The sequence below is a fragment of the Brevibacillus sp. FW306-2-1A-C05A genome, from assembly GCF_058781555.1.
In genome coordinates this window covers 173,015-223,483 of record NZ_JBYSWV010000002.1, presented here as the reverse complement: position 1 = coordinate 223,483, position 50,469 = coordinate 173,015, and the positions used below count along the sequence as shown (strand labels likewise).

The 50,469-nt window shown below is 55.1% G+C and carries 46 protein-coding genes and 1 riboswitch (1 of these 47 running past the window's edge); of the genes, 12 read left to right on the top strand and 34 right to left on the bottom strand.

The window, feature by feature from the left end; genetic code table 11:
- Positions 1 to 266: 266 nt before the first annotated feature.
- Entirely contained in the window at positions 267 to 1,454 is a 1,188-nt protein-coding gene (locus AC3WJN_RS03945) for an amino acid deaminase/aldolase (RefSeq protein ID WP_005827558.1), read from the top strand.
- Positions 1,442 to 2,335 (top strand): D-arabinono-1,4-lactone oxidase, encoded by an 894-nt coding sequence (locus tag AC3WJN_RS03940; RefSeq protein WP_007777330.1) that lies wholly within the window; start codon positions 1,442 to 1,444, stop codon positions 2,333 to 2,335. Before AC3WJN_RS03945 ends, AC3WJN_RS03940 begins: the two co-directional genes overlap by 13 nt.
- An 83-nt stretch (positions 2,336 to 2,418) precedes the next feature.
- Here AC3WJN_RS03940 and AC3WJN_RS03935 read toward each other — a convergent pair whose 3' ends face one another.
- A complete protein-coding gene (locus AC3WJN_RS03935; RefSeq protein WP_005827554.1) occupies positions 2,419 to 3,828 on the bottom strand; it encodes an amino acid permease in 1,410 nt (469 codons plus the stop codon).
- 63 nt (positions 3,829 to 3,891) lie between these two features.
- On the bottom strand, positions 3,892 to 4,656 hold the full coding sequence (locus AC3WJN_RS03930; protein ID WP_026557590.1) for a dimethylarginine dimethylaminohydrolase family protein: 765 nt from the start codon (positions 4,654 to 4,656) through the stop codon (positions 3,892 to 3,894).
- 435 nt (positions 4,657 to 5,091) lie between these two features.
- Here AC3WJN_RS03930 and AC3WJN_RS03925 point away from each other — a divergent pair, with 435 nt between their 5' ends.
- From AC3WJN_RS03925 to AC3WJN_RS03910, 4 genes are all read left to right on the top strand, one after another.
- Positions 5,092 to 5,832: an IclR family transcriptional regulator gene (locus AC3WJN_RS03925; RefSeq protein WP_005827551.1), complete on the top strand. Its 741-nt coding sequence runs from the start codon at positions 5,092 to 5,094 to the stop codon at positions 5,830 to 5,832.
- Positions 5,833 to 5,889: 57 nt separating this feature from the next.
- Positions 5,890 to 7,527: a M20/M25/M40 family metallo-hydrolase gene (locus AC3WJN_RS03920; RefSeq protein ID WP_005827549.1), complete on the top strand. Its 1,638-nt coding sequence runs from the start codon at positions 5,890 to 5,892 to the stop codon at positions 7,525 to 7,527.
- A gap of 161 nt (positions 7,528 to 7,688) precedes the next feature.
- Positions 7,689 to 8,072 carry an OsmC family protein gene (locus tag AC3WJN_RS03915; protein WP_005827547.1) on the top strand — a complete coding sequence of 128 codons (384 nt, stop codon included), beginning with the start codon at positions 7,689 to 7,691 and terminating at the stop codon, positions 8,070 to 8,072.
- Positions 8,073 to 8,121: 49 nt separating this feature from the next.
- Positions 8,122 to 8,727: a helix-turn-helix transcriptional regulator gene (locus AC3WJN_RS03910; RefSeq protein WP_007777341.1), complete on the top strand. Its 606-nt coding sequence runs from the start codon at positions 8,122 to 8,124 to the stop codon at positions 8,725 to 8,727.
- 117 nt (positions 8,728 to 8,844) lie between these two features.
- On the opposite strand, the gene cls is transcribed toward AC3WJN_RS03910, so the two are convergent.
- The gene (gene cls, locus AC3WJN_RS03905; protein WP_005827542.1) at positions 8,845 to 10,293 is read right to left on the bottom strand and encodes a cardiolipin synthase; all 1,449 of its coding nucleotides are present in this window, start codon (positions 10,291 to 10,293) and stop codon (positions 8,845 to 8,847) included.
- A gap of 83 nt (positions 10,294 to 10,376) precedes the next feature.
- Positions 10,377 to 11,321 (bottom strand): aminopeptidase, encoded by a 945-nt coding sequence (locus tag AC3WJN_RS03900; protein WP_081494676.1) that lies wholly within the window; start codon positions 11,319 to 11,321, stop codon positions 10,377 to 10,379.
- Between the two features lie 313 nt (positions 11,322 to 11,634).
- On the opposite strand from AC3WJN_RS03900, the gene AC3WJN_RS03895 reads away from it, so the two are divergent.
- A complete protein-coding gene (locus tag AC3WJN_RS03895; RefSeq protein ID WP_007777346.1) occupies positions 11,635 to 12,924 on the top strand; it encodes a haloacid dehalogenase-like hydrolase in 1,290 nt (429 codons plus the stop codon).
- A 147-nt stretch (positions 12,925 to 13,071) separates the two neighbouring features.
- On the opposite strand, the gene mdh is transcribed toward AC3WJN_RS03895, so the two are convergent.
- The 15 genes from mdh to eutL form a co-directional block, all read right to left on the bottom strand.
- Positions 13,072 to 14,013, bottom strand: a complete 942-nt coding sequence (gene mdh / locus AC3WJN_RS03890) for a malate dehydrogenase (protein ID WP_005827536.1) — start codon at positions 14,011 to 14,013, stop codon at positions 13,072 to 13,074.
- A gap of 36 nt (positions 14,014 to 14,049) precedes the next feature.
- On the bottom strand, positions 14,050 to 14,970 hold the full coding sequence (gene eutC, locus AC3WJN_RS03885; RefSeq protein ID WP_007777350.1) for an ethanolamine ammonia-lyase subunit EutC: 921 nt from the start codon (positions 14,968 to 14,970) through the stop codon (positions 14,050 to 14,052).
- Between the two features lie 20 nt (positions 14,971 to 14,990).
- Positions 14,991 to 16,352 carry an ethanolamine ammonia-lyase subunit EutB gene (locus AC3WJN_RS03880; protein WP_005827532.1) on the bottom strand — a complete coding sequence of 454 codons (1,362 nt, stop codon included), beginning with the start codon at positions 16,350 to 16,352 and terminating at the stop codon, positions 14,991 to 14,993.
- Between the two features lie 20 nt (positions 16,353 to 16,372).
- Positions 16,373 to 17,833 (bottom strand): ethanolamine ammonia-lyase reactivating factor EutA, encoded by a 1,461-nt coding sequence (locus AC3WJN_RS03875; protein WP_005827530.1) that lies wholly within the window; start codon positions 17,831 to 17,833, stop codon positions 16,373 to 16,375.
- Between the two features lie 155 nt (positions 17,834 to 17,988).
- On the bottom strand, positions 17,989 to 18,585 hold the full coding sequence (locus AC3WJN_RS03870; RefSeq protein WP_429777001.1) for an ANTAR domain-containing response regulator: 597 nt from the start codon (positions 18,583 to 18,585) through the stop codon (positions 17,989 to 17,991).
- The gene (locus AC3WJN_RS03865; protein WP_007777360.1) at positions 18,551 to 20,011 is read right to left on the bottom strand and encodes a sensor histidine kinase; all 1,461 of its coding nucleotides are present in this window, start codon (positions 20,009 to 20,011) and stop codon (positions 18,551 to 18,553) included. The genes AC3WJN_RS03870 and AC3WJN_RS03865 overlap by 35 nt, the downstream gene beginning before the upstream one ends.
- Before the next feature lie 74 nt (positions 20,012 to 20,085).
- Positions 20,086 to 20,529 carry a EutP/PduV family microcompartment system protein gene (locus tag AC3WJN_RS03860; RefSeq protein WP_005827524.1) on the bottom strand — a complete coding sequence of 148 codons (444 nt, stop codon included), beginning with the start codon at positions 20,527 to 20,529 and terminating at the stop codon, positions 20,086 to 20,088.
- The gene (eutS, locus tag AC3WJN_RS03855; protein WP_005827522.1) at positions 20,526 to 20,867 is read right to left on the bottom strand and encodes an ethanolamine utilization microcompartment protein EutS; all 342 of its coding nucleotides are present in this window, start codon (positions 20,865 to 20,867) and stop codon (positions 20,526 to 20,528) included. The genes AC3WJN_RS03860 and eutS overlap by 4 nt, the downstream gene beginning before the upstream one ends.
- A gap of 2 nt (positions 20,868 to 20,869) precedes the next feature.
- Positions 20,870 to 21,157: a EutN/CcmL family microcompartment protein gene (locus AC3WJN_RS03850; protein ID WP_005827520.1), complete on the bottom strand. Its 288-nt coding sequence runs from the start codon at positions 21,155 to 21,157 to the stop codon at positions 20,870 to 20,872.
- Positions 21,158 to 21,161: 4 nt separating this feature from the next.
- Complete coding sequence (locus tag AC3WJN_RS03845) at positions 21,162 to 21,980, bottom strand: hypothetical protein (protein ID WP_007777362.1); 819 nt, start codon at positions 21,978 to 21,980, stop codon at positions 21,162 to 21,164.
- Positions 21,981 to 21,996: 16 nt separating this feature from the next.
- Positions 21,997 to 22,776 (bottom strand): phosphate propanoyltransferase, encoded by a 780-nt coding sequence (pduL, locus tag AC3WJN_RS03840; protein WP_005827517.1) that lies wholly within the window; start codon positions 22,774 to 22,776, stop codon positions 21,997 to 21,999.
- Between the two features lie 6 nt (positions 22,777 to 22,782).
- Positions 22,783 to 23,070, bottom strand: coding sequence for an ethanolamine utilization microcompartment protein EutM (eutM, locus tag AC3WJN_RS03835; RefSeq protein ID WP_005827515.1), 288 nt, complete (start codon positions 23,068 to 23,070; stop codon positions 22,783 to 22,785).
- 42 nt (positions 23,071 to 23,112) lie between these two features.
- Entirely contained in the window at positions 23,113 to 24,606 is a 1,494-nt protein-coding gene (locus AC3WJN_RS03830; RefSeq protein ID WP_007777369.1) for an acetaldehyde dehydrogenase (acetylating), read from the bottom strand.
- The gene (locus tag AC3WJN_RS03825; protein WP_007777371.1) at positions 24,606 to 25,097 is read right to left on the bottom strand and encodes a BMC domain-containing protein; all 492 of its coding nucleotides are present in this window, start codon (positions 25,095 to 25,097) and stop codon (positions 24,606 to 24,608) included. The genes AC3WJN_RS03830 and AC3WJN_RS03825 overlap by 1 nt, the downstream gene beginning before the upstream one ends.
- A gap of 35 nt (positions 25,098 to 25,132) precedes the next feature.
- The gene (gene eutL / locus AC3WJN_RS03820; protein ID WP_005827509.1) at positions 25,133 to 25,783 is read right to left on the bottom strand and encodes an ethanolamine utilization microcompartment protein EutL; all 651 of its coding nucleotides are present in this window, start codon (positions 25,781 to 25,783) and stop codon (positions 25,133 to 25,135) included.
- 334 nt (positions 25,784 to 26,117) lie between these two features.
- Between eutL and AC3WJN_RS03815 the strand changes: the two genes are divergently transcribed.
- From AC3WJN_RS03815 to AC3WJN_RS03805, 3 genes are read left to right on the top strand one after another with little or no spacing between them, the layout of a single operon-like run.
- Entirely contained in the window at positions 26,118 to 26,900 is a 783-nt protein-coding gene (locus AC3WJN_RS03815; RefSeq protein ID WP_007777376.1) for a hypothetical protein, read from the top strand.
- A complete protein-coding gene (locus tag AC3WJN_RS03810; protein WP_237716577.1) occupies positions 26,791 to 27,264 on the top strand; it encodes a sensor histidine kinase in 474 nt (157 codons plus the stop codon). The genes AC3WJN_RS03815 and AC3WJN_RS03810 overlap by 110 nt, the downstream gene beginning before the upstream one ends.
- A gap of 30 nt (positions 27,265 to 27,294) precedes the next feature.
- A complete protein-coding gene (locus AC3WJN_RS03805; RefSeq protein ID WP_007777383.1) occupies positions 27,295 to 27,609 on the top strand; it encodes a sensor histidine kinase in 315 nt (104 codons plus the stop codon).
- A gap of 135 nt (positions 27,610 to 27,744) precedes the next feature.
- Here the strand turns inward: AC3WJN_RS03805 and AC3WJN_RS03800 are convergent, their stop codons facing one another.
- Positions 27,745 to 28,641: a LysR family transcriptional regulator gene (locus AC3WJN_RS03800; protein ID WP_005827505.1), complete on the bottom strand. Its 897-nt coding sequence runs from the start codon at positions 28,639 to 28,641 to the stop codon at positions 27,745 to 27,747.
- Positions 28,642 to 28,772: 131 nt separating this feature from the next.
- On the opposite strand from AC3WJN_RS03800, the gene AC3WJN_RS03795 reads away from it, so the two are divergent.
- Complete coding sequence (locus AC3WJN_RS03795; RefSeq protein ID WP_007777386.1) at positions 28,773 to 29,843, top strand: YeiH family protein; 1,071 nt, start codon at positions 28,773 to 28,775, stop codon at positions 29,841 to 29,843.
- A gap of 115 nt (positions 29,844 to 29,958) precedes the next feature.
- The gene (locus AC3WJN_RS03790; protein ID WP_007777388.1) at positions 29,959 to 31,674 is read left to right on the top strand and encodes a sulfatase family protein; all 1,716 of its coding nucleotides are present in this window, start codon (positions 29,959 to 29,961) and stop codon (positions 31,672 to 31,674) included.
- Between the two features lie 82 nt (positions 31,675 to 31,756).
- On the opposite strand, the gene AC3WJN_RS03785 is transcribed toward AC3WJN_RS03790, so the two are convergent.
- The 14 genes from AC3WJN_RS03785 to AC3WJN_RS03720 form a co-directional block, all read right to left on the bottom strand.
- The gene (locus tag AC3WJN_RS03785; RefSeq protein WP_005827500.1) at positions 31,757 to 32,017 is read right to left on the bottom strand and encodes an HPr family phosphocarrier protein; all 261 of its coding nucleotides are present in this window, start codon (positions 32,015 to 32,017) and stop codon (positions 31,757 to 31,759) included.
- Between the two features lie 14 nt (positions 32,018 to 32,031).
- Positions 32,032 to 33,759, bottom strand: coding sequence for a phosphoenolpyruvate--protein phosphotransferase (ptsP, locus tag AC3WJN_RS03780; RefSeq protein WP_007777390.1), 1,728 nt, complete (start codon positions 33,757 to 33,759; stop codon positions 32,032 to 32,034).
- 19 nt (positions 33,760 to 33,778) lie between these two features.
- A complete protein-coding gene (locus AC3WJN_RS03775) occupies positions 33,779 to 34,939 on the bottom strand; it encodes a mannitol-1-phosphate 5-dehydrogenase (protein WP_007777392.1) in 1,161 nt (386 codons plus the stop codon).
- Between the two features lie 6 nt (positions 34,940 to 34,945).
- Entirely contained in the window at positions 34,946 to 35,380 is a 435-nt protein-coding gene (locus tag AC3WJN_RS03770) for a PTS mannitol transporter subunit IIA (protein WP_007777394.1), read from the bottom strand.
- Positions 35,377 to 37,485, bottom strand: a complete 2,109-nt coding sequence (locus AC3WJN_RS03765) for a BglG family transcription antiterminator (RefSeq protein ID WP_025844597.1) — start codon at positions 37,483 to 37,485, stop codon at positions 35,377 to 35,379. Before AC3WJN_RS03765 ends, AC3WJN_RS03770 begins: the two co-directional genes overlap by 4 nt.
- Positions 37,486 to 37,549: 64 nt before the next feature.
- A complete protein-coding gene (locus tag AC3WJN_RS03760) occupies positions 37,550 to 38,983 on the bottom strand; it encodes a PTS mannitol transporter subunit IIBC (protein WP_007779330.1) in 1,434 nt (477 codons plus the stop codon).
- A gap of 940 nt (positions 38,984 to 39,923) precedes the next feature.
- Positions 39,924 to 41,435 carry a degradosome RNA helicase CshA gene (cshA, locus tag AC3WJN_RS03755; protein WP_007779327.1) on the bottom strand — a complete coding sequence of 504 codons (1,512 nt, stop codon included), beginning with the start codon at positions 41,433 to 41,435 and terminating at the stop codon, positions 39,924 to 39,926.
- Positions 41,436 to 41,744: 309 nt separating this feature from the next.
- On the bottom strand, positions 41,745 to 42,614 hold the full coding sequence (locus AC3WJN_RS03750; protein WP_005835143.1) for a transporter substrate-binding domain-containing protein: 870 nt from the start codon (positions 42,612 to 42,614) through the stop codon (positions 41,745 to 41,747).
- A 122-nt stretch (positions 42,615 to 42,736) separates the two neighbouring features.
- On the bottom strand, positions 42,737 to 44,710 hold the full coding sequence (locus AC3WJN_RS03745; RefSeq protein WP_007779320.1) for a methyl-accepting chemotaxis protein: 1,974 nt from the start codon (positions 44,708 to 44,710) through the stop codon (positions 42,737 to 42,739).
- 73 nt (positions 44,711 to 44,783) lie between these two features.
- Positions 44,784 to 44,883, bottom strand: a riboswitch (cyclic di-GMP riboswitch).
- 214 nt (positions 44,884 to 45,097) lie between these two features.
- Positions 45,098 to 46,750, bottom strand: coding sequence for a formate--tetrahydrofolate ligase (locus tag AC3WJN_RS03740; protein ID WP_255344282.1), 1,653 nt, complete (start codon positions 46,748 to 46,750; stop codon positions 45,098 to 45,100).
- 114 nt (positions 46,751 to 46,864) lie between these two features.
- On the bottom strand, positions 46,865 to 48,229 hold the full coding sequence (locus tag AC3WJN_RS03735) for an FAD-binding oxidoreductase (RefSeq protein ID WP_007779314.1): 1,365 nt from the start codon (positions 48,227 to 48,229) through the stop codon (positions 46,865 to 46,867).
- A 17-nt stretch (positions 48,230 to 48,246) separates the two neighbouring features.
- Positions 48,247 to 49,521, bottom strand: a complete 1,275-nt coding sequence (locus AC3WJN_RS03730; RefSeq protein ID WP_005835148.1) for a TRAP transporter large permease — start codon at positions 49,519 to 49,521, stop codon at positions 48,247 to 48,249.
- Between the two features lie 6 nt (positions 49,522 to 49,527).
- Positions 49,528 to 49,995, bottom strand: coding sequence for a TRAP transporter small permease (locus AC3WJN_RS03725; RefSeq protein ID WP_005835149.1), 468 nt, complete (start codon positions 49,993 to 49,995; stop codon positions 49,528 to 49,530).
- Between the two features lie 63 nt (positions 49,996 to 50,058).
- Positions 50,059 to 50,469, bottom strand: partial view of a TRAP transporter substrate-binding protein gene (locus AC3WJN_RS03720; protein ID WP_005835150.1) — the final stretch only. 660 nt of this gene lie beyond the right edge of the window; the window shows 411 of its 1,071 coding nt (coding positions 661-1,071); the start codon falls outside the window, past its right edge; it ends in the stop codon at positions 50,059 to 50,061.

The window sequence follows — 50,469 nt, the reverse complement described above, 5'->3', positions numbered from 1 at the left end:
ACTTCATTTTACACGAATCAATCATGGGCCATTTTTTTATCTAGCTGTTGGTGTCGCACTTCATATTACAATCCGTCTAATATAAAAAATACGATTGAAAAACGGTTTCACAAAGCAAAATCCGAACATTACATCCGAACGTTCGTCATTTTCGGTGAGTCCCTCCGAAAAACCCGGGAGGAATCGACACAAAAAGAGAGAATATATAGAATTTTAAGAAATGTTTTCGTATTACTACTCTCATACAAAAAGGATGAGGCTTGCCCATGCGGGATTATCGCTATTACCAGTCTGCCTTTGCCGGTATTCCAAAGCCGTTCGCCTTCGTCGACCTGGATCTTTTGGAGCAAAATGCAGAGCAAATCGGGTTGCAAAGCAATGGAAAGCCGATTCGGATTGCCAGCAAATCCATCCGCAGCGTCGGTATTCTCAAACACCTTTTGCAACTGGACGACTGCCTTTCCGGGCTGATGTGCTTCTCCGCGCCCGAAGCGCTCCATTTGTGCGCGGCGGGCTTTGACGATTTGCTGCTGGGATATCCTGTCTGGGAAAAAAGCTGGCTGATCGCGCTTGGCGAGCAAATCCAGCAAGGGCGCTCCCTCACCCTCATGATCGACTCTGTCTCGCACGTGGAGCATCTGGAGCAAATCGCCCGCGAGCAAGGCGTCATTTTCCCCGTCTGCCTGGACATCGACATGTCGTCCGATATATTGGGCCTGCATTTCGGCGTGTGGCGCTCCCCTCTGCGCTCGCTGGAACAAGCCGTCGCGCTTGCTTCCCGCGTCGCTTCCTCCAAACACCTCAAACTGGACGGCATCATGGGCTACGAAGCGCAAATCGCAGGCGTCGGCGATCGCTACCCCCGGCAATTTTTCAAAAACAGCCTGATTCGCCTGCTGAAGCAGCAATCGGTCAAGGAGGTGGCTCATCGCAGAGCGGAGCTGGTGAAGGCGATCGGCGAGCTGGGCATTTCGCTGCGCTTCGTCAACGGCGGCGGAACGGGCAGCCTGCATCATACGGGAAGAGAGGACGCGGTTACCGAGCTGACAGCCGGCTCCGGCTTTTTTTCGCCCGGCCTGTTCGATTACTACCAGGACTTTCATTTTCAGCCGGCTGCCGGATTTGCGCTGGAAATCATTCGCAAGCCTGCCGAGCATATTTACACATGCGCGGGCGGCGGCTATATCGCCTCCGGTTCCGCAGGGGCGGATCGCTTGCCTAAGCCGTATTTGCCAACGGGCGTTCGGCTTATGCCCAACGAGGGCGCCGGCGAAGTGCAGACGCCCATCCAGTATCGCGGCATGGAGACGTTGCAGTTGGGCGATCCCGTCTTTTTTCGCCACGCCAAAGCGGGAGAACTATGCGAACGCTTTTCACGGCTCTACTGTGTTTCAGGCGGAAAAGTTGTCGAGGAAATGACGACCTATCGGGGGGATGGACAATGCTTTCTATAAGCAAAAAGGCAAACCGCTTTCGCAACTGGACAGGAAATGTGCAAAGCCAGCCGCGGCAAATCGCGCTGCCGCAATCGCTGGACGAGGTCGTCTCCATCGTCCGCGTCAAGCTCCGTGTTCTTCCCGCCTACCGTCTTCGCTACCAGAGCCTGCGCATGTCGCTGGACGAATGCTTGTCCTCCCTGGATACTTTCAAGCAATCACACCGCCATTTCGAGTTTTTCTCCTTCCCTTACTCCGACACCGTGCAAGTGAAATTCATGAACGAAACCTCGGAGCCTTCCAGCGCGAATCAGCAATGGAGCTACCTGAAAAAAATGGTCGTGGAAAACGGGCTGTTTTGGCTGCTGTCCGAAAGCTGCCGCCTGCGCCCCGCGCTCGCCCGCTCCGTGAGCAGGCTGTCCGCCCAAAGCGTGCCGGCGGTCAACGAAAGCGGCTACAGCCACGAGCTGTTCGCCACCCCGCGCCTCGTCCGCTTTTACGAGATGGAATATTACCTGCCCGCCGAGCATATGGGCGAGGCCATCCGGGAAATGCGCCAGGCCATCGAACAGGAGCGCTTCAACGTTCACTTCCCCCTGGAATGCCGCTACGTGAAAAAAGACGACATCTGGCTCAGCCCCGCCTACGAGCGCGACAGTGCCTTTATCGCCGTGCACATGTACAAAGGAATGCCCTATGAAGCGTATTTCGCCCGCATGGAGCAAATTTTCCGGCGCTATGGCGGCCGCCCGCACTGGGGAAAAATGCACAACATGACCGCCGACGAGCTGCATCAAGTCTACCCGCGCCTGCCTGATTTCCTCGCCATCCGCTCGCGGCTCGATCCCGACGGCATGTTCGTCAATCCGTACTTGTCCGAGCTGTTCGGGCTTTCCTGACGCCTGGAGCCATTCGCATGTCCGCGCACGCAAAAATGCCCCTGCCATTTGCCGTGGCAGGGGCATTTTGTCTGGTCGGGCGCTTAGCCTTGAGTCGGGATGTCCGGGTTGCTTTTCTTGCCGCGGCCATAGCGCACATAATAGTAGAGATAAAACAGCGCCAGTGCGCCAAGTCCGTAGAACAGCCCCACTCGCTGCGTCGGATCGAACGCCGGGAAAATCAGGATGAACGTGCACAACGCCAGGCACAGCAGCGGCATCACCGGGTAAAACGGCGCCACGAACTGCAAATCCTCCAGCTTGCCGCCCTCCCGCAAATATGTCCGGCGGAAGTTGAATTGGGACAGGGCAATGCCCATCCAGGTGAAGGTGACCGCGATCCCGGAGACAGACATCAGCAGGACATAAACGGTATCGGCAGCAATCACGCTGGTCAGCAGCGACAAGAGCGAGAAAGCCAATGTCGCCAGCAGGCTGTTGAGCGGCACGCTTCTTTTCGTCAGCCTGCCGAATACAGGATGCGCCATGCCGCTGTGCGACAAGGCCCACAACAAGCGCGTGGCCGCGTACAGGCACGAGTTGCCGACAGACAACAGCGCCGTCAGGATGACGAAGTTCATGATATCTGCCGCAAACGGAATCCCTACAGAATCAAACACCGTCACGAACGGACTCTCCAACAGCCCCAGCTCGCTTGCCGGGAACAGAGCGGACAAGATCGTCACAGAAGCCACGTAGAACACGAGGATGCGGAAAACGACATTGCGGATCGCTCGCGGGATGTTTTTTTGCGGGTTCTCGGCTTCACCCGCAGCAATCCCGATCAGCTCAGAGCCTTGGTAGGAAAACACGACGTTCATCATCGTGACAAAGACAATGGTAAACCCGAACGGAAACAGACCGCCCTCCGCTGAAAAGTTGGTGAAGAACGGGGCTTCCCGGCCTTCCATACTGATAATGCCGAAAATAGCACCTAGTCCGACAATAATGAAGATGAGGACAGCCAGCACCTTGATCCCCGCAAACCAGTATTCGGTTTCCGCGAATCCTTTCGTTGTCAAAGCGTTGAAGGTAAACAGCAAAAGAATAAACAGGGCGCACCAAATCCAGATTGGCGTATCCGGGAACCATCTCTGCATGACCATCCCGGCGGCGGTAAACTCCACGCCAGCCGTCGTCGCAGAGCCGAGCCAGTACATCCAGCCGAGCGTAAAGCCGCTGGCCGGGCCAATGTACTTCGTCGCATACGTTTGAAAAGAGCCGGTTACAGGCATTTTCACAGACAGCTCACCCAGGCAGGTCATGACCAGGTAGAGCAAAATGCCTCCGACGAGAAACGCGACGAGCGCACCGCCCGGCCCCGCCTGGTTGATCGTATAGCCTGCGTTCAGAAAAAGCCCCGTTCCGATGACCCCACCCAAAGACAGCATAAACAGGTGGCGGCTTTTCATCGAGCGCTGCAGCTCTTTGTCCTTGTGAATCCCACCGTTCATATGATCCCTCTCTTTCCCCGCTCGGGAATGGCAAAATAAGATGCCGGGAAGGAACTGCCTGCGTTAGAAGCGCAGGGACAGGCAGCTCAATCCTCCGTCTTGCTTCTGAAATTCGGACATCTCCAGCTCGATCACCTGGTAGCCAGCATCCGTAATTTGCTTTTTCGTGCTGTCGTAGCCTTTCGGAATGATGACGTAGTCGTTGATGTGGATGCAGTTCGCGGAATACTCCGCTTCTTTTTCCACGATCAGGTGCTTGTAGTCTTTGAACACGGGGGAATCAATAAATTCGCCTGCCAGTACCAAGGTGTTGTTGCCCAGGTAGGCGATTCCGGTTTTCAGATGGAAAAACTCCTTCAGCGGAACGATCGTGACTTCGTAGCCGTACTTGGAGAGAATGTCCCGGAACTGCTTCGCGCCTTCCTCGTTCGTGCGCGTGGACAGTCCCACATAAAAATGGTTTTCTACCTGCATGACGTCGCCGCCATCGAGGAAGCCGGGAGCCTGAATATATTCAATCGTGTCAAAAAAGCGCGGGAGCACTTGCTTCATGTCCTCGATCTCACCGTTGCGGCTTTCCGCGCCAGGGTTGGTGATAACCGCGCACTTTTCCGTCAGGACAGCCGTATCTTCGACGAATGTGGAGTCCGGGAAACGCTCGTCCGCTTCCAACACGGTCACTTCCAAACCGGCTTGCTTCAAAGCCTCTATGTAAGCAGCATGCTGCTTTAGCGCCAGAGCGTAGTCCGGCTTTCCGAGATCAGATGTCGTCAGGCCGTTCACATAGCTTTGCCCCGGTTTTCTTACAATCGCGCGAGAAAATCTCATGATAGTCGTTCTCCCTTCTTTTTCTGAAATCATTCTTGAGATCTGCAAATCGTTCAGGTGCCCGCTTCCGTTCAGGCGCACCGGCTTTGCCTGGAAACGCTTCCGCATAAGCCCGCGCCCTGCTGCCCGTGCGCTGCCACTGATAGCGTCGTGCCTTTGGCGGCGGCATGCTCGGCTGCAAGCCATTCTGCCTGGATCGGCCAGTGCGTTTGCTGCCTTACGCCGCCACCTTTTATTCCGTATCGTGGAATCGCTTCTACAATACAAAATCACACCCTTAATGTAAAATAGTTTTAAATTTTTTGTCAATGAATTTTTACCTGCTCGAAATCTTGTTGATTCGCCTGAACAATTCTGATAGATTGATCTCATAAAATGCTGGCGAGACAACTGGCAAGCAGTCCTACGTCACTAGAAAGCCAGGAGGGAAACACGTTGGTACAATCGATTGACCGGGCAATGAGCATCATCTTTGTCCTGATATCTGACGAGAGCAAAACGCTCTGGTCCATCTCGGAAATCGCTGAGAAAACGTCTCTCCCGCTCAGTACGGTACACCGTTTGATTAGCAGCCTGATGAAGTACGGCTTGATCCAGCAGGTTCCGGAAACCAAGCAATACAAGGTCGGCCTGACCTGGATGGAGATCGGGCTGCGCATTTTGGACAAAATTGATGTGCGGGCAGTCGCCAGAACCGTCATGGAGCAATTGGCGGCAGATGTGCGCGAGTCTGTCTATCTGAATATTCCGCACGGCCATGACGCCATCGTGCTCGAACGGGTGGAAAGCTCCATGACGGTGAGAAGCATCGACAATTTGGGCGAGCGCATCCCGCTGCATATCGGAGCCGCCAACAAAACGATCCTGGCCAACATGGAGCCACAGGAAGCCGAACGGATCGTCGCCGCGCTGATCCCGGAACCCGAGCGCCGCCGCGAACTGCTTCTGCTGCTGCCGCAAATCAGGCAAAATGGATACGCTGTCAGCTACGGGGAGAAAACGGAAGGTACCGCTTCCATCGCGGCTCCCATCATCGGCTACAATCAGCGGGTAGTCGGCGCATTGAGCATCGGCGTCCCCAGCTATCGCATCACCGACGAGCTTTTGTCCACCCTGATTGAGCGGGCCAGACAAAGCGCCAAGGAAATTTCCCATAAGATCGGCGCATTGCCTTAATTTTTTACCCACCAAACGGAAATGGTTTTCACTATACGGAAAACGGAGGCATTTATCATGCAAAAATGGCAGACAAAAGAACAACTCGTCGATCTCCTGTGCAACCTGGTCAACATCCCGAGCGTGACCGGATCGCCTGCCGAAAAAGACTTGCCCGGTTACGTCGTCGATCAGCTCCGCTCACTGCCTTACTACCAGGCCAATCCCGACCATGTCCGGGCCAACCCGACCGGGGATGGACGGCACTTTGTCACCGCTCTCGTCAAAAAGCCGGGCGTGCGCGACACCGTGATTTTGGTCAGCCACTTCGATGTGGTCGATGTCGAGGATTACGGCGGCTGGATGAAGCACGCCTTTGACCCGAAAACGCTCACTCCGCTCTTCCAGCAAAACCAAGCTGACATGCCTGCCGAAGTTCAGCAAGATTTGCGCACAGGCAACTGGCTGTTTGGCCGCGGGACGATGGATATGAAATGCGGGCTCGCCCTGCACATGTCGATGATCGAGCGGGCGTGCGCCGGGGAATTTGACGGCAACCTGCTCTTGCTGACCGTTCCCGACGAGGAAGTAAACTCTGTCGGCATGCGCGCGGCTGTCCCTGAGCTGTTGAAAATTGCCGCAGAATTTGATTTGCGCTACACGACTGTGCTCAATTCGGAGCCGATGTTCACCCGTTTCCCGGGCGACCAAAACAAGTATTTGTACACTGGCTCCATCGGCAAGGTGCTGCCGGGCTTTTTGTGCTACGGAAAAGAAACGCACGTGGGCGAGCCGTTTGCCGGGCTGAACGGCAACTACATGGCCTCGCAGATTACGTGCGAGCTGGAGCTGAACACTTCTTTTTGCGAAGTCGTCGAGGGGGAAGCTTCCCCGCCTCCTACCAACCTGATTCAAAAAGACTTGAAAAAAGAGTACTCGGTGCAAATTCCGCATCGCGCCGTGACGCTGTTCAATCTGTTCCTTTTGGAAAAGAAGATGGAGGAAGTCGTGGAGCCGCTCCTGGACGCAGCGCGAAATGTAGCCGAGCGCATCCGGGAAAACTACCTTCGCCATGCCAGCCAGTTCGCCAATTTTGCTCCTTTTAGCCCGCGTGACCTGTCCATCTCCGTAATGACCTACGAGGAGTTGTACACGTACGCCCTGAAAACATACGGCGAGGACAAGCTGCGCCAGCTCGAGGCAGACGTCATCGCCAACCGCCACGACAAAGACGATCGCGACACGACCATCGAGCTGGTCGATCGACTGGCGATTCTCTGCAAAGAGTTGTCTCCGATGATAATCCTGTTCTTCGCTCCGCCGTTTTACCCGGCTGTCAGCTCGCGCAATCACCCGCTGATCCAGAAAACAGTGGCCGAGATGGAGGCGTATGCGCGGGAACAGCACCAGGTCACTTTGCGCAAACAAAACTACTTCGGCGGCATCTCCGACCTGAGCTACGTCGGACTGCAATACCCGGCAGCCTCCATGCAGCCACTGGTCGCCAACATGCCGCTGTGGGACAACGGCTACTCCATCCCGCTACAGGAGCTGGAAGCTTTTGACGTGCCCGTCATGAACCTCGGCCCTGTAGGCCGCGATGCGCATCAATGGACGGAGCGGCTCGATGTGGACTACGCATTCGACACGTTAAAAGACATGCTGCCTCGCTGCATCCAGTCTCTGCTGCAAAATGGGCAGGCGGCAAAGGAATGAGATAGCTTTTTCCCCGCTTCCAAACAGAAAGGTTCTTACGTCGCCGCGGCTGGCTGCCGTCTCACGCGTAAGAGCCTTGCTGTTTTCCGGCGCTTTTTTTCTGCCTTGCCCCCCGCTTTTTCTTTATAATGAAGAAAAGTGATCGCTGAGGAGGACTCGTCATGAACTTTGAAGCAAAAGAAAAAGGATTCGTCACCCATTTATCGTACGGCGACCTGCACGTCTCCGGCGATGAAGCATACGGCTTTCGCCCGTACCAGTTGCTGGTCTCCTCGATTGCCGCTTGCAGCGGCGGCGTGCTGCGCAAAGTGTTGGACAAGATGAGAATGCCGTGCACCGATATGAAAATCACAGCCGATGTCACACGCAACGAGGCAGAGGCAAACCGCGTCGAGAAAATTCACCTGCACTTCATCATTACCGGGGAAAACTTGAAGCAGGAACGAGTGCAAAAAGCTGTAGAAGCCGCCAGCAAAAACTGCCCGATGGTCCAGTCGGTAAAAGGCAGCATCGTCGTGACCGAGTCTTTTGAGCTGGTTTCCTGATCGGCTCGCTTTCCCTATGCGCCATCATTTTTGGAAAGGAGAGGTCATCATGGGCGACCAGCACGCAAAAAATCCTTCTCCTCCCTTTTTGGCTGCGGCCTTGTTCCTCCTGAAAAGCATGCAGCACGTCGTTTTGCCGCCGAGGAGGCTGTCGCTTCCGTCGCAGCCGCCAGCGGAGCATCCCTGTCTTTTTTCGCGTTCTTTTTCGATGTCCTGGAACCAGATGAAACCGCGCCCGGCAGCTACTCGCCCAGCCGCTCCTGGAAGCCGCACGAAGACAGCTATCAGCTTCACTCGCTCCATCGCTGCACAGAGCTTGTCCTCGCCTTGCAGGCCGACCAGCAGAGCACAAATCCGCTGGACCTCCTGCAAAATCAGATCCGTTTTCAGCAACTGCTGCACACGATCTGGAGCGCCGCCAGCACGCAACCTTCAGTCGATTCGGCAAAAGCAATCGAGCAGACGCTTTCCTACATCCATGCGAATTTTGCAGCGCCGCTCTCTTCCGGCCGATCTGGCGAACAAGGCCGGACTGACACCGCGCTACTACACCGAGGTTTTCAAAAAGAACATCGGCAAATGCCCGATTGAATATGTGACCAGCTACCGGATGGACCAGGCGAAGAAGCTGCTGCGCGAATCGAAAAAACCGTAGCCCTGTCCCGCTGGCGGCTGCCGCAAGCAGCAGTCCGTGCCCCTGCCTAAACCATGCACGTGCAAAAGGACCCTCTGCCCCGCGAAAATCCACAAGGCCAGAGGGTCCTTATTCTGTTTATAAAATCGGAGACAACAATCGCGTCAATGATTCTTGCATACGCGTACGAAGCGGGCGGTTGAAATACTCTTCCACCGTCATTTCCCGGCAATCGGCGAGGTCTGCCACGAACAGCTCCTCCAACTGCCGCGCCATCTGCGAATCGTACAAGAACACATTGGTTTCAAAATTGAGCTTGAAGCTGCGGATGTCGACGTTCGCCGTCCCTACCGAGGAAAGCTGGGTGTCGACCACCATCGTCTTGGCGTGCATGAAGCCTTTTTCGTACAAATAGCAGCGCACGCCGCTTTTCAACAACTCGCCCAGGTAGGAGTGCGTCGCCCAGAAAACCATCAGGTGGTCCGGCCTGCCCGGCACCATCACGCGCACGTCCACCCCGGACATCGCAGCCATTTTCAACGCGGTCAGCATGCTGTCGTCCGGTATGAAGTACGGGGTCTGCAAATAAATCTTGTGGCGCGCCTTGTAGATCATTTTCAAAAACGCGTGCTTGATCTGCTGCTTTTCCGAATTTGGCCCGCTCGACACGATCTGGCAGCCAATTGTGCCCTTTGGCTCCGGCATCTCCGGGAAGTAGTCGAACGACTCCTGCATTCTTTTCGGCGCGGACAAATTCCAGTCCAGGAAAAAGCGCGCCTGCAGCATGTAAACGGCTTTCCCCTCAATTTGCAGGTGCGTATCCCGCCAGTACCCCAGCTTCTTGTCCTTGCCCAAATATTCGTCGCCGATGTTGAAGCCGCCAATATAGCCGCTTTTTCCGTCAATGATCGTCAGCTTGCGATGGTTGCGAAAATTGACCCGGAAATTGAGGAACGGAATCGACGAAGGAAAAAACGAGACGACTTCTCCGCCTGCCTCTACCAATGGCCGGAAAAACCGGGAAGAGACGCCCGCCGATCCGACCGCATCATAGAGCAGCCTGACCTCTACGCCTTCCCGCGCCTTTTTCGTCAACAGCTCCAACAGCCGCGTCCCAAGTTCATCATCATTGAAAATATAGTAGAGTAAATGAACGTGCTCCTTGGCCTCCTCAATCTGCCTGAACATGAGGTCGAACAAGCTGTGCCCTTCGGCGAACACCTGGACGGCATTGTCCTGTGTATAGTAGGCGCCGTCGCTCACCACGTTCATGAAAATCATGTCGCGATGCCGCTTCATCTCCGGATCGTTCACCTGCAGCTCGCCCTGCTCCAACAGCTTCTTCTGCTTGTCGACAGCCGCACGGAAATGGGAAAACTCTCCCTGGCGCAGCCGATACAGCTTTTTCTTGCTCAGTCTTTGCCCAAAAATCAGATAGAGGAGAAACCCGATACCCGGCAAAAACAGAAGAACCATCAGCCAGGCCCAGGTAGCCGCAATGTTGCGCCTCTCCATGAAGATGAGAACAGCGGCCAAGATCAGATTCCCTATCGTAATGACCGCCACAATTTGCTCCAGCAACAACATCACACCACATCCACCCTCACAGGATATCTCCCATTTTACACCATTTCCTCCCGGGATTCATCCTGGGCCCCGGACCGGGTCGGTTACTGCCCCAAAAGCTTCCCGTTTTTCATGATGCATGTATCGTCCAAGTAAACATCCGGCTCTTTGACCACCAGATCAATGTGCACCCCTGCCACAATCGTTCCGCCGAACGTATTGTTGCTGCCGAAGGCCACGTGAATCGTTCCGTACACCTTCTCGTCCTCCAGCACGACTCCCGTAATCCGCGCCTTGTCATTCGTCCCGATCCCAAATTCGCCGAGCATGCGTCCGTCCTGGTCGCCCAAAATTTGCAACAGCCGCTCGGCGGACGTGCCTTCGGCGTGGGTAATCCGCCCTTTTTCAATCGTCAGCAGCAGCGGCGAGTCGATTTTGCCGATCCCGGAAATCGAGCCGTCCACCACGATTTGCCCTTCTGCCGTGCCCTCCAGCGGCGCCACGTAAGCTTCCCCCGACGGCAGGTTGCCCGATTCGCCTGGATTGACGTACATGCCTGTGCTCGGCACGCCATTGCGTCCAGCGATGGAAAAAGTGAGCGACTTGCCCGCCTTTTCGATGCGAACGGTGCTGGCTGCGGTCAGCAGTTCGGTCACTTTCTCCGTCAGCACTTTTACTTGCGCGTAGTCGGCAGAGATCGCGCCCTCCAAAAACATGTCGGCCGTAATACTCGGCATGGTGGCGAGTCTTGCGCCGTTGGCCGCCGCTTCTTTTCGCGCTTTTGTATGCGTCAAGGAATGCTCGGTCACGCACACGACCACATCGGCGCTTTTCATCGCCGCAGCTACAGCCGCCGGAGGCTCCTGGCCTGATTTTTCCCGCTCTTTCATCACCATCAGCATCGCCTCTGCCCCGAGCTGCTTGCCAGCCTCGAAGAGCACTTCGCCAAGCTCTCGCTTAGGCTCGTCCGCGACCACCAAAAAAGCTTCGTTCGCCTGAAGTGCCATGCAGTTTGTCAAAATAGCCTTGCTCGTCTCTATCAGCTTCATCCGATTCATCATCCTCTGCCTCTTTCTCTCTATCATTATGTCCATCACGATCCTGCAAACCATGTTGTCTTCGCTTTCTTTTGCTGCCACTCCTGCTCGCGAAGAAACTGGCGAAATTTTCTTGATTTTTTCTTCGGATTTAGTATGATGAATGTACAAATAAAAACGCAAAAGACAACGGGGTCTTTTTCTGCGCTTGTGATAGAGCGCCGGGAAGGGCCCTGTTTTTTTGCCTGGGGCCAACTTCCCGAAAAATGAGAGCGTTTTCATTTGGGGTTCCTGACAATCTCAGAAAGAAAAGGGGATGACAACAATGTCTCACACACTGGCAAAGCGCAGCTTTTGGTCGCTGACGCTGTTGATGGCCGCTGCACTGCTCGCAGCGTCGCTGCCTGTCTTGGCGCACGCGGCAACACCAGCTCCACAAGTGTTCGACAAGGGGAAATGGGCACCTGCCACCTATCAGGCTGTCAACGCATTGATCGAGAAAAACGGCAGCAAAAATCCTGCCTACAACGCGGCCAAAAAGCCGTATGTCGTCTTTGACTGGGACAACACCAGCATCATGCACGATACGGAAGAAGCCCTCTTTGTCTACCAGATCAACCACCTCGCCTACAAGCTCACGCCGGAAGAGTTCGGCAAGGTGATTCGCACCAACGTGCCGGAAGGGCCTTTTTCCGATGCGTATAAAAACGTGGACGGCAAACCTGTCACTCTCGACGCGATCGCAAGCGACCTGGTTGCCGACTACACTTACCTGTACCAAAATTACGAAGGGCTCAAAGGCAGCAAAACGCTGGAGGAAGTGAAGGCAACAGAGCAATTCGCCGACTTCAGAGCGAAGCTGTATTTTCTCTACGAAGCGATCAACGACACACACAGCAACACCATCGGCTATCCGTGGGTGCTCTACCTGTTCACCAACATGACGATCGACGAGGTTCATCAGCTTGCCGAGGTTTCCAACGATGCGAGCCTGGGCATGGCGATTGAAAAAGTAACCTGGACGAGCCCGAAAGCTTTGGCAGGCAAAGCAGGCGTAGTAAAAGCTTCCCACACAACCGGGCTGCGCCTGACTTCGGAAGTGGCGAACCTGATGAACACGCTGCGCGCAAACGGCATTGACGTCTACGTCGTGTCCGCTTCGCTCGAGGACGTGGTGCGCGTTTTCGCCACCCTGCCGAAATACGGCTACAACCTGCCATCGGAAAACATCATCGGCATGCGGCTGAAAACGGAAAACGGGCTGATTACGAACGTGTACCAGCCAGATTACCCGATCACTGTCGGGCACGGCAAAACAGAAGTAATCGAGAGCGTGCTGGTCAAAAAATACGGCTACGGGCCGATCTTTATCGCGGGCGACAGCAACGGTGATTTTGAGATGATGACCGAGCTGGACAGCGTACAGCTCGCCCTGGTCGTCAACCGCGTCAAAGGCGGCAAAATCGGCCAGCAGGCAGCCAAAGCCGCCGAGCAGCTCGGCAAAGCCAGCCCAACTGTTGTCCTGCAAGGCCGTGACGAAAACACCGGCATGTGGATTCCGAGCGAGTCGACCATTCGGCTGGGCGAAAAAGAGCCGCAGTTGATCTCCAAATAAACGAGCTAGAAACGAGAAAAAACCGCCCGTACAAGCAGGCGTTTTTTTCTGTTCAGCCCATTTTTTGCCTAGCCCAAGCCCATTCCACGCCCATGAGAAAAAGCCCCGCCAAGTGCAGGTGGCAGGGCTTCCCTCTATCACGCGCTGTTATTGCATCGCTACTTTCAATACAGCACGAACAGAGTCAGCCGATTTGTCCAGCGCTGCCTTCTCGGAGGCAGTCAGATCCAGCTCGATGACTTTCTCGATGCCGTTGCCACCCAACAAGGTAGGCACGCCGAGGTACAGGTCGTGGTAGCCGTACTCGCCTTCGAGATAAGCGATGGACGGCAGGATGCGCTTCTTGTCTTTCAGAATCGCTTCCGCCATTTCCACCAGGGCGGCCGCAGGCGCGTAGTAGGCGGAGCCGTTGCCGAGCAGGGCGACGATCTCGCCGCCGCCTTTGCGCGTGCGCTCGACGATGGCATCGAGGCGATTTTGCGGGATCAATTTGTCGAGCGGGATGCCGCCTGCGTAGGAGTAGCGCAACAGCGGCACCATTTCGTCACCGTGTCCGCCAAGCACGAAGCCTGTCACGTCTTCCACGGAGACGTTCAGCTCCATGGCGACAAACGTGCGGAAGCGCGCCGTATCGAGCACACCGGATTGACCGATGACGCGGTGTTTCGGGAAGCCGGATGTTTTGAAGAACGTATAGGTCATCGCATCTACCGGGTTGGACAGGATGAGTACGATGGAGTTTGGCGCGTAAATTTTCACTTGCTCCGCTACCGAACGCATGATAGCCGCGTTCGTCGCCACCAGGTCGTCGCGGGACATGCCTGGCTTGCGGGCGATCCCTGCTGTAATGATGACGATATCGGAGCCTTGAATATCCTTGTAGTCGGACGTTCCGGTGATGTTGGCATCAAAGCCGAGCACCGGCGAAGACTCCATCATGTCCAGCGCTTTTCCTTTGGTCGGGTTCTCAAGCTGCGGAATATCGACCAAAACGATGTCAGCCAGTTCTTTTTGCGCCATGATGAACGCCGTTGTCGCTCCGGTAAAGCCGCTGCCGATGACGGCTACTTTTTTTCTGCGGAATGTCATGGTAGTTCCTCCTCGTCGTGTCGTTTCCCACATATGTTACAAGACCAGCTTCACACCGCTTGCTTTTTGCTCCAGCATTTTGGAGAGAATCGTACCGATGTGGGCGCCTGCCTCGATCGGCGACGTCCCTTGACGATGAATATTGGAAATTACCGTGCGCTCGGACTCTACCATTCCTTTGCGCGGACGGTAGCACATGTAGGCGCTCATGGAGTGGGCCGTAACCAGACCCGGACGCTCTCCGATCAACAGCACCAGCACTTCCGGCTCCAAAATCTCGCCGATATGGTCCATGCTCGCGACGCGTCCGCCTTTGACAAAAAACGGAGTCCCGCAACTCAGGCCGTAGCTTTTCAACGAGTCCATCAAGGAGGGAAGCACGTCTTTCAGGTTGGCGTCGACCGCGCTGGCACTCAGGCCGTCGGAGACGACGATTTGTACCTGCGGCTTCTTTTGGCAACGCTCCTGAAGCAAGCGCACGCCTTCCTCGGTGAGAACGCGTCCCATGTCCGGGCGCTTCAAATAGTTTTCGGTGTTGTCGTACTGGGTTTCTACCGTGAACAAGGAAAACTGGTCGAGCACTTCCTGGCTGACTTCCCCGTAGACGGCATCGACTGCCGCTGCGTGGTCGCGGCGGAGTTGCAGCATCGTTTTCGTCAGCGGTCTTACCCCTGTACGCCATACGCCGATTCGGGCAGGTGTACTGGCCAAAAGCTCATCCAGCCCTTCCTTCCATTTCGGATTCGGAATCAGCGCGGTTCTCTCCGGCTCGGCTGGTGCGGCGTGTGTCTCCTGAGCATTGGTAGCCGTTACCGGGGCTGTCCCCTGCTGTGGCGCGGCTTTTCCTTCCACGGCTGCTTCCGCTTTTGGCCCGGACGCTTTTTCGCCCAGCTCGGCCAGCTTTTTTTGCAGCTCGGCCACTACTTTGTCTACCAAAAAATCCAATTGTTGTTCCATCCCTCATACACCCCCGCTTCTTACATGAAGATTGTCGGATCGCCTGCTATTGGCGTCAGCTTGCCGTTTTCCATGATCCCCATTTTTTCCAGCCACTTTTCAAAAGCAGGTGCCGGACGGAGGCCGAGAACCTCGCGGAACGCGGCAATATCGTGGAAGCTGGTCGATTGATAGTTGAGCATGACGTCGTCCGCCATCGCCACCCCGATGACAAAGTTCACCCCTGCCGCCGATAGCAAAATTCCGAGATTGTCCATATCGTTCTGGTCAACCTTCATATGGTTTGTGTAGCAGACGTCGCAGCCCATCGGCAGCCCGTGCATTTTGCCCATGTAGTGGTCTTCCAGCCCGGCGCGGATCACTTGCCGGCTGTCGTACAAATATTCCGGTCCGATGAAGCCGACTACCGTATTGACGATAAACGGGTTGTACTTGCGAGCAAGACCGTAGCAGCGCGCCTCCATCGTCACCTGGTCGATGCCGAAGTGCGCCTCGGAGGACAGCTCGGAGCCTTGGCCCGTCTCGAAGTACCAGAAGTTCGGCCCGTAGGAAGTGCCTTCCTTGCGCATCAGCTCGTCGGCTTCGTCCAGCAGCTTGACGTCAATCCCGAAGGCGTTGTTGCCTTTTTCGCTGCCCGCAAGACTTTGGAAAATCAGGTCGGCAGGCGCCCCCTGACGGATGGCGCGCATCTGCGTGGTCACGTGAGCGAGTACACAGTTTTGCGTCGGAATCGCCCATTTGTCCATTACCTCTTTGGTCATGTTGAGAATATCCTTGACGCTGTCCGCTGTATCAATAACCGGGTTGATTCCGATTACCGCGTCGCCGATTCCGTAGCTGAGTCCTTCGTACAACGCTGCCTTGATGCCTTGTACGCTATCGGACGGGTGATTGGGCTGAACCCGCGATGCCAGTACGCCTTGCTGACCAATCGCGGTATTGCAGTGAGTCACCACGCGAATTTTGGCCGCAGCCGTAATCAGGTCGAGGTTGCTCATCAGCTTAGCGGTAGCCGCGATCATTTCGCTGGACAAGCCGCGGCTGATGCGCTTGATCTCGTTGTCGCCCGCCTCGTGGCTCAAAATGTACTCGCGCAACTCGGCGACGCTCCAGTTTTTGATTTCGTTGTAAATTTTTTCGTTGATGCCTTCTTCAATGACGCGGGATACTTCGTCTTCCTCCGGAGGAAGCATGGGGTTGTTGCGAATGTCGGCCAACGTCAGATCAGCCAATACTTGCTTGGCAGCAACGCGTTCCCGGGAATCGGAAGCGGCGATTCCAGCCAGTTGGTCGCCGGATTTGTCTTCGTTTGCCTTCGCGAAAATTTCTTTCAAATCGCGAAATTGATAGGTCTGTCCAAGCACAGTCGTTTTCGTGTTCATTTCGTCCACCCCTTTGTACGTTACGCCTTCTCATCAAAAGCGAGGGTTTTTACCACGACCGGGATAATCGTTCCCGAAATCGGCTCACCCAGGTCGATATAATCGCCATACTCCACCCGCACCTGATCGATGCAAATAATCTCTGGCTCTCCCTTGCAGCGCAGTGCCAGTCCCTGCCCCAATGCTTTGGCCATGTCTGTCTCGCAGATGACGACCATCGTCCGGCTCTCGGCAAAATAATGCCGATATTGGTCCGACAGCTCCTGAGCGATCGTTTGCAGCAGCGCATACGAGCAATAGCCGATGCCTGAGATCGCGAGCGCGAACGGGATGCCTGTTGTTTTATCAAAAAGCCGTTCACCGAGCTGGTAGATCGCCGCTACCTCCTGATGAATCCGCGCCGGGTCCGACAGTTGTTCCTGGGTAAGCTCCAGCTTGAGAATCGGAATGTTTTTAATCGGCAAAAGCTCCGGCTTGATATGCACCGTCGAGCCGCTGATTTCCGTGCTTTGCATTCCAGCCCCGATCACGGTGGCCCGCACGGTTTGCTCCGGATCGAGCCAGCGCACCGGGTACGTTCCTTTTTCCCGCTCCTGCTGCAGCACATAGCCCAGCAGCGGACCAAAATCGCCGTAGCGGCTGACATCTGCCATGCTTTTCACGGGCGGTCCCGTCATCAACTGTCCGACCCCACCGGAGACGGTCAGCTCTTCTACCGGAAATTCCCCGCGCAAATGCGGCCCTACGACGAGCAAGCCCGATACGTGCCGTTCTTTGCCCGTCAAATAATCCAGCATGCTGCGGGCCATCTGCTGGGCCACTTCTGTTATTTCTGGCAGTCCGACTTTTTGCCCGACCGCGATGCGCAAGCCTTTTGCCTTCAGCCATTCCTGAATGTTTGGCGACACGTAGGTGACGACGTCCTCCCGATCCAGGCGAATCAGCCTGCCGCCGACGTGGAAGGTCACTGTCGCAATCGCTCGGCCGCGCTGAAAATAAGCCGCATTGGCCGTACCGCCGCCGATATCCACGTTGACGATCGTTCCTTGCAGCGTTTGCGAGCGTTTTTCCGCACCCGCGCCTTTGCCTGCCAGCACGCCTTCGAGGTCTGCCCCCGCCGTTGCCACTACAAAATCGCCGGATCGCTCTGCCAGCAAATGCACGATGTGTTGCGCGTTTTTCTTGCTGGCCGTCTCCCCGGTGATGATGACGGCCCCCGACTTGATGGACGACAGACTGATTTGTGCTTTTTCGTACTCCGCTTGCAAAATCGCCCCGATGCCTTCCGCGTCAATCTCATCGAACCCGAGCAGCGGAGTGGAATGCACTTGACTCGCATACAGCAACTGGCGCTCCACGATCTGGTAGCGCGGCAGCGAAAAGGTGCTGGACATGCGCCCCAGGCGCAGACGACTGACGATCATTTTGGTCGTGCTCGTTCCTACATCGATGCCGACGCTTTGGATCCATTGTTCATCCATCGTGAACCTCCTTGAACCATTGGCGTGCCAGACAAGGCCGCAAAAGAAAAACGCCTGAACAGCCGAAAAAATCGCTTCCGGTCTGACTCAAGCGCCTTTGCTTTGCTTGCTATCTACTTGTTTCGTTTCCCGCATTTGTTTATCGGTCAGGAAAATCAGCCTTGGGAAAACAGCGTCTCCTCGCCGGCGAGAATCTCCTCGGCGAGCTTCACAAGCGGCATGCGCCGTTGCATGCTTACTTGCTGCATCCATTTGTAAGCGGCCTCTTCCTCCAGGGAGAGTGCGCTCATCAGTTTGCCTTTGGCCTTTTCCACGCATTTTCGATCCTCGATCTTCTGTTTCAGATCGCTAATATCTTTCTTCAACGACACGACTTTTTCCTTTTGGCTGAGCGCGATCTCCACAGCCGGAATCAGGTCATCCTCGGATACGGGCTTTACCAGATAAGCCGTCACTCCGGCTTTCCGCGCATCGATCACCAGTTCCTTCTGGCTATACGCGGTCAAAAGAAGGATGGAGCAGTCCGAAAAGGAGCGGATAATCCCGCTTGCCTTGATGCCATTAAGGCCAGGCATTTTCACATCCATGATAATGAGGTCGGGTTTGTGACGATGAGCGAGTTCGACCGCCTCTTCCCCGTTTTTCGCCTCGGCCACAACCTGATAGCCTTCGTTTTCCAGCATCTCGCGCAAATCCATGCGAATGATCGGCTCGTCGTCAACCACCATAATCTTCGGCTGTGTCATCTTCATCCTCCTTCTGGATCGGATAGAGAATGGTAACTTCCGTTCCGTTGCCTGTGTTACGGAAATGCATCGTTCCCTCCAGGTCTTCCTTGACGAGCGTGTCGACGATTTTCAAGCCAAGGTGACCTTTTTTGAGAATATGCTCCATGTCCTCAATGCCCACCCCGTCATCCGTGACAGACAGGCTGACGAAATCCTCCTTCGAGACGAGCGCAATGGAGATTCGCCCTTCATGAAGCTCGCGAAATCCGTGGATCATGCAGTTTTGAATCAGCTCCGTGACGATTAGGGCAAAGGATGTCGCCTTGTTGGACGGCAGGTACACGGATTCTCCCGTCACGACGACGTGTATAGCTTGCTCTGAACGTCTCATGGAAGAGACGATTATTTTCGATATTTTGGTTAAAATCTCTTTGAAGTCGATCTGCTCCAGACCGTCCTGCGCCAAATATTCGTGAATAATGGCGATGCTGTTGATCCGGTTGATGCTTTCCCGGTAGACTTTCTCGATCTCGTTCGACTGCGAACGCCGCATTTGCAGGCGCAGCAGGCTTGCGATCGTTTGCAAATTGTTTTTCACGCGATGGTGAATCTCTTTGATGACAGCCGACTTAATCATCAACTGCTTTTCTTTTTCGCGGATGTCCGAAATGTCCCGGAGCAAGATGATGCCTCCGATGATGTCGAGCTTGCGCACGGACGAAACCGCTTTCATCATGATAAAATGCTTTCCTTTTGACAACTCATCCTGAATGTAGCCCCCGTGACGCACGAAGTTTTCCGGGGAAACTCGCCAGGAAAAAATGCGTTCGATGCTCACGCCCTTGTCCGGTCTCTCAAAGCCGATCAAGGAGAGCAGCTTGTGGGCGCGCCCGTTGGCGTAGGTGATGATCCCACTCTGGTCAAACAAAATCATGCCTTCATGCAAAAGTGAAGAAATCGGCATATCAGGCACTGCGAACTGAATCAGCGTCTCGCTCAGATGTTCGGTCGTTTCCTTGAGCATCTCGACATTTTTTTCTTGTTCGACCTGCTTGGAAATATCCTGCTCGGTAATCAGCGTCCCGATCGTTTTGCCCTCGGCGTTTGTAATCGGCACGACGCTTTGACGCATGACGACCTGCTCCTGCGAGACACCTCTCGACCCGATCACCGGCTTTCCTGTAGTCAGGCAGTACATGACTGCAGGCTCGTTGATCGCGGTTGCCAGATGCCCCACGACGGAGCCGCTGTACATGGATCGCGCGGTGCTAGGCTTGGCCTGCGCGACCACCAAAGCAGCACTTCGGTCTACTGTCGGGCAGTCGATGAACATGTCTGCCTGCGACAGATCGGCAAAAATCTGCAATTTGGAAGCGAGGTCCTCCACGATCTGGATGTCGTCCTCACTCAATATCGTAGACGCTTTGCACAGTTCCCGTATGGATTGCATGCGAACCTCTTTTCACCTGCTAGGAGTTGATATTGCCTTCATTTTCTCACAGACTCGCTACGGCGGAAAGAGGCTTATTCGCTTACCATTTCTTGCAAATACGCGCGCAATTCCGGCACTCCCTCACTGGTGTAGGAGGACGTCCGAAAAATTCGCGCGTCGCCCAGCGACTGGCGCAAAAAGCCTTCCGCTCGTTGCACATCGGCAGCGGGGTGATCTACCTTGGTGATGACTCCTACGCACGCTTGGGGAAAGCCGTGCGCGAAGCCCGGGGGAAAGTAGTTGCGCTCGCGTGTGGCATCCTGGACCATCACCACGATGGTCGCCTCCAGCGCGGTTGCCATCAGGGTGCGGTAAAACATCGGATTTTCGCTGTACTCGCCCGGCGTGTCGATCACCCAGTCCCGATATTCCAGCGCTTGCGTCTTCCTGGCCGGCTGTTCATCGTTGAACAGCGCTTTGACCAGAGAAGACTTGCCCGCTTCGATGGCCCCGATAATCATGACACGGCCTGTCATGATTTCGTCACCAATGCCGGTGTGAACCGCAGTTTTTCGCTCAGCACCTGATTGACCGCGTCCACTGCCATCTCTACAGCAGAGACATCCCCCACGACAATCAGTGAACCTGTGAAACGATCGAGAAACCCAAGCTCGACACCTGCTGCCTTCGTTGCGATGTCGGCAGCAATAATGGCCGTTTCCGTCGGCGTCAGGGTCAGAATGCCGATCGCTCCGGCCTCCTTGATCCCCAGCTTGGTATAGAGCATAGGGTCAGGGTTTGCGATCACATGAGCCAACGTGACCTGTTTCCCTGGGACAAATTCCTGTATGACCCGTGAACGTTCCTGTTCCATCGCTATCCCTCTCCTCCTGCGGCACCCGGCACCTCAAACGAATCGACGATGCCCACGATGATCGCATCGATCGGCACGCTGTTGCCAGTAAAAAGGATACGGGCAGGCGTCCCGCGCGAGACGATGACCTGCTCGCCGATCCCTGCCCCGATCCGGTCTGCTGCGATGACGGTTTGCCCGCTCTCTTCGCCGCGCCAGTCAATGGGCTGGACAACCATCAGCTTGAGATTTTCCATGCCGGTTTCCTTTTGGGTTGCCCAAACGCTGCCGATCACTTTTCCCAAAAACATGCGATCACCCTTTTCCTAAATAGCTGACCGTAATGCCGCGCTCTCTCATGCTGTCGTAAGCCAGCGGAGAGACAATCGCTCCTTTTTTCACATGCAAGGTCGTATCCCGCAACTCCGGCTGGGATTTGATCCAGTCAGCCGTCAGCAGCTTGCCGGAGAACACCGCTTCTGCCTCGTCCAAGGCCGTCAAGGTCGGCTGCTCAGGCTTTGCCTCTGCTTTTTGCAGTTGGGACTTCAGCTTGGAAACGACGCGGTCAGCCAAGCGTTTCTGCTCCACGAACTCCACGCCAAGCTCCTTCATCGCCTCGACATGACGCAGGAACAGCCTGTCGTATGCTGGCGTCAGCGTCAACGTTTGCAGGGTGCGGCGGTCGGCGCGCTTGATGCCCGGCACGTCGGAACCTGCGATGACGAACTTGCCTGTCACCAGTGCGGAGAAGACGATTTCTGCCTTGATCGTGCCTTTCAGGCCGGAGGCGATTCGCGCCGCATTGTCCAGATCAATCTCCGGAATGACGATCCCGGCGTAATCTTTCGGCACTTCCAACGGGGCGGGAGCATACTCATCCGCTGTGAGAATTTTGCCTGCTCCCCCGCATTCGATCTTGTGCATCCCCAGCCAGGAGGAAGTTTCCCCGTCCAGGAAAAGGATGTCGTGGCAAATCCCGTGGTTTTTCAGATGGATAAAATGATCCTGGAATGCCTCATGTGCCTGGCTGTCGCAAAAGACATACAGGACACGAGGCGCTTCCGGTTTCTTTTCTGCATTCATGGAAAGCAAAATTTCTTTCGTAATCGATGCCACCATTTCTCTGATGTCCATCAAAGCTCTACCTCCGTTAGCCGGAGTAAAACTGGCCGTTTTTGCCGATCACTTTTACCCGGTCGCCCGTTTTCAAATTGGCGGCATTCCCTTCATCCAGATCGACGTGGAAATCGAGCGCGAATTGTGGATGTACGCGAACGACCACATCCGGATAGATGACAGGGCGGTCACTCTGCGTCGCAAGGATCAGCGTGTCGCCGTCCTTCACCTGGAACTGCTCGGCATCCGCAGGCGACATGTGAACGTGCCGCTTGGCTACAATCACACCTTTGTCCAATACGACTGTGCCTTTTGCTGTTACGAGTACCAGACCCGGTGTTCCTTCAATATCTCCAGACATCCGCACAGGGGCATGCACGCCCAGCGTAAATCCGTCCGTGCGGGAGATTTCCACTTGCGTCGCTCCGCGCGCCGGTCCGAGAATGCGCACGCCGTGAATGCTGCCTTTTGGCCCGACGATGGTCACCGTCTCCTGGCAAGCGAACTGGCCAGGCTGCGACAGATCGCGCATCGGCGTCAATTGGTGTCCTGCGCCAAACAGCTTCTCTACATCGGCTGGCGACAAATGAACGTGGCGATTGGAAACGCCAAGGGGAATTTCCTGTACGGCCCCGGCAGTTTGATTGGTGGAAGGTTGCTGCTGTTGTTCTTCAAAAGATTTCACTTGAATCCCTCTTCCTTTCAAGAAATCTGCCGCTGCTGGTGTGATTTTATCCCCTTTCTCCAGGAGAAAGGGGTTTGGGATGCCTGTCTTATGCATGGCTCGCAAAGATGCTTCTGTAATAACTGCCATAGGGGATTACCCTTCGAGCTTAGGCAGGATCAGTTCAATGTCTCCGTGCGGGCGTGGGATGACGTGTACAGATACGAGCTCGCCTACTTTTTCGGCAGCAGCGGCGCCTGCGTCCGTGGAAGCTTTTACTGCACCTACGTCACCACGTACCATGACTGTTACGAGACCGCCACCTACGTGTACTTTGCCAATCAGTTTTACGTTCGCTGCTTTTACCATTGCATCAGCAGCTTCAACTGCTCCTACCAGACCTTTTGTTTCTACCATTCCCAATGCGGACATTTCTCCAGCCATTTTTTTATTCCTCCTTAATTATATGGACAAATTTTTACTAATTTACGACGTCATTTCTGTTAAAACCGATTTAATAATGTTTTTGATCTCTTCGCGGCTCAAGCCGACGTTCAGCGAAGAGACTGCTTGCAGCACGGCTTCCTCTGCCTTTGTCGCTTGTGCAGCTTGCACTGGCGCAGACTCAGGCATTTCTCTTACGCCGAAAGCGACGCGCTTGATGTTGAAAAGATGCTTGGGACCGATGTTGTCGGATGTGATGTTGTTCCCGAAAGAACCGCATCCGAGCGTAAAGGACGGCTGCACGCCAGTCGTGGCCCCGATGCCCCCGAAGGTGGTTCCGGTATTGACCGGGATGCGGGAAGCCGGCATCGCCTGGCCGTAAGATGCGATGATGTTTTCATCCTGTGCGTGAATCCCTGCGGTGTGGCCCAAGCCGCCGTGCGTGAGCAGCTCGCGGCAACGGGCAAACGCCTCGTTGTCTCCTTGAACGGTGTAGAGAGCGAGAATCGGCGCCAGCTTTTCCACGGACAGCGGATACTCTTTGCCTACGCCAGTCTCTTCCGCCACCAGCACGCGCGTTTCGGCCGGAATCGAGATGCCTGCCATTTGCGCGATGACGTGCGGGGAGCGGCCGACGATTTTGGCGTTGAGCGAGCCGTTCACCATGATGATGGCGGCTACTTTTGCCTTCTCGTTCTCGTCCAGGAAGTACGCTCCTTCGCGCTTCAAAGCGGCAATCATCTGATGCTTGACCGCTTCCTCGACCACTAGTGCCTGCTCCGAGGCGCAGATGGTGCCGTAGTCAAAGGTCTTGCTCTGCACAATGCGCTTGGCAGCGGCAGCGAGGTCAGCGCTGTGGTGGATGTAGACCGGAACGTTTCCGGGTCCGACACCGTAAGCAGGCTTTCCGGAGCTGTACGCAGCCCGCACCATTGGCGTACCACCTGTTGCGAGAATCACGTTGGTCAGCTTGTGCTTCATCAGCTCGTTTGTAGCCGGGAGCGTCGGCTTGCTAACGCAATGGATCAAGCCTTCCGGCGCTCCAGCCTGCACAGCGGCCTGTGCCATCAGCCGCGCTGCTTCCAGCGTGCATTTGGCTGCCGACGGGTGCGGGCTGAAGACAATCGCGTTGCGCGCCTTGAGAGCGATCATCGACTTGAAAATAACGGTCGATGTCGGGTTGGTCGACGGCACGATACCAGCCACGATCCCGACCGGCTGCGCCACTTCCCACACCTTGTTCTCTTCGTCCTTGCGAATGATGCCTACGGTCTTCACATCTTTGATGGAAGCATACACATCCTGGGAAGCGAACAAGTTTTTCATCCGTTTGTCCGGAACGTTTCCGAAGCCAGTCTCTTCAACCGCCAGAGCGGCCAATCGCTCGGCATTCTCTACGCCAGCCTTGGACATGGCAGCGATGATCCGGTCGATCTGCTCCTGGGTGTAGGTAGCAAGCTTCGCCTGCGCTTCCTTCGCCTGGGCGAGGTACGTGCGCACTTCCTGAATGGAATACAAATCAGCGTCCAGTGTCATTAGGCTTTGTCACCTCCGCCTTGCTGCTTTTCTTCAATCAGGCGAATCAGGTCTTCTTTCTTCGCCGTATTGATGTCATTGGTCGAAAGCGGGAAATCCGCAATCGAGCGGGCCAGCTTGCGCAAGTCGTTGATCGATTGCTCTGCCAGCGCCGGCTCTGCCTTTGCCTGTGCAGGCTGTGGCTTGGCTTCTTCCTTCGCTTCCGAACGCATCAGATTTTTAATCATTTTGGGAACATTCTCATCAGGACGCGGGATGACGTGGGAGTGCAGCAACCGTCCGACGCGTCTTGCTGCGTCAGCGCCAGCGTCTACAGCCGCCTGAACCGAAGAAACATCTCCGATTACGTACACGGTCACAATCCCTGCATCCGCGCCTTCATAAGTAACGACCTTGACGTCTGCCGCTTTGGCAGCAGCATCGGCGGCCGCGATGAGCGCGGGCAAGCCCAGCGTCTCAATCATGCCCAGTGAGTATGCATGAGCGCGCATTTACATTTCCTCCCCTTCAAGAGGGAAAATCCCTTTTATCGTTTGACTGGCTGTCGGGCGACGCTTCTTACTGCGTCGGCAAAGGCAGCGGCTGCTGCGGTGCATGCCGATTGGCTTCCTGTAAGCAGCGCTCCCCCGAAGTTGGTTTCCGTGGGCGGGCCAAAAAACTGCACCATCTGTACATCTGCTGCCTTGAGAGCGGCATCTATCCCGTACATGGCCTCAAGCGGCGGAGCGATCAGATAGGCGAGCGGCTCCCCTTCCCTGATGCCGGCAAGCCCAGACAAGTAGCTGCCCGTCCGCGACACGACATGTGCGTAATACGCATGCGTCCCCTCTTCATTCAACGAGTAAAAGCATGCTCCGCTTTCCATGAAGGCAACGGCTGCATCAATACCGCTCTGTACCTCTGATGGCGTCGCTCCCCCGATGATCCCGATGAACTCGCCGGACAACGGACCGGAAGCGTGCCCAGAGCCTGCGTAAAACGACTTGGCGTAAATCACTTCGACTGCTGCCTTTTTCGTCGCTTCATCAATGGCTGTATAGCCCACATCGTCAATGGTGGATGTCAGCATCCCCACACTGCGGATATGGGAAGGCAGGTTCAGCTTCTCCGCAAATTGTGGATCGACGTTGGGAATCATTCGGATCGCAAGCGGCGTCGCTCGAATTGGTTTTTCCATGCGTGTCACACTCCTTTCAGACAACTTCCCTTTTCAAAACGCAAAAAAAGGTGCCTAAACACGAAAGAACAAGACTCGTGTTCAAGGGCACCTTTGCCTTTTGTCTATTCACTTGTTCGGATAAGATTCACGCCAATTCTGCGATCTTATTCCTGCTTCTAATGTATGACAAGGCAAGAAAAAATGCAAGCGTTTTCGGTATTCCACGACTTTTCCATATTCCGGTCATTTGACGGACACACGGCCTGGCTATCTTGGTTGTGTAGCCGGGACGGGCAAGCCCGCAAGCTGGCACAAACAAAAAACAAACCGAAACCCCAAGGAGGAATTTTTCATGAAAAAGAAACTCGCAATGTCCGTAATCGCTCTGGCCGTATCCGCAATGGCAGGCTCTGCATTTGCCGCAGATGAATCCACAGTGCAAAAAGCTGTCGCGACTTTCCCTGCCAAAACCGTTACCGTCCAAAACGACGGCATGCAAGTGCCAATGCAGCCGGTCATTAATCTGGAGCAGATGGCAAAGGAAAAAGGCATCCCCGTGGACGAACTGCTCAAGCAGCTTGAAAAAGAAGGCAAGTTTATGAAAGCGGCGCTGACACTCGCAGTTCCCGCGACAGAGGCGGACTCTGACAAAGCGCCTGTAGCCGTAAAAATGGTGAAGCTGGCGGACGCTACCGCAAACAGCGCGGCGTTGCCGGCGATCAGCCTGGAAGAAAATCTCGCTCTCGCCAGCACTGCGGTCACCTTGCCTGCCCCTGTCCAGCCCGCCGACATCCGCCAAGAAACGCGCGAGATCATCACGCTGAAAGACGCCACATGGCTGCGGGTCGGGGTGCCGTACTACGAGCAAAACACAGTGGCGGGAACGTATTACGTCAGCACCCGCCTCAACAACGATCTGGTGCATACGTACATCACAATCATGGTTTCGATCGGGATCATTACGCTTTGCGGCTGGGCGATTGGTCTACGTCCTGTCGCGTTCGCTTACGCAGCCGCTTCGCCAATTGGCGCTGGCAGCGGAGCAAATCTCTTCCGGCAACTACGAGCCAGCCCTGCCCGACTCCACCCGGGTCAAAGAAGCCGAGATCAGCCAGCTCGTCTCCCCGTTCGCTGACATGGCCAAGCGGCTGGGGCAGTTGGAGCGGATGCGCACAGACTTGCTGGCCGGAGTCTCCCACGAGCTGCGCACCCCGGTGACGTCGATTCGCGGGATGATACAGGCTGTAAAGGACGGGGTCGTCAAAGGCCCCGATGCTGACGAGTTCATGCAGATCAGCATGGATGAAGCAAAGCGGCTGCAGACGATGGTCAACGACCTGCTCGACTTTTCCTCGATGGAGGCAGGCGCTGTCTACGCGGAAAAGCAGGAAATCAAGCTCGCCAGCTTGCTGGAGCAGGTCGTCGCGCAAGTCGGCACCTTGCCTGCCTTTGCCGAAACCGCCATCGAAATCACGCTGCCCCAGCCGGAAATCGTCTGAATCGGAGACAGCGCGCATTTCAAACAAATTTTGCTGAATTTGCTCAACAACAGCGTGGCCGCAGCAGCGACGCGCATCGAAGTGGTCGCCCGGCAAACCGACAAGCTCATCCTCGACATCATCGACAACGGCAAAGGCATTCCCGCTGAAGAAGCCCCGTTCATTTTCGAGCGGTACTACCGGGGGGACAGCAAGCGGAAGAAAAAGCACGGCCTCGGGCTTGGCCTGACGATTTGCCGCCCGCTCGCCAGGGCGCATGGCGGCGATGTAGAGCTGGTGCAGAGCAGTCCGGCGGGCACTACCTTCCGCCTGACGCTCGCCACGCCCCCTCCCGGGAAAGCATGACCGCAGGCAACAAGGCAGCAAGCAAAAACAAACCGCCAGGCGCGTTACTCGCATCTTGGCATGACCGAGAATGCCCACCTCCCAAAAATGCGGCGCGTCTGGCAGACTGCGCCGCTTGCCTGCTTTAGACGCGTTTCAGACGTGCGATCCCTCCGGCACGTGCGAGCGAATCAGATCCATGAAAATCTCCAACGCTCTCGTCTGGAACTCGTTCGATTTCGTCACCAGGGAAAAATCCCGCGTCACGGGCGTGCCCGCTACTTTCAAGGTACAGAGCGTCCCCAACTGGCGCTCTTTGCGGATCGCCCAATAGGACAAGAGACTGATCCCGAGGCCCGCTTCTACCGATTCCTTAATCACCTGTGTGCTGCCGAACTCCATTCGCTTCTGCGGCTGGAATTTGAGCTGGCGAAACATCTTTTCCGCCGCCTCCCGCGTCCCGGAGCCTTCCTCCCGCACAATCCACGTCTCCTGCATCAGCTCGCTGACCGCAACCTTCTCCTTGCCTGCCAGCCGATGCTGCGGGGAGACGATCACGTACATGCGATCGTCGGCAAACGGCTCGATGCACATTTTTTCGTTCACGTACTCCCCCTCCACGATCCCGACATCCAGTTGCCGGGTCGCTACCAGGTCAGCGATGACGGTCGAATTGTGAATCGTGATCGTCGGCGTAATCAAAGGGTAGTCTTTGCGCAGCCTCGCGATCACGTGAGGCAGGACATACTCTCCATACGTGTAGCTGGCGCCAATCGTCAAATGCCCACTCGGCGTGTTCATCAAGTCGTCGACCAGGCTCTGCATGCGCGTGTACAGCCCTAAAATTTCCCGGGCATGATGGTAAACGATCTCCCCCGCCTTGTTCAACCTGACGTACTTGTTACTGCGCTCCAGCAACTTCGTCCCGATCGCCCGCTCCAGCGAGAGAATGTACTGGCTGACGGCTGGCTGTGTCATGTGCAATTCTTCGGCGGCCCGCGAAAAGTTTTGCCTGTCTGCGACCGTGACAAATACGCGCAGTTGCTGATCCATGCAGCATCCCCCTCTTCTTTTTCCAACAACTATACGCTTTTACTTATCATCATCATAGCAATGATTTATTTTTCTTATTGTTATAGTTGTTTTATGCTTTGGTTGTCAAATCTGTTCGAGGAGTGATCGCAATGGCCTCCCCGCTGCATGAAAGCGCGCCATTGAACGACAACGACCAGGCATCTGTCAAAGCTGAAAGCAAGCCTCACAACATACCTGCCCCTGTTTCCTTCTGGCTCGGCGGTGTCGCCTTCACCTTTGTCATCGCGCTACTGGGTTACGGCTTAGCTTACATTCCCGGCTTTGACCGGGTCGGACCGTTGGCCTGTGCCATCCTGATCGCCGTGGCCTATCGCCAGTTTTGGGGATATCCGGAGCCGCTGCGGTCAGGGATTCAATTTTCCGCCAAGCGTTTGCTGCGGCTCGCCATCATTTTGTACGGACTGAAGCTGAATATGGGCGTCGTTTTGCATCAAGGACTTGGACTGCTTGTCTACGACGCAGGAGTCATCGTTTTTTCCATCGCGCTCACCATGCTGATCGCCAAATGGCTGAAAGCCGACACCTCGCTCTCGCTCATGCTCGGCGTAGGAACCGGAGTCTGCGGAGCAGCGGCCATCGCTGCCGTCTCGCCGATCATCCAGGCCAAAGACGAAGATACCGCCATTGGCGTAGGCATCATCGCGCTCGTCGGAACCGTTTTCGCAATCGCCTACACCGTCCTGCGCCCTTTTCTGCCTATGACTGCCGTCGATTACGGCATGTGGTCGGGCATCAGCCTGCATGAAATCGCCCACGTCGCACTCGCGGCCGCGCCTGCCGGGCAGGACGGCCTGGCAATGGGACTGTTGGCCAAGTTGGGACGCGTGCTCCTGCTGGTCCCGCTCTGTTTTCTCTTGATGTTCTGGATGAAGCGCAGCGGGAAAAGGCAAGGCGCAGCCAAAATCGAGTTTCCCTGGTTTTTGATCGGCTTTCTGGTCATGAGCCTGTTCGGAAGCTACGTGCTCGGCAAGCACATTCCTGTCTCCGCCGCCTTCAACGCCGGAGTGGCCCAATTGACCACCTTCGTGCTGACCATGGCGATGGTCGGTCTCGGACTGAACGTCAACCTGCGTGCCCTGCGCTCAAAAGCGGCAAAGCCGCTGATCGCCATGTCCATTACCTCGATCCTGTTATCCGCGCTGTCCTACATGCTGATCTAGCCTGTGGAGAACCCATCATCGCCTGGTGCGCAGCCAGGCGTTTTTTTGTGGATAAGGACAAAGCTTATCCCCATATGTTGATAACAGTGTGAACATCTCACCTGGAGGCGTCCATATGTTGAGTCGCTTTTTTCAAACCCGTCCGAACATCCTGTTGATAATTGTCGATCAGGAGCGCTATCCGCCCGCTTACGAGGAAGCCTCTGTGCGGGCATGGCGCGATGCAGAGCTTCCCGCTCATTCTTTTTTGCGCAGCCACGGCCTGGAGTTCAAGCGCCACTACGCAGGCGCGACAGCCTGCTGTCCCAGCAGGGCCACGCTGTTTACCGGGCAGTACCCGTCCCTGCACGGCGTCACCCAGACGAGCGGCGCCGCCAAAAGCTCCCCTGACAGCGACATGTTTTGGCTCGATCCAAACACCGTGCCTACCATGGGCGACTACTTCCGCGCTCTCGGCTACCGCACGTATTACAAAGGCAAATGGCACATATCCGATCGCGATATTTGGGTACCGGGCACGCATCTGCCCATCCTGAGCTACGATTCCGGCACAGGCATGCCCGACCCGGAAAAGGAGCGCCTGTACTGGCTCGCCAATCGGTTAAACGACTACGGCTTTTCCGGCTGGATCGGCCCTGAGCCGCACGGCAGAGCCCCGCACAATTCAGGCTCGTCAGCCGCCATCGGCGTAAACGGCCGGGACGTGGTGTACGGCAGCGAGGTTGTCAGCCTGCTCGGTTGGCTCGATCAGGAAAAAAGTCGGCTCACACGCCCGGAGACGTACCAGCCGTGGCTCATCGTCGCTTCTTTTGTCAATCCACACGATATCGCCCTCTATGGGGATATCTCGGCACAAGTTCCGCTTTTTCGCTTTGAAGTAGAGCCATCCGTGCCCGCAATCGCTCCGCCTCCGACCCGGCACGAATCGCTTGAGACGAAGCCGCGCTGCCAGGCGAGCTATCGCGAGGTTTATCCACAAGCGTTCCAGCCGATCTCAGACGAGCCTTTTTACCGCCGCTTGTATTACCAGTTGCAAAAAAATGCCGATCAACAGATCATGCGCTTGCTGCAAGCATTGACGGCAACGTCCTTTTACCCGGAAACATTGATTTTGTTCACATCCGACCACGGCGAACTGCTGGGGGCACACGGCGGGCTCCATCAAAAATGGTATTGCGCCTACGAGGAAGCGATTCACCTCCCGCTCATCATCCACAATCCGCTGCTTTTTCCACAGCCTCTGTCTACCGAAATGCTGACCAGCCATGTGGATATCCTCCCGACCCTGCTCGGCTGTGCCCATGCGGATGTGGCGGCCATTTCCGCAGAATTGCAGTTGACTCACAGCGAAGTCCGCCCGCTTGCGGGAAAAGATTTCTCTGCGCTGATTCTCGGCAACGGCGAAACAGACGCAAGCGATACCGGGCCGCTATACTTCATGTCGGAGGATGATGTGACAAAAGGACAGCACCAGATCAGCCTGTTCGGCCAGCCCTATCACTCCGTCATCGAGCCGAACCGGATCGAAACCGTCATAGCCTGCCTGCCGTCTGCTGGACATGGACACCGGGAGTTGTGGAAATACTCTCGTTACTTCGCGGTGCCCCCATCACCTGCCGAGTCTTCCCCGGCCATCGAACCCGAATACGAATTGTACAATCTCAGCACAGATCCATCTGAAATGCGCAATCTCGCCGCACCTGCCTATGCCAATCCTTCCGCAGAGCCTGTGCGCCGCCAGATGGAGCGGATGCTGGTCGAACAGCGAGAGCAGAAGCGGCTCACGCCTCGACGCGCGTCACGGCAGCAAGGCAACGGAGCGCACTCTTGAAGAAAGCAAGCTTGCTGTCACGAAGCGCTTTGCTTTGTGTCAAAAGAAAAACCCCCTGTCAGAAAGGGGGTTTTTCCGGAATTTATCCTTCTTGCGACAGCAACACTTTTTCCAGCGCAGCAATCGCTTCGTTCTCGTCTACGCCATCGGCAATCAGGGTAATTTCCTCCCCTTTGGCGATCGCCGAAGCCATGATGCCCATGATGCTCTTTCCGTTGACCGTCTTTTCCTGTTTGACGATCTTGATCTCGCTGGAAAAGGACGTGGCCATCTTCACAAAATTAGCTGCCGGTCTCGCATGCAAGCCGTGCGGCAATTGGACTACAATTTTCTTCTCCACCATCCTGTTGTGCCTCCTTAGATGTCTTCTTGCAAAATTGTTTCTTTGACAAACGCTTCTACCTGCGCGGATGTGCTCATCTGCAAAATCGCGTCGATATGCTTTGCCATTTCCTCCCGGCTCAACTGGCTAATCTGCTTGCGGGCTGGCAAAATGCTGCTCGCGCTCATGCTGAACTCGTCGAGGCCGAGTCCCAAAAGGATCGGTACGGCAACAGGATCGCCTGCCATTTCTCCGCACATCCCTACCCATTTGCCTTGGCTGTGCCCTGCCTCGATGACGTTGCGCAACAGCCGCAGGACCGCAGGGTGATACGGCTGGTACAGGTAGGCTACCCGTTCGTTCATTCGATCCGCTGCCATCGTATATTGAATCAGGTCGTTGGTTCCGATGCTGAAAAAGTCTACTTCCCGCGCGAATACATCTGCCATCATGGCGGCAGCAGGGATCTCAATCATGATACCCACTTCGATGCGATCGGATACAGCGACTCCGCTGTTTTGCAAGCCCTGCTTCTCTTCTTCCAGGATCGCTTTGGCCGCGCGGAACTCCTCCAGCGTCGCTATCATCGGAAACATGATCTTCAGATTGCCATGCGCGCTCGCCCGCAGCAGGGCGCGCAGTTGCGTGCGGAACAGCTCCTGTCTGTCGAGACACAGCCGGATCGCGCGATAGCCGAGGAACGGATTCATCTCCTCCGGCATGTCCAGATAGGAGAGGTGCTTGTCGCCCCCGATGTCCAGCGTGCGGATGACGACAGGCTTGTCGCCCATGCCCGCGAGCACCTGCTTGTAGGCGAGGTACTGCTCTTCTTCTGTCGGGAAATCATCCCGTCCCATGTATAAAAACTCGGTGCGGAAAAGGCCAACCCCTTCTGCGCCGTTTGCGAGCGCGCCTGCCACATCGGCCGGGCTTCCGATATTGGCCGCCAGCTCCACGTGATGCTGATCTGCCGTAATGGTCGGGTTGTGGACCAGCTTTTCCAGCTCGGCCTTTTGCTCGGCGTACTCCGCCTGCTTCCTCGTATAGAGCGCGATCTCTTCCTCGCTCGGGTCGATGATGACCACGCCTTCATGCCCGTCCAAAATAACGAGTGTAGACGGCTGAACCGCGCTTGTGATCGTCTGCGTCCCGACCACGGCCGGAATCTCCAGGGAACGCGCCATGATCGCGGAGTGCGAAGTGCGTCCGCCAATGTCGGTCACGAAGCCTTTTACATAGCGGCGGTCAAGCTGCGCCGTGTCCGACGGAGTCAAATCCTCCGCCACAATGATGACTTCCTCTGTCAAAGAGCCGGGATGAAAAAAGTTCACTCCAAGCAAATACGCCAGGACACGCTTCGTCACGTCGCGAATGTCGGCTGCCCGCTCGCGCATGTAATCGTTGTCCATCTGTTCGAACAAGCCGATAAACGCCTGCGCGACGTCGTGCAGGGCGCTTTCTGCGTTCGTCATTTCTTGTGTAATCTTGTCTTTTACGGTGTCGACAAGCTCAGGGTCCTCCAAGACAAGCAGGTGGGCTCTGAAAATGTCGGCCTGCTCCGCGCCCATCTCTTTTTCCACGCGCAGCGCAATTTGCTGCAAGTCTGCCTTCGCCCGTTCCAGCGCTTCCTCGAAACGATGAATCTCACTGGCAGCATCTTCTACCGCTACCGTCTTGATTTGCATGTCAGGAGCGGTCAGCAAAAACGCCTTGCCGATGGCTACCCCTGCGGAAGCTTTTACCCCTACGATTTTTTGGGACATTCCTTGCACCCACCTTTCTTTACTTGGTACTGGTCCACTCCTGCATCAGCCGGGCTTGTCTGCGCACCACTTCCTCCAGCGGATGGCCTGCCGGAATGCCCGTGTTGTTGTGCAACGCATATTCCCACCCGAACAGTTTCAAGTCTGACTGGATGCGCACCGCTTCTTCGTCCTCTGGCGAGTCGAACAACAGCGCTGCGGCAATCGCCAACCCCAAATGCTCGGGACTGATTCCTCTCTCCATGCATTCCAGCGCAGGGCCTACCAGCCGATCGTGGCGGGACAGCTTGCGCAGCGGCGAACGCCCTACCCGGACCACTTCGTCCGAGAGCAGCGGATTCGTGAAGCGCGCCAATATTTTCTCGATATACTGCGTATGCGCCTGCTCGTCAAAGCCGTACTTGGCTACCAAAAGCGCTCCTGTCTCCTGCAAGGCGCCTCTCGCAGCCTTCGCCACCTTCTCGTTTTGCATCGCTTCATCAATCGTTTTCAATCCCAACTGATAGCCGAGATACGCAATCACGGCATGGCCGGTATTGACGGTAAACAGCTTTCTCTCGATGTACGGAGCCAAATCGTCTACATAGGTGACGCCTTCGATCTGCGGCACGTCTCCTACTAACTGCGAACGGTCCACGACCCACTCGAAAAACGGCTCTACCACAACGAGCAGCTTGTCTTCATGCTGCTGGATCGGCACGATGCGGTCTACCGCCGCATTCGGGAAACCGATCAACTCCGTCGCCTGTGCCTGCAGCTCTGCGGAGAGCCCCGCGAAAACGTGCTCCTTCAGCTTGGCGCTCCCGCCAATCATGTTTTCGCAGGCGATTACATTAAGCGGACGCGGATTGTCTGCCAGTCGCTTCGCAATGCCTGCCGCAATCGCTCCCGAAATCTGCCCGAGGACGTTTGGCCCTACAGCCGTAGTCACCAGATCGGCGGAAGCGATAGCAGCAGCGACAGCTTCGACATCCTGCCCGTGAATCGCCCGCACTCCTTCCACGACCGACTGGGGATTTCCTGCTGTTGCCAATTGCACGTGATACATTTTTCTCTGGTTCAGCTCGTCGACCAGCGCTGTGTTCACATCGACAAACACAACCTCGTAGCCTGCCTGTCTCAACAGTTGCCCGATGAAACCGCGCCCGATATTGCCTGCTCCGAAATGGACTGCCAGCATGAGCGACTACACCTCCTCGGTGAACATCGCCATGATTTCTTCTGCTGTAGAGGCTTGGACGATCCGCTTCACGTTTTCTTCCTCAGAGCAAAGGATGGCGATATTGGACAGCACCTCCAGATGCTCATCGCCTACTGCCGCAATCCCGACCAATAGGTACGCCGTATTCCCTTCGCCAAAATCGACGCCATCCGGCACCTGCACAACCGAGATTCCGGTGGATTGGATCTCTGCCTTTGCTTCGTTCGTTCCGTGCGGGATCGCTACGCCGCTGCCGATGTAGGTGGTCGCCAGCTCTTCGCGCTCCAGCATTTTTTCCACGTATTGAGCCGTCACGTGTCCGGCGCGAACCAGCAGCTCGCCTGCCAGTCTGATCGCTTCTTCCTTGTTCGCTGCCTTTGCATTCAGCATGATTTTCTCTGTGGTCAGTATGTTTTTCATTTTGTTCTCTCCCATCCTGTCTTTTTCAGGCAAAAGGCATATAGCCTGCCTGCTATATAATCAGCAATGCGCTGTGGTTCTCCTGTCTGCAACAAGTTCTGCATGTCTTCCTCGATCAAAAGTGAGCTGACCTCGCTGAGCACCTCCAGCCCTTCCTTGGGCACTTCCTTTGGCCCCAGCAGAAGCAGCAGCAGGTCAACCTGCATCTCCTCTTCATCCATCGAGCGAAGCAATACGGGCTGCTCCAGGCGGTGAAAAGTGAACGACGCTTTCTGCACCGCCTCGTTTCTGCCGTGGAACAGCGCCATGGACGTGCCGGGGATGCCTAGCCCGCCGAGCTTTTCGCGTGCGATCAATTGCTCGACGACCGCCTCTGCCGCAAAGACGGTTTCCCGTTTTTCCAGCTCTGTGCAAATGTCCCGCAAAAGAGCTGGCATATCGTGCTGGCTGTTACTGACGCGCTGTCCCCATAAGCCATCGAGAATTTGATTGGCGTAAGTGGCATAGAGCTGCATCGCCTTCAGTTGCTCCTGCGACTGCCTGCCAGGCGGCACAATTTTGCTTTCCTTTTTCGCCGCCCCCACCTGGACCGGGCGGTTGTGCAGATGAAACTTGATTTTTTGAATGTCGTCCTGCGGCAGCAGCGGGCTGACGACTACGTATTCTGCCGGGTCGAGCGCCAGCGGCAGGGTGGAAATAATCAGATCGTAGTCGCTGCGCGGCACGTTGCCCAGATCAAACATGGACAAGTTGCGCAAGCTGACGATCTCGGGAATTTCCTTTTTGATGCGCGTCGCCAAAATCTTCGACGAGCCGATGCCGCTGGAGCAGACGACCAGTGCGCGATAGCGATGGTGCTCCAGCCGCCCCCTCTCCAGCGCTGCCCCCAGATGCATGACCAGATAGCCAACCTCTTCCTCCGGCACTTGCAGCTCAGGCAGGAGGACCGCCACCACCTCCTTCGCCACCGTAAACAGCTCCGGGTAGTTTTGCTTGATCTGGCCGAGGATCGGATTGTGAATCTCCATCTGACGCCTGAGCCTGTACAGCGCCGGCTCCAGATGCGTCAGCAGGCCGTGAAACAAAGACGTGTCCTCCCGCAGCGAAAGCCCCAGACGCTCTTCGCACAGGGCAATGAAGCGTGCGGTCAAGGCGGCCAGCTCGGTATTTTCCGGCCAGACGGCGTCCTCGGGGGACTGCCGCAGCTTCGCTCCACGCAAATGCATCGTAATATAGCCGATTTCATCCTGCGGAATCTCCATCTGAAAGATGTGCTGCAGCCGTTCCATGATGTTTTTGGCGACGACGTATTCGGGGGTTCCCGCCAGCTCGCTCAGCGTATGCTCGTCGAAGCGAATCTTTTCGCCTTTTTCAATCCGCTCCATCGCCAGTGCCAAATGCGCGACCAGGCCGATATAGGCGCTGTCCGCGAGCGGATACGGCAGCTCGGCTTCGAGGTGGCTCAGGGCATTTTCCACCTTCATCAGCTTTTCCCGGTCGATCAGTGACAAAAGCCGCCGGGAAATCGAGTCCATGTCCCGCGAAGATTTGTTTTGAATGTTTTCCTTAATAATCCCGATCAGCTCGTGGTCATCGAGATGCTCGGCAATCAAACGGCTGATCGCCTTTCTTTTGGACGCCTCGTTTCCCAGCAGCTCGACTCCGTATCCTCGCTTTCTCAGCAAGGTCAGGTCGTAACGGCCGAGCAGTTCCTCGAGATCGTCCAGGTCGTGGCTGATCGTGGCGGTCGTTACCTTCAGATCAATCGCCAGCGAAATCAACTTGACGGGTTCTGTGGCTGCCAGCAGGGAGCAGAGGATGATCGCCTTGCGTTCCTCGGCGGTAAACTCCGTCGTCGTCTGGTGCAGGACAGACATTTTCAGCGCCAGCTTTTGCTCGGGTGTGCCTACAACCTCTACCCCGGCCCCCGTCTTGCGCACCAGTTCCAGACCGCTTTCGGCAAACAGCGGGTCGAGGGCGTCCAGCTCCCTGTGGACGGTTCGCGTGCTCACGCCGATTCGCTCGGCGATCTGCGCTACGGTTATGCCCTTTTTCTCCTGCAATAAAATTTCCATGATCGATCGCTGCCGTGAGGATACATGCATGCCCTTGCTCCCTCCTTAACGCCAAAGAGGGAAAACGCTAGCTTTCACTAGCGTTGATCCCCTTTTACCCCAGCCGTTTGACCAACTTGTCATACTCCGGACTATTCAAGAAGTTATCAATGGAGATGTGCTCGGCAGACGGTGCTTTTGCCCGCGCTCTCTCTGTCAGCGACTTGTGCGTAATGACGATGTCGGCATCATCAGGAATGTCGTTGATCGCGGTGTTGATAACCGTGATCTCGCCAAGTCCGGCATCCTTGAACTTTTTGCGCAGGGATGCCGCCCCCATTGCGCTGGAGCCCATACCAGCGTCGCAAGAAAAGACTACTTTTTTCACATCGGCAGCCACCACTGCTTTCGCCGCCGCTACCTCTTCTCCTTCTGCTGCTGGTTGCTTTTTGCCTTTCAGTTCCTGCATTTTTTCCGTCGCTTTTTCCAACTCGTCCTCATCGGACTTGCCGCCCATTTTCAGCAATGCAGCCGCGATGACGAAGGAAACGACTGTCGCTGCAACAACCCCTGCCAACACTGGCAGCAAGCCGCCCCGCGGAGCCATTGCACTGAGAGCGAAAATGCTACCTGGCGATGGCGATGACACCAGTCCTGCTCCAAGCAGCGTGAAGGTGAAGACCCCTGCCATTCCGCCGCCTATTGCCGCCAAAACGAGGCGCGGATTCATCAAGATGTAAGGGAAGTAAATTTCGTGAATACCACCGAAAAAGTGAATGATAACCGCACCTGGCGCCGACTGCTTGGCGTTGCCGCGCCCTGCCAGCCAATATGCCAATAGGATTCCCAAGCCAGGCCCTGGATTTGTCTCCATGAGGAAAAAAATTGATTTCCCTGTTCTCACTGACTCTTCCAGTCCAATCGGACTAAAAATACCGTGGTTAATTGCATTGTTCAAAAACAGCATCTTCGCCGGCTCGACTAAAATGCTTGCGAGCGGCAGCAATCCTGCATCCACAATCACTTGAACACCGGAAGCGAGTGCTTTGCTAAGACCAGTCACGACCGGACCAATCGCTAGGAATGCTATTATCGCAAGCACCCCCCCAATTATTCCCGCCGAAAAATTGTTAATCAGCATTTCAAAACCAGAACGAATTCTGCCTTCAAGTAGTTGGTCCACTTTTTTCATGATCCAACCACCGAGAGGTCCCATTATCATTGCTCCCAAAAACATCGGGATGTCTGATCCAACTATAATCCCCATTGTGGCAACGGCCCCTATGACACCGCCACGTACATCGTGAATCATTTTCCCACCCGTGTATCCGATCAAAAGCGGTAGCAGATACGTAATCATTGGAACAACCAACTTGGCCAGTTCCTCATTAGGCCATCGCCCCGTGGGGATAAACAACGCCGTAATCAATCCCCAGGCGATAAACGCGCCGATGTTCGGCATCACCATCGCACTGAGAAACCGCCCAAATTTTTGTACCGAGACTCGCACACCGCCGGAAGATTGGTTCTTTGTCGCCAAGTTCTCCATACTGGACCCTCCTTTACCCTGTCTATAAAAATGTTGACATGATTAAACAGATAATGTGCACACCTCAAATATAAAGCGTTTACATACGCGTCACAACAAAATCAAAGCGCGAATTTGTCGTCCTTATTGTTGCCAAAACTTAATAACGGCTAAAAAAAAGACTTCCGCTCCGCAGAGCCGAAGTCTCTTTTCCTTAAAAATCTTCTCTTTCCACCTTCATCACTTTTCCCGTTTCCGCATTGACCTCGACTCAAGAATCTGTCACATTCTCTCCCAGTGTGTCGGGTAATATCAAAGGAATACCCGTTACCGTAGGCGGTTCCATTAGTAGCACTGTTGGCTACACATTAAATGTCCCTGCCAATAAAACTGTATATATGGGATACAGAGTGAAATATAGCGTTGAAGAGGGGACTAGGGAAATGATTGACCTGGTCACTGGAAAAGTCGTCTCTAGTAACACCTATGTTGTTAAAAATCCGAAATTCGGTGAATACAAACTAATCGACGCAAAGTGATCCCCAAGTAACAAACAAAAAGGATTGGCTAACCAGCTAATCCTTTTTGTTCAGAATGAAGTATCCTAGTTTTGAAAGTGTGTACATAGCGAAGATAGACATTAATGTCTTAGAAATGACGTAACCATCAACGGCCAATTGATATCCCGGGGGTATTAAACTCTTGGGATTAAACCAAAAGTAAACGGAAACTACCGCAGGTATCAGTATCAGAATTTACGCTATGACATGCCTGTTTTCCATGGAGATTCTGCCACCTTATACGATTATTAGTCATTCTGACTGGAATCCATTTTGACAATGATTGGCTTTAAATTCAAGAGAAATTTTTACCAAAATATCCCTCATTCTCCATTTCTTTCTTGCATGCAAAAAAAGCCGACGCAATCACCATTGCATCGGCTTTTCCTTATCGGTAGCGCTTAGCGCTGTTTGTTATATGGTCTTCCTGCGGACTCGCCGCTGCGGGAGCGGGACTCGCCGCCGCGCGGGCGGGAATCGCCACTGCGAGGACGGAACTCGCCGCTGCGCGGGCGAGGTGGGCGTTTGCCGCCGAAGCCGGAGCCAGAGCCGTATCCGCCTTTTCCTTTCGGGAACGTCTTTTTCTTGCCTACGCGCAGAGGCGCTTCTTCGGTCAGGCGAACCGGAGTCATATCCGGCTCTTTGGTCAGCAGCTTGAGGGCAGCAGACACGAGCGTCACAGAATCAATATCCTCCAGCAATTGCTCCGCCAATGTTTTGTAGGCGCTCAAGTCTTCGCGGCCGGACGCCTCCAAAATTTTCTCCACGGTCAAACGCTGCTGGCCTTCCAACGCTTCTGCCATCGTCGGCACCGAACGACGCTCCATGCGGCGGTTTGTCGCGCGCTCGATCAGACGCAGATGGTCGATTTCGCGGGAAGTGACAAACGTGATCGCCAGACCTGTTTTCCCGGCACGACCCGTACGGCCGATACGGTGAACGTAGCTCTCGGAGTCTTGCGGAATGTCGAAGTTGAATACGTGCGTTACGCCGCTGATATCCAGACCGCGGGCAGCAACGTCTGTCGCCACCAGCACCTCGATCGTGCCTTCCTTGAACTTGCGCAGCACGCTGTCGCGTTTTGCCTGGTTCAAATCGCCGTGGATTCCTTCAGCGCCGTAGCCGCGCTTGGTCAGCGCTTCCGACAGCTCATCTACACGACGCTTGGTGCGCCCGAAAATAATCGCCAGCTCAGGCGAGTGAATATCGAGCAAGCGGCAGAGCACGTCGAATTTTTGCTTTTCGGCAACTTCCATATATTGCTGTTCGATGTTTGGAACGGTGACTTCCTTCGGCTTGACGGAAATCAGTGCCGGCTCTGTCATGAACTGCTGCGCGATTTCCTGAATCGCTCTCGGCATAGTCGCAGAGAACAGCAACGTTTGACGGTTGTCAGGCACTTCTTGCAAAATTTCCTTGATGTCATCAATGAAGCCCATGTTCAGCATTTCATCCGCTTCGTCCAGGACGACGATCTCGATCGCGTCGAGGCGGATGGTTCTTCTGCGCATATGGTCCATAAAACGTCCCGGCGTTGCCACGATGATTTGCGGACGCTTTTTCAGCGCCTTGATCTGGCGGGTAATGTCTTGACCGCCGTAGATCGGCAGCGCGGAAATGTTTTTGAACTGGGCGATCTTGTTGATTTCTTCTGCTACCTGCACAGCCAGCTCGCGAGTCGGCGTCAGGACAACCCCTTGAATGTTGCCGTTGTTTTCATCGAGGCGTTCCACCAGCGGAATCCCGAATGCAGCCGTTTTCCCTGTACCTGTTTGCGCCTGTCCGATCAAGTCCCGGCCTTGCAGAGCAACAGGAACGGTTTGCTCCTGAATCGCAGTCGCCTCTTCGAATCCCATATTGCCAAGCGCTCTTACAACAGAATGATGCAAACCAAAATCATAAAATGTAGTCAATGAACGTCAGTCTCCTTTTACTTTACCTTCTTCTATAAAATCCTCACTAAAAAAGGGCACTATTCCTTACAGCCGGAACATGCCCTTTTATCTCCGATTGTACATAAGCACCCCACAAAGAACATAGCTGTAATCGTACCATGCATCCTGTAAAATTGCAAACGGCATTTGTGCCCATTTTCCTCTAGTCTCAACAGATTGGCGCAGAAACATACCTCCGTTAACTGCAAAAACAAAAGCAGCCCTGCCCGGATCATCCAGACAGGACTGCTTTCTTCCGTCATCGCGCTTTCATACCCGGCACCGCGATTATTTTACCCATTTATGGAACAGCTCGTCGAATTTCCCTTGCAGCTTCATTTCGTCCATCCAGACATCGAGATAGCTGGCGAAAATAAAGTCGCCGCGCGGAATCATGTACGCTTTTTCGCTGCGGGTAAACGGCTTGTCCGTCAGAGCCGCGTACAGGCGGGAATCGGCTTTGGAATACACCATGGCTTCGATCGTGTCGGTAATCATCACATCGTATGTGCCGTTGGCGACAAGGCCAGGGATGTCCAGGTTGTTTTGCACGACAGTAACGGTAGCGTTTTTCAAATGGTCGCGCACGAACTGTTCGTTGGTACCGCCCGGATTCACGCCAATGCGCACTTCTTTTTTATTGATGTCTTCCAGGCTTTTGTACTTGTCCTTGTCCTGCACGCGAATCAGCGGAGCTTTTCCGAACTCGATGTACGGATCGCCCATGTGCGCTTTTTTCTGGCGATCGGTGTTGCGGGTCACGCCGCCGACCGCGATGTCAAATTTGTTCGCCAGCAGATCGTCCATCAGCGTCGGCCAGGAGGTTTGCACGAAGCGCGCTTCTACTCCAAGGCTTTTCGCAAACTCTTTCATCGCGTCGATGTCGTAGCCTTCAAATTCGTTCGTTTTCGGGTTCAAATATGTGAACGGCTTGTAGTCGCCCGGTGTGCCCACGAGAATGTATCCCCGTGCGATAATCTCGTCGAGGCGGGACTCAAACTGTTTGTTTTCCTGTTTGTTTTCCTGTTTTTTGACCGCTTCCACTGCTGCGGTCTGCCCGGTTTGCGCGCCTGTAGTAGCAGCAAACGCTCCGGTTCCAGTCATCAGCATCGTTGCAGCGAGCGCGCTCGCCATCATTCTTTTTGTCCACTTTTTCATTAGATTCTTCTCCTCCCGATTGTCGATCAGTCTGTCTCATGCCCATCTGCTGTTTCGAGCTGTCTCATCCCTTACATGGCATCCCCCCTTTAACCAGGGACGGGCTTTAGCCTTACAAGGTCTTACAAGGTGAACTTGCCTACGCCCTGCTGCAACTCCTCCGTGACCGTGTTCAACTGCTCGACCGAACGGGCAATGTCCTGAATGGCTTGCAACTGTTCGGCCGTGGCCTCCACGACCTTCTGCGCGTCTTCCGAGGCAAGCTTGGCAATGTTGTACATTTCGTCGACCGAGGCGCTCACCTGCTCAGAGCCTGCAGACATTTCCTCCGATGCCGCCGACACCTCCAAAATATGGGCGGCAACATTGCGCGACGATTCCAAAATATGCGCGAAAATATCCCGCACCTCTTCGATCATCGAAATGCCTTCCTGCGCCTCGCGATTGCCGGTGTTCATCACTTCTACCGCGTGGCGGGTATCCTGCTGGATTTCCCCGATCAGCGCCGCGATTTTCGCAGCCGACTCCTCGGATTGATGCGCCAGATTTTTCACTTCTCCCGCCACGACGGCAAAGCCGCGGCCGTGCTCGCCAGCCCGCGCTGCCTCAATCGACGCGTTGAGCGCAAGCAGGTTGATTTGCGAGGTTAACTGGCTGATCGTATCGAGAATCCCTTCGATCTCCTTGGATCGGCTGTTCAAGCGCTCAATGGCTTCAGCCGCTCTGGTCGTGCCCTCTCCGATGCTGCCCATTTGCCGGACGGCCTGCTCGACGACTGCTGCGCCTTGCTCGGCCTGATCCGATGCCTCGCGCGCCGCTTCGGACACATGCGCGGATGTCTCTGCAATTTTCACAATCCCCGCCGCCATGTCATTCATGGACAAGGCGACGTCCTTGGAGCTGGTAGCCTGTGCCTCGGCCCCGCTGGCAATCTGGTTGATTGACGTCCCGATCCGGTTTACGTTTTCGGTCGCGTGTTCAATTCCTGCCGACACTTCATGCGTAAAGCGCAGCACCTGCTCCGACGATTGCGACACGCCTTCGATCAAGCCTTTCAAGTGCGAGACGGTCTGGTTGAAGTCGCGGGAAAGCACTGCGATCTCATCTTTTCCGGCCACCGTGACCGTCTCTGTGAGATTGCCCTGGGCGACGACATTGACGGCCTGGTTCAGACGCTGGATCGGTCGAACCAAACGAACCGACAGCCAGTACACGAAAATGATGCCCACCGCCAGAACGACCAAGGAAATAGCCAGCAGCTTGATCGACAGTTCGTTGACCGGAGCGTGCAGGTCTTTGGCCGGAGCAGTGATGAACACTCCCCAGTTCAATCTGGTCGAAGCGTAGGAGGCGAATTGCGCCGCTTGTCCCTCTTCGTATTGAATGATTCCGCGACCGCCCTGTGCCGTTGCTTCAAAGGCGGTTTTCAACTCAGGAATATTGCTGTCGAGCACCGACTGCTTCAAAATGACTTCGCTGTTCGGATGCCAAATATACGTTCCTTTTTTGCTCACCAAAAAGGCATAACCGCTATGTCCGAACTTCTCCTCGGAAACGGTCTTCTGAATCTCGTTGATCGGAATGGTCGAACCGACATAGCCGTATTGGCGATTGTCCTTCATCAGCGGAACGATGATCGTCACGATGTAGTTGCCTGTCCGCTGCGACACGACCGGCTCGGAAACGATGATTTTCCCCTCGCCTCGTCCTGCCTCCTGAAAATGCGGACGATCAGACGGGTTCGTCTCCTCGCCCTTGAAGTTGATGACTTTTTTGCCGCTCAGGTCATAGGAAAAGAAAAACGTCTCAAACTCGGGGTTTTTCTTCTGCGCCTCCTGAATCAGCTTCAAGTCATGGTCGAAATTGTTGTCGGCGGAAATCATCTCTCCGATCGTTTCAACAATTCCGATTTTTTCTTGGAAAAAGCTGTCGATTCTGATGGAAAGATTGCTGGCCGTAAGTTCCGCTTCTTTGTCCAGGCTGGACGACAGCAACTGCGACGAGCTGTAGTAGCTGGCACCGCAGACCGTACCCAAGCTGACAATCAAGAGCAGGCACATGACGACGATTAGCTTTTTCTTCAAACTGGATTCCATCTCACGCTGTACCTCCTATCTTTTTTTGGCAACAAAAAAGACTGCCACCCGGACAGCCTTCTTACGTGTACGGCATGGCAACCCGGCTATCGTAGCAGCAGAAGATGCGCTCTGCTTGCCTTAGACCCGTGGCTTTGCGTCCCTGCCTTTCAACAGGTTTGCCTTTGTCATTTTTTGTCGTTTTATCTGTATAAAAATACTATAGCACAACATCGGAAAAATGTGGGTTAACTTTAAAATAATGGCTTGGATTTTTTTCCACACAAAATCTATACCCAAATTGTTTGACAAGTAAACTACTTTCTGCGAAATAATTGCGAAAAAATCGTAAAAAGTCTGACAGCTTGTTGTTGGTGTCAGCCTGTCGTCCACTTTTGACTTCTTCGTTTAGCTCAGCCCTTCCACGTGCCCGTGCTCATCCACATACAGCGATTCGGCCGCAGGTTTCTTCGGGAGTCCCGGCATCGTCACCAGGCTTCCGGTCAAGGCGACGATGAAGCCTGCTCCTGCCGAAATCCGCACTTCGCTCACCTGAATGGTAAAACCGACAGGGGCGCCAAGCTGATCGGCCCGATCTGTAAAGGAGTACGGCGTCTTCGCCATGCACACAGGCAGATGGGACAGCCCCATTTCCTCTACCTTCTGGATCGTTTTTGTCGCCAGCGGCGAAAAGACTACCCCGGAGCCGCGGTAAATTTCTTTGACCACCGTCTCAATCTTTTCCTTCACGCCGAGGTCTTCTTCGTACAAAAAGCGGAATTGCCCAGGGCGCTCTGCCGCGCGCGTCACTTTTTCCGCCAGTTCGATTGCGCCTTCTCCGCCTTCTGCCCACGCCTTGGACAGCGCCGCCTCGGCACCTGCCTCCTGGCACAGCGCCATGACTGCGTCGATCTCCGCTTGGGTATCAGTGGCAAAATGGTTGATCGCTACAACCGCCGGCACGCCGAACTTCTGCAAGTTTTCCAGATGGCGACGCACGTTGGCGAAGCCTTTTTCCAATGCGGCGAGGTTTTCTTCGGCCAAATCCGGCACTTTGATTCCGGCGTTGTACTTCAAGGAACGCACGGTAATGACCACGACTGCTGCCGATGGCGTCAGCCCGGCTTTTCTGCACTTGATGTCAAAAAACTTCTCCGCGCCCAGGTCAGCGCCGAAGCCCGCTTCCGTTACGACGTAGTCGGCCAGCTTCAAGGCTGTCTTCGTGCCGATCACGCTGCTGCATCCGTGCGCGATATTCGCAAACGGACCACCGTGGACGATGACTGGCGTGCCCTCAATCGTTTGCACGAGGTTTGGCTTGATCGCTTCCTTGAGCAGTACGCACATCGCCTCGACCGCATTGATTTCTTCCGCCCGGACTGGCTTGTCTTCAAAATCGTAGCCGATGATGATGTGGTTCAGCCGCTCGCGCAAGTCGGCGAGGTTCTCGCTCAGGCACAAAATCGCCATGATTTCCGATGCGGTCGTAATCATGAAGCCGTCTTCGCGCGTCATGCCGTTGCCGTCTCCCAGCCCGACCACGATATTTCTGAGCGCGCGGTCGTTCATGTCCATCGCCCGTTTCCAGACGATTTTTTTCGGATTGATGCCCCGCGGATTGCCGTGGAAAATATGGTTGTCGATCATCGCCGCAAGCAAATTGTGCGCCGCGGTAATGGCGTGAATGTCGCCAGTAAAATGCAGATTGATTTCATCCGCAGGGAGGATTTGCGCCTTGCCGCTTCCGGTAGCTCCTCCTTTTATCCCCATGCACGGGCCAAGGGACGGCTCGCGGAGCGCTGCAATCGTCCTTTTTCCAAGCAGATTGAGCGACTGCGACAAACCAATCGTGGTCAGCGTCTTGCCTGCTCCTGCCGGATTGGGATTCATCGCGGTAACGAGAATCAGCTTGCCATCAGGTCGGTCTTTTATTTTATCCCACAGCTCATCAGAGATTTTTGCCTTATACTTTCCGTAAAGCTCCAGATCCTGTTCATCGATACCTGCTGCCTTGGCAATCTCAACAATCGACTTCATACCTGCCTCCCTGCCTTGCGAAATGTTTATTTACCAATCTTCTACATTCCACATTGCAGTTTGTTCTCCTTTCCGGCGCTCCACTTTTCGCAAAAAGAAAACCTGCATTCTGTTGCGCATTCAGAATGCAGGCTGTCATTATTTGTCGAATATTTTTCCCGGGTTCAAAATGCCGTTCGGATCGAGGACTTGCTTCATCGACCGCATCACGTCCAGCGCCGCTCCGTGCTCCTTGCGCTGGTATTTGACCTTGCCGACTCCGACGCCGTGCTCTCCGGTGCACGTCCCGCCTCTGCCGAGCGCGTACTCTACCAGATGCGCATTCAGCGCCTCGGCGCGCGCCATTTCCTCGGGATCATGGACGTCTATCATCACAATCGCGTGGTAGTTTCCGTCGCCCACATGCCCTAGTACGGCTCCGTCCAGACCCGAGCGGTCAATAGCCTGTCGGGCGTCGACCACTGCTCCGGCCAGTTCGGAAAACGGCACGCATACGTCTGTCACCATCATCTTTTTCCCTGGCGACTTATGCACGAAGGCGTAGGCCAGATTGTGGCGGGCATCCCAGAGCACAGCCCGCGCCTTGGAATCGGTCTCGAACAAAAACTGCGTGCAGCCGTGCTCGGTCGCGATCGTCTGGGCAAACTCGATGTCGTGCGCCAAGCTCTGCTCGCTGCCGTGAAACTCGATAAAAAGCGTCGGGTTTTCCGGGTAGCTCGTCTCTTTGTACAAATTCACCTGGCGAATGGAGCGCTCGTCAACCAGTTCGATCCGCGCCACCTGAATCCCGGCTCCGAGAATATCGACGACAGTATCTACCGCGTCCTGAACTGTCGGGAAGCTGGCCCGCGCTGCCATCGTCACCTCCGGAATCCCGTACACGCGCAGCGTCAGCTCGGTGAACACGCCCAATGTCCCTTCCGAGCCGACGAACATTCCGGTCAGGTGATACCCGGACGAAGACTTGGCTGTCATGCTGCCCGTATGGATGATACGGCCATCGGCCAGCACCACTTCCAGATCGCGAACCTGATCGCGCATCACTCCGTAGCGTACCGAGGTCGTTCCGCTCGCATTGGTGGCCGCCATGCCGCCCAGCGTCGCGTCAGCCCCAGGGTCCACGGAAAAAAACAAGCCGTGCTTTTTCAGCTCGCGATTTAGCTGGGTGCGCGTCACGCCTGGCTGCACCCGCACGAGAAAATCTTGCGGCCGCACCTCCAGCACCTGGTTCATCAGCGAAAAGTCCATGCTGATGCCACCCGCGTACGGAATCGCGTGCCCTTCCAGGCTGGTGCCCAGTCCAAACGGCGTCACCGCAATCCGCTTTTCATTGGCCAGCTTCAGGATTGCGCTGACCTCTGCCGCCGTCTGCGGAAACACGACTACGTCCGGCAAATGCGGCGTGTGATACGATTCGTCATGGCTGTGGTGCACAAGAACGGTCGGGTTGGTCGTCACCCTGTCTTCTCCTAGCAGACTCACTAATTGCTGTTGATAGTCCACGCATACTCTCTCCTTCGCTACTTGCTCAGATTGACGAGGAACAGGCTGATTTCCGGAATGTACGTAATCAGCATCAAATCTACACATAACAGGATCAGAAACGGAATGGCTGCCTTCTCAATTTCTGTATTCGACAGCTTGGCAATATTTCCCGCTACCAACAGATTAATTCCGACCGGAGGAGTCAACATGCCAATGGCCGAGTTGACGACCATGATAACGCCGAACAGGACGGGATCAATCCCCAGTGTGTGAATGATCGGCAACAGAATCGGAGTCAGGAGAATGATGGTCACTGCCGTCTCCATGAACGTACCGAGAATCAGGAGCAGTATATTGATAATCAACAGCGTAATGATCGTGCTATCCGTAATCCCCAGCATGAACTGCGCGATCTCCTGGGGAATGTTTTCTCTCGTCATCAAAAACCCGAACGCGTTGGCGGTCGCAATAATCAGCATGATGACAGCCGTCATGCTGGCTGCGCTGTTGAAAATTTCGCCCAGGTCCCGCCACTTGATCTCCCGGTAAACGAACAGGCCGACGACAAGCCCGTACACGACCGCCACGACCGCAGCTTCCGTCGATGTAAAGACGCCGCCGTAAATCCCGCCCAGAATAATGACTGGCATGAGAATCGCCAAAATCGCATCTTTGAACGCCTGCCAGATTTCTTTTGCCGAATGCTTTTCTCCGCCGCCCCAGCCCTGCTTTTTGCTGACCCAGTACGCGTAGATGATGAGCGAGATCGCGACAAGAATGCCCGGGCCGATGCCCGCGATGAACAGATCGTTAATCGACGTGCTCGCTGCCACTCCGTACAGCACCATCGGCACGCTGGGAGGAATCATGACGCCAATCGTTCCGCCTGCTGCGTGCAGCGCCGAGGAAAAGCGCACATCGTACCCTTTTTTAACCATGTGCGGAATCAGAATGCCCCCTACAGCAGCCGTCGTCGCAGCCGACGAGCCCGAGATCGCGGCGAAAAAGGTGCACCCGAGAACCGCCACGATAGCCAGTCCGCCGGGCAAATTGCCGACGATCGTATTGGCAAAGCGAATCAGCCTTGCCGAGATCCCGCCCGTTTCCATCAGCTTGCCCGCCAGCAGAAAAAACGGAATCGCCATGAGCGGGAACGAATCAGTTCCGTTAAACATTTTTTGAATGACGACCAAAAGCGGAATATTTCCTTCGACTATAAAGGCCACGACTACCGACAGCCCCAACGCAACCGCAATCGGGACGTTAATGATTAAAAGCACAAGCAGCGTCAAAAACAATATCGTGCCCACGATGGCTCACTCCTTCCCGGTAATGTCTTTCCATGTCACATGAATCACGTTCATGATGAGCAGAACACCGCTGATAGGTATCACCATGTAGACATAGCCCATGGGAATGAGCAGGGTGGGTGATTTTTGAACCATGCTTCTGGCAGACAGCAGATAGCCTTGCTGAACCATCACGAGAAAAAAGAAAAGGCTGCACAGAGCCGCCACGATCAACACGACCTTATTCATGAATGGCGACAAATGCTTTTGGATGTATTCGGTACCGATATGGGCCTTGATCGCCATGGCATAAGCGGAGCCGAGAAAAGTAATCCAGATCAAAAGATAGCGCGCCAGCTCCTCTGTCCAGGCCAGCGGCTGGTCAAGGAAAAAGCGGAAAAGGACTTGCAGGAAGACGGCGACGACCATCACGGCCAGCAAGGCAATAATGACGAGACGCAGAGCGCTGTTTAGTTTGGATATGAGATTGCTCACACAGTTTCTCCTTTCGCGGAAAAGGGGGGAGAAAAGCCGCCTGGCCCCTCTCCCTTTTGCCGTTTATTTCGTGTTGACGATTTCATCCACCAGCTCTTTGCCAAACTGGTCGGAAAACTTGTCGTACACAGGCTTCATGGCCTCGCGGAAAGCCTGCTTGTCGACGTCCTCTGTCACGACAACCCCTTTTGCCTTGAGGTTGGCAATCGCTTCTTCCTCCATCTTAATCATCAGCTCACGCTCGTACTGCCCGGCTTTTTTCGCTTCTTCCGCAATCAGTTGCTGAACGTCTGCGGGAAGTTTGTCCCACACCGGCTTGCTGAACAAAATCATCGCCGCGGAGTACACGTGCCCGGTCAGCGACATGTGCGTTTGCTTCGAATCGTACAGCTTGTAGGTCTGTGCGACGATCGCCGGATTTTCCTGCGCGTCTACCACTCCTTGCTGCAAAGCGGTCAACGCCTCTGTCCATGC

Excerpts from the sequence above, each read along its gene's own strand:
- AC3WJN_RS03945 (WP_005827558.1), top strand. The coding sequence starts at position 267 with ATGCGGGATTATCGCTATTACCAGTCTGCCTTTGCCGGTATTCCAAAG.
- AC3WJN_RS03940 (WP_007777330.1), top strand. The coding sequence starts at position 1,442 with ATGCTTTCTATAAGCAAAAAGGCAAACCGCTTTCGCAACTGGACAGGA.
- AC3WJN_RS03935 (WP_005827554.1), bottom strand. The coding sequence starts at position 3,828 with ATGAACGGTGGGATTCACAAGGACAAAGAGCTGCAGCGCTCGATGAAA.
- AC3WJN_RS03930 (WP_026557590.1), bottom strand. The coding sequence starts at position 4,656 with ATGAGATTTTCTCGCGCGATTGTAAGAAAACCGGGGCAAAGCTATGTG.
- AC3WJN_RS03920 (WP_005827549.1), top strand. The coding sequence starts at position 5,890 with ATGCAAAAATGGCAGACAAAAGAACAACTCGTCGATCTCCTGTGCAAC.
- AC3WJN_RS03915 (WP_005827547.1), top strand. The coding sequence starts at position 7,689 with ATGAACTTTGAAGCAAAAGAAAAAGGATTCGTCACCCATTTATCGTAC.
- AC3WJN_RS03910 (WP_007777341.1), top strand. The coding sequence starts at position 8,122 with ATGGGCGACCAGCACGCAAAAAATCCTTCTCCTCCCTTTTTGGCTGCG.
- cls (WP_005827542.1), bottom strand. The coding sequence starts at position 10,293 with ATGTTGTTGCTGGAGCAAATTGTGGCGGTCATTACGATAGGGAATCTG.
- AC3WJN_RS03900 (WP_081494676.1), bottom strand. The coding sequence starts at position 11,321 with ATGAAGCTGATAGAGACGAGCAAGGCTATTTTGACAAACTGCATGGCA.
- AC3WJN_RS03895 (WP_007777346.1), top strand. The coding sequence starts at position 11,635 with ATGTCTCACACACTGGCAAAGCGCAGCTTTTGGTCGCTGACGCTGTTG.
- mdh (WP_005827536.1), bottom strand. The coding sequence starts at position 14,013 with ATGACATTCCGCAGAAAAAAAGTAGCCGTCATCGGCAGCGGCTTTACC.
- eutC (WP_007777350.1), bottom strand. The coding sequence starts at position 14,970 with ATGGAACAACAATTGGATTTTTTGGTAGACAAAGTAGTGGCCGAGCTG.
- AC3WJN_RS03880 (WP_005827532.1), bottom strand. The coding sequence starts at position 16,352 with ATGAACACGAAAACGACTGTGCTTGGACAGACCTATCAATTTCGCGAT.
- AC3WJN_RS03875 (WP_005827530.1), bottom strand. The coding sequence starts at position 17,833 with ATGGATGAACAATGGATCCAAAGCGTCGGCATCGATGTAGGAACGAGC.
- AC3WJN_RS03870 (WP_429777001.1), bottom strand. The coding sequence starts at position 18,585 with ATGAAGATGACACAGCCGAAGATTATGGTGGTTGACGACGAGCCGATC.
- AC3WJN_RS03865 (WP_007777360.1), bottom strand. The coding sequence starts at position 20,011 with ATGCAATCCATACGGGAACTGTGCAAAGCGTCTACGATATTGAGTGAG.
- AC3WJN_RS03860 (WP_005827524.1), bottom strand. The coding sequence starts at position 20,529 with ATGACAGGCCGTGTCATGATTATCGGGGCCATCGAAGCGGGCAAGTCT.
- eutS (WP_005827522.1), bottom strand. The coding sequence starts at position 20,867 with ATGGAACAGGAACGTTCACGGGTCATACAGGAATTTGTCCCAGGGAAA.
- AC3WJN_RS03850 (WP_005827520.1), bottom strand. The coding sequence starts at position 21,157 with ATGTTTTTGGGAAAAGTGATCGGCAGCGTTTGGGCAACCCAAAAGGAA.
- AC3WJN_RS03845 (WP_007777362.1), bottom strand. The coding sequence starts at position 21,980 with ATGGACATCAGAGAAATGGTGGCATCGATTACGAAAGAAATTTTGCTT.
- pduL (WP_005827517.1), bottom strand. The coding sequence starts at position 22,776 with ATGGCAGTTATTACAGAAGCATCTTTGCGAGCCATGCATAAGACAGGC.
- eutM (WP_005827515.1), bottom strand. The coding sequence starts at position 23,070 with ATGGCTGGAGAAATGTCCGCATTGGGAATGGTAGAAACAAAAGGTCTG.
- AC3WJN_RS03830 (WP_007777369.1), bottom strand. The coding sequence starts at position 24,606 with ATGACACTGGACGCTGATTTGTATTCCATTCAGGAAGTGCGCACGTAC.
- AC3WJN_RS03825 (WP_007777371.1), bottom strand. The coding sequence starts at position 25,097 with ATGCGCGCTCATGCATACTCACTGGGCATGATTGAGACGCTGGGCTTG.
- eutL (WP_005827509.1), bottom strand. The coding sequence starts at position 25,783 with ATGGAAAAACCAATTCGAGCGACGCCGCTTGCGATCCGAATGATTCCC.
- AC3WJN_RS03815 (WP_007777376.1), top strand. The coding sequence starts at position 26,118 with ATGAAAAAGAAACTCGCAATGTCCGTAATCGCTCTGGCCGTATCCGCA.
- AC3WJN_RS03800 (WP_005827505.1), bottom strand. The coding sequence starts at position 28,641 with ATGGATCAGCAACTGCGCGTATTTGTCACGGTCGCAGACAGGCAAAAC.
- AC3WJN_RS03795 (WP_007777386.1), top strand. The coding sequence starts at position 28,773 with ATGGCCTCCCCGCTGCATGAAAGCGCGCCATTGAACGACAACGACCAG.
- AC3WJN_RS03790 (WP_007777388.1), top strand. The coding sequence starts at position 29,959 with ATGTTGAGTCGCTTTTTTCAAACCCGTCCGAACATCCTGTTGATAATT.
- AC3WJN_RS03785 (WP_005827500.1), bottom strand. The coding sequence starts at position 32,017 with ATGGTGGAGAAGAAAATTGTAGTCCAATTGCCGCACGGCTTGCATGCG.
- ptsP (WP_007777390.1), bottom strand. The coding sequence starts at position 33,759 with ATGTCCCAAAAAATCGTAGGGGTAAAAGCTTCCGCAGGGGTAGCCATC.
- AC3WJN_RS03775 (WP_007777392.1), bottom strand. The coding sequence starts at position 34,939 with ATGCTGGCAGTCCATTTCGGAGCAGGCAATATCGGGCGCGGTTTCATC.
- AC3WJN_RS03770 (WP_007777394.1), bottom strand. The coding sequence starts at position 35,380 with ATGAAAAACATACTGACCACAGAGAAAATCATGCTGAATGCAAAGGCA.
- AC3WJN_RS03765 (WP_025844597.1), bottom strand. The coding sequence starts at position 37,485 with ATGCATGTATCCTCACGGCAGCGATCGATCATGGAAATTTTATTGCAG.
- AC3WJN_RS03760 (WP_007779330.1), bottom strand. The coding sequence starts at position 38,983 with ATGGAGAACTTGGCGACAAAGAACCAATCTTCCGGCGGTGTGCGAGTC.
- AC3WJN_RS03750 (WP_005835143.1), bottom strand. The coding sequence starts at position 42,614 with ATGAAAAAGTGGACAAAAAGAATGATGGCGAGCGCGCTCGCTGCAACG.
- AC3WJN_RS03745 (WP_007779320.1), bottom strand. The coding sequence starts at position 44,710 with ATGGAATCCAGTTTGAAGAAAAAGCTAATCGTCGTCATGTGCCTGCTC.